This window comes from Streptomyces sp. NPDC056169 (genome assembly GCF_042268445.1).
Taxonomy (GTDB): Bacteria; Actinomycetota; Actinomycetes; order Streptomycetales; family Streptomycetaceae; genus Streptomyces.
On the sequence record NZ_JBHJUO010000021.1, the window covers coordinates 1 to 57,129 of the forward strand.

Here is a 57,129-nt window from a genome sequence, read left to right on the forward strand (position 1 = left end):
ATGATCGGGGTGTCGGGGCCGATCTGGAGGGCTTCGCGGACTTCTTCGGGCTGGTAGGGCTGGTGTCCGTCGAAGCCGTTGAGGGCGATGACGAACGGCAGGCCGCTGTTCTCGAAGTAGTCGACGGCGGGGAAGCAGTCGGCGAGGCGGCGGGTGTCGACGAGGACGACGGCGCCGATGGCGCCGCGGACCAGGTCGTCCCACATGAACCAGAAGCGGTCCTGGCCCGGGGTACCGAAGAGGTACAGGATCAGGTCCTGGTCCAGGGTGATGCGGCCGAAGTCCATGGCGACAGTCGTCGTCGTCTTGTCGCCGGTGTGCGTGAGGTCGTCGATGCCCGCGGACGCAGACGTCATGACGGCCTCGGTACGCAGCGGGTTGATCTCCGAGACGGCGCCGACGAACGTGGTCTTGCCCACGCCGAAGCCGCCCGCCACCACGATCTTCGCGCTGGTGGTTGAGCGGGCTGCACCGCCGCTAGAGCTTGCGAAGTCCACTGAGCACCCTTTCGAGCAGTGTCACGGCTGGCTGGCCGCCGGCGGCCTCGTCGCCGCCTGGCTGGTGAATGGCGACAAGTCCGGCCTCTGCCAGGTCGGCGACGAGGATCCGGGCAACGCCGAGAGGAATGGAGAGCAGGGCCGAGATCTCGGCGATCGACTTGATCTCGATGCACAGCCGGCAGATCCGCTGGTGCTCGGGCAACTGCCCCTGGAGCCTTGACGGATCGGCCGTGGTGCTGACCAGCGCCTCGATGGCGAGCTGGTAGCGCGGCCGGGTCCGGCCGCCGGTCATGGCGTACGGACGCACGAGCGGGTTGTGCCCGCCCGAACCGCCCGAGGACGAAGAGTGCGGGGCGCTCGGCGAACCCGCGGGGGTGTGCTGGGCCTGAGGCTGCCGGTAGGACTGCGACGCGCCCTGTCTGCTGGGGGCGGAGGGAAAGTTGAACCGGTTCTGCGCGGTGTCGCCCAGCGGCGCCTGGTGCGCGTCGTATCCGTTGTAATGGCTTGCGCCCGGGGGTGTTCCCACGTCTCCTCCTCCGACTGCCTCGCGGTCCATGTCCCTTGGAACCGCGCCACCGCACCTTACGGTGCGGTGGCGAGATACGCACTGTCTGTCTGTTAGTTGAGAAGACTTCCCTGAAGCTCCGCCCGGAGGTCAGGAGTCAGGACGCTGCCCGCCCGGTCGACCAGCAGGGCCATCTCGTAACCCACGAGACCGATGTCGGCCTCGGGGTGCGCGAGTACGGCCAGCGAGGAGCCGTCCGAGACGGACATGATGAAGAGGAAGCCGCGCTCCATCTCCACGACGGTCTGGTTGACGGCACCGCCCTCGAAGATGCGGGACGCGCCCGCGGTCAGCGAGGTCAGTCCGGAGGCGACGGCCGCCAGCTGGTCGGCTCGGTCACGAGGGAAGCCCTCGGACATCGCCAGCAGGAGTCCGTCGGCGGAGACCACCACGGTGTGGGACACCCCAGGGGTGTTGTCCACGAAGTTGGTGATCAACCAGTTCAGATTCTGCGCCGCCTGGCTCATGCTCACACTAACGCTCCTGGTTGTAGGTACTGCCCGGGCCGAGGCCCGATCCGTTCGTGTCCGTTCCCGCGTTGCGTCCCTGCTGGACGCCGCGGCGCAGGTTGCTCAACCTGCCCCGCACGTCCTCGGGTGCGCGGGAGACCTGGGGGCCGCCCTGCGGCGTCTGCTCCGCGGTGCCCTCGACCAGGTTGGCCTTCGGGACCCGTCGGGGAAGACCGGACGAGGTGACCCCGCCCGCCTTCGGGTCCTTCAGCTTCCCGGCCCGCTGCCAGCGCTCGTCGTTGGCCGAGCGCCAGGCCTCGGGGCCTTCGGCGGCGTCCTGCTGCTCTACCGACCCCGCCGGCTGCTCGGCCTGAGCCGGCTGCTGCGCCGGCGCGGGCTGCTGGGCCTGCGCGGGCGGTGCCTGTCGCTGCGCCTGCTGCGTCTGCGGGGCGACGCTGCCGCGGCGCGGCAGACCTGCGTCGGTCAGCGCGTGGCCGGCGTCCGGGGCGGGGTTCGGAGTGGGACCCGGACGGTCGAAGCCTACGCGGTCGCGGGCCTGTTCGGGAGCGGCCGGAGCAGATTCCGCTTCCGCTCCGTACTGCTGCCCGTAGCCGCCCTGGTAAGCGCTCTGCGCCGGCCACTCACCCTGCTGGGCCTGGGGATCGAACGCATTGCCGTACTGCTGGTGTTCGACTGCCGGGGCCTCGTACGAGGCTTCCGCATAGCCGGCCTGAGGGTACGCCTCGTAACCCTGCTGCGGGTACTCGCCGGTGTACTCCTGACCCTGGCCGTACTGCTGCTGCGGGTACTCCTGGTGCTGCGCGTACTCCTGCGCCTGCTCCTGGGGCTGCGCGTACTCCTGGCCCTGGCCGAAGTCCTGCTGCCCCTGGCCGTACTCCTGCGCCGCGGGCTCCGCCTCGTCGCGGAAGAGCGGACGGTCGCCGCCCTGCGCCTGGGCTTCGAGGTTCGCACGCCGGCCCTCGCGCATCAGGGAGCGGTTGACCGGGTCGAGCTCGCGCTCGCCGTCGCCCTGCTCCTCGTAACGCGAGTCGTCGAAGCCCAGATCGGCGGCGGTCAGCATCGCCTGCGGCGCCGGAGCCTCGAAGGCGGTCTGCTGCTGCTGGGGAATGATCTGCGAGACGGTGAAGTCGTCGTGGACCGGCTGCTCGCCGCCACCACCGTGCGTGATCGCGTCCGGCAGCATGACGAGCGAGGTCGTCCCGGCCTGCTCGCCCGAGGGGCGCAGCTGGACCCGGATGCCGTGCCGGTCGGCGAGGCGGCCGACCACGAAGAGGCCCATGCGCTGCGAGACGGCGGCGTCCACGGTCGGCGGGTCGGCCAGCTTGTGGTTGATGTCCGCGAAGTCCTCGGCGGTGAGGCCGATGCCCTTGTCGTGGATCTCGACCATCACGCGGCCGTCGGGGAGACGGGTCGCGGTGACGCGGACCTTGGTCTGCGGGGAGGAGAACGTGGTGGCGTTCTCCAGGAGCTCGGCGAGCAGGTGGACGAGGTCGGTCACGGCCTGGCCGTGGATCTCGGCCTCGGGCACGCCGGCCAGTTCGATGCGCTCGTACTGCTCCACCTCGGAGGAGGCGGCGCGCATGACGTCGACCAGCGGCACCGGCTGGTCCCAGCGGCGGCCCGGCTCCTCGCCGGCGAGGACGAGGAGGTTCTCGCCGTTGCGGCGCATACGGGTCGCCAGGTGGTCCAGCTTGAAGAGGTTCTCCAGCTGGTCCGGGTCGGCCTCGTTGTTCTCCAGCTCGGTGATGAGGGTCAGCTGGCCCTCGATCAGCGACTGGTTGCGGCGCGAGAGGTTGGTGAAGATCGCGTTGACGTTGCCCCGGAGCATGGCCTGCTCGGCGGCGAGCCGGACGGCCTCGCGGTGGACCTGGTCGAAGGCGCGGGCGACCTCGCCGATCTCGTCCTGCGAGTCGATCGGGATCGGCTGGACGCGGGTGTCGACCCGGCCGGGCTCGGTACGGGACAGCTGGTCGACCAGCATCGGCAGGCGCTGCTCGGCGATGCCGAAGGCCGCGGTGCGCAGCTCGCGCATCGAGCGGCTCATCTGGCGGGCCATCATCCCGGCGAGGATGAAGGCGGCGAGCAGGGCGATGACGACGGTGGCGCCGATGACCCAGGCGTCCGTCTTGGCCTCGTCGGAGATCTTGGCGGCCTCGGCCACGGCCTTGTCGACGAGTGCCTTCTCGACCTCGGTGTAGCCCTCGAACTTGGCGGTGGCGACGGCCATCCAGCTCTCGGCCGTGATGCCCTTCGACTTCAGGGCCGCCAGGGCCTCGGGGCTCTTGGCGGTGCCGATCGCGGAGGCGACGCCGGAGTAGACGGAGCCGTCCTTGCCCTTGGGCAGCTCGACGTCGGCGGCCTGCATCTGCTTCGCGCCCTCGGCGGCCTTGCCGGCCATGACCTTCTTGAGGAGCTCGACGTCCTCGGGCATACCGCCGGAGCTGTACTCGCCGAGGGCGATCTGCTCCAGGTAGTTGTACGAGTTGAAGGCCACCGACTGCTGCGCGAAGACCTCCTCCGTCCGGCTGGGCCGGACCAGGAGCTGGGTGCCGATGGAGCGCTGGAGCGACTCGGCGCCCTTGGCGAGCTGGACGGCGTAGACGCTGCGGCCGTAGGTGGTGACGTTGCCGGTGCCGAGGCCGAGCTCGTTGGAGAACTCGGTGAGGTAGTGCTGGACGCCGGTGTACCCGAGCTGGGTGTTCACCGGGTCGAGGGAGCGGCTGTACGCGACCTTGCGGAGCGCGTCGAGCTTCGGCTCCTCGTCCTTGAAGAGCCGCAGACGGCGCTCCAGGCCCTGGCCCGAGGGGAGGTTCTTGGCCGCCTCGTCGAACTTCAGACGGGCGGCGTCGGTCGCGGCGTACGCCTGCTCGACCTCGTCGGCCTTGCGGTCCTCGGGGGTCTTCGCGGCGAGGAGGGGACCGGCGGTGAGGTCGCGCTCGTTGAGGAGCGCGGTGCTGTACTCCGAGGCGGCCCGCACGATGAGGGCCGTCTTCTCGGCGTCCTGCGCCTCCTGCCAGGTGTCGATCGCTCCCTTGACCTGGAAGCCGCCCATGACGAGGCCGACGAGCACGGGTATGAGCAGGATCGCGTTCAGACGGGTGGGCACCCGCCAGTTGCGCGGCGACAGCTTGCTGGAACTGCCCGGGGCGGCCGCCGTCGGCGGCGGTGTCACGGGCACGTCCGCGGGCGACACCGCTGTGCGCGACGGCGGGGTGAAGTTGCCCCGCGTCTCCTGCTCCGCGGAGCTTTCCTTGCTGCGCCTCACTCGACCAACAACCTCTCGGCGTCGGCACCTACGTTGTGCCGGTGTTTCGTTCAGGGCCGTACTACTCGGGAGTTCATGAATTGCAGCACGTGAAGGGGGTCCGTTCCAAACAGTGGGAAGCGACCGCTTTCAGTGGTCCAGGCCTGACATAAAACGGGCATAAAGAGCGAGCCCCGCCAAATGGCGGGGCTCATGTGAGCGCAGTGACACCGATCGGATGCGTCGGGTGTCCGAGGCGCCCCAATTCTCTGTCGAAACGTTATGAACGCGGGGGCGGCCGTGTCGAAGGACACAGGTCCCCCCTCGCGGAGGCATATGACAAACGTACGGGCCCGTCCATCGTCCGACGGGCCGTCCGGTCCTGCGGCCCGCTACTTCAGACGGGCCATGAGGGCGTGCTCGACGAGGGTGATGAGCGCGCTCTTGGCGTCCGCGCGGTGGCGGGCGTCGGTGATGATGATCGGGGTGTCGGGGCCGATCTGGAGGGCTTCGCGGACTTCTTCGGGCTGGTAGGGCTGGTGTCCGTCGAAGCCGTTGAGGGCGATGACGAAGGGGAGGCCGCTGTTCTCGAAGTAGTCGACGGCGGGGAAGCAGTCGGCGAGGCGGCGGGTGTCGACGAGGACGACGGCGCCGATGGCGCCGCGGACCAGGTCGTCCCACATGAACCAGAAGCGGTCCTGGCCCGGGGTACCGAAGAGGTACAGGATCAGGTCCTGGTCCAGGGTGATGCGGCCGAAGTCCATGGCCACCGTGGTGGTGGTCTTGCCCCCGGTGTGGGTCAGGTCGTCGATCCCCGCCGAGGCGGAGGTCATGACGGCCTCGGTACGCAGCGGGTTGATCTCCGAGACGGCGCCGACGAACGTGGTCTTGCCCACGCCGAAGCCGCCCGCCACGACGATCTTCGCGCTGGTGGTCGACCGGCCGGCAGAGCCGGCGCCGCCGCTAGAGCTTGCGAAGTCCACTGAGCACCCTTTCGAGCAGTGTCACGTCCGGCGTGCCGCCGGTCTCTCCGTTGCCCGGCTGGTGGATCGCCACCATGCCGGCCTCTGCCAGGTCGGCGACGAGGATCCTGGCGACACCGAGCGGCATCGAAAGCAGCGCCGACACCTCGGCCACCGACTTGACCTCACGGCACAGGTGGCAGATGCGCTGGTGCTCCGGCAGCAGTGTGGCGAGGTGCGCCGGGTCGGCCGTGGTGCTGACCAGCGCCTCGATGGCGAGCTGGTAGCGCGGCCGGGTCCGGCCGCCGGTCATCGCGTAAGGACGCACCAGCGGCTGGTCGCCCTCGTATCCGTACTCGTCGACTGAGGCGCCGTACGGATCGTGAGAGGCGGGGGGCGGGGTCATGAATCCTCCGGGCGTGACAGCGAACTTCCGCCGTCTGATGGGGCCGGTGGGGGGCCGGATGGGGCGGCCGGACGATGAACATGTCGAGGGCGGTACGGAGGGGCGTACCGCCCTTTTGGTGTGACGGGTCTGCTAGTGGAGCAGGCTGCCCTGGAGCTCCGCGCGGAGATCCGGGGTGAGGACGCTGCCGGCCCGGTCGACCAGCAGCGCCATCTCGTAGCCCACGAGGCCGATGTCGCACTCGGGGTGGGCGAGCACGGCCAGCGAGGAGCCGTCGGAGACCTGCATGAGGAAGAGGAAGCCGCGCTCCATCTCCACCACGGTCTGCGCGACGGGGCCCCCCTCGAAGATCCGGGACGCACCCGCGGTCAGCGAGGTCAGTCCGGATGCGACCGCCGCGAGCTGGTCGGCGCGGTCGCGGGGGAATCCTTCGGACATGGCCAGCAGGAGTCCGTCGGCGGAGACCACCACTGTGTGGGACACCCCGGGGGTGTTGTCCACGAAGTTGGTGATCAACCAGTTCAGATTCTGCGCCGCCTGGCTCATCGCGTTCAACTAACGCTCCTGCTGATGGTTCGGACCGAGGTGGTGGTTACCCGTGGTCGAGTTACCGGCCTGTCGGCCCTGCTGGATGCCGCGGCGCAGATTGGTGAGCCTGCCGCGGACGTCGTCGGGTGCACGCGAGACCTGGGGGCCGGCCGTGTGCGCCTGCTCCTGTGCGGTCCCGGGTACGAGGTTGGCCTTCGGCACGCGCCGGGGAAGACCGGAGGTGGTGACGCCGCCGGCCGCGGGCTTGCGCACCCGCTCGGCCTGACGCACCAACTCGTCGTTGGGCGAGGTCCGCCAGGCGGCCCCGCCGTTCTGCCGGCCGTCACCGGCACCGGCCGGGCCTCCGGCCGGACGCTGTGCGGCCGGAGCCTGACCCTGCGGGGCGGCCGGGGCCTGACCCTGCTGCGCGGCCTGCTGCTGACCCTGCTCCTGGTGGAACCAGTTGGTCTCCAGCGTGTCGTACAGCGGGGTACGACCGTCGCCCGCACCGGCCGGCGGCAGCGCCTCCGGACGGCGGGGCTGCTGGAGCTGCGGCTGACGCGGCTGCTCGGCCTGCTCGTTCGCCGGACGCGGGGCACCGAAGTCGGCGCCGCCGGTCCGCTGCCGCGGGGCCGGAGCCTGCTGCTGGGCCTGCTGGGCCTGCTGGGCCTGCGGGACGTACGGCTGCTGGCCGAACTGCTGCTGCTGGCCGCCCTGGTAGCCCTGCTGCTGCTGTGCGTGCTGGGGCTGCTGGGGCGCCTGCTGCGGTGCGCCGAAGTCCGGGCGCGGGAACTGACCGGTGGAGCCGGGACCCTGCGCCGCACCGAAGTCGGGACGCGGGAACTGGCCCGTGGAGCCGGGACCCTGCGGCGCACCGAAGTCGGGGCGCGGGAACTGCGCCGTCGACGCCGGGTCCTGCACACCGCCCTGGTACGCCTGGATCTGCGGGGCCTGAGGCGCCTGCTGACCCTGCGGGGCCTGCTGCGGCGCGCCGAAGTCGGGACGCGGGAACTGGCCCGTGGAACCGGGACCCTGAGGGGCCGCCGGAGCCGCGTACCGGCCCGTCGTCTCCGGGTCCTCGTGACCGCGCGGGGCGTCCAGCGGGCTCATCTCCTGCTGCGGGCGCCGGACCGGCTGCTGCGCCGGGTCGTTGCCCCAGCTCGCGGCCTGCGGGCGCTGCGGCTGCGGGTTGCCGCCCGGCAGCTCGGCGCGCGGGGCGCCGTAGGCGGCGGCCTGCTCGCCCTGCGGAGCCTGCGGGGTCTGCTGTTGAGCACCCGGTCCGGCCTGTCGGCCGCCCTGGTTGCCCCACACGTCCGTACGGGACGGGATGGCGCTCGCGGCACCGCCGATGAGACCGCCCGCGCCGGGGGCCGGACGCAGCGGGTCCTGCTGCGGGGCCTGCGGAGCCTGGGGGACCTGCGGCAGCTGCCCGGTCTGGTCCAGCTGCGCGTGCTGCGGCTGCTGGGTACGGGACGGCTGGGGGCCACCCGTGAGCGGCGCGCCGTCACGGCCGGGCAGCGCGGCGCGCGGAGCGCCCGTACCGACCTGACCGCGGGCGGCACCGGCACCGAGCCGGCCGGCCGCCGACGAGGGCGCACCGCCGGGAGCACCGGGACCGCCGGGGCGTCCGCCGCCGGGGCCGCCGGCCGGGCCGGGGCCGCCGGGGAGCCTGCCGCCGGGAGCCGAGGCGCCCGGGGGCATCGCGCCCTGGCCGCCGCCCGGCTTGGGCATGGGCTTCCTGCCGCCCTGGGCGACGTCGACCGGAAGCATGACGAGCGCGGTGGTGCCGCCCGAGTCGGAGGGCCGCAGCTGGATCCGGATGCCGTGTCGCAGGGACAGGCGGCCGACCACGAAGAGACCCATGCGGCGGGAGACCGAGACGTCCACGGTGGGCGGCGATGCGAGCCGCTCGTTGATCGCGGCGAGGTCCTCGGGGGAGAGGCCGATGCCGGTGTCGTGGATCTCGACGAGTACGCGGCCGTCGGGCAGCGCGTGACCGGTGACGCGGACCTTGGTCTGCGGGGAGGAGAACGAGGTGGCGTTCTCCAGCAGCTCGGCGAGGAGGTGCACGAGGTCGTTGACGACCCGGCCGGCGACCTCGGTCGCCGGGACCGCGGCCAGCTCGATGCGCTCGTACTGCTCCACCTCGGAGGCGGCGGCGCGGAGCACGTCGACCAGCGGGACGGGGCGGGTCCAGCGTCGGCCCGGCTCCTCGCCGGCGAGGACGAGGAGGTTCTCGCCGTTCCGGCGCATACGGGTCGCGAGGTGGTCCAGCTTGAACAGCGAGGACAGCTGGTCCGGGTCGGCCTCGCGGGACTCCAGCTCGGAGATGAGCGAGAGCTGACGCTGGATGAGGCCCTGGGAGCGGCGCGAGAGGTTGGTGAACATCGCGTTGACGTTGCCCCGGAGGAGGGCCTGCTCGGCGGCGAGACGGACGGCCTCGCGGTGCACGTCGTCGAAGGCCGCGGCCACCTGGCCGATCTCGTCCCGGGAGTGCACACCGACGGACTCGACGGAGGTGTCGACGTCCTGCGGGTCCGACTCGGAGAGCTGCTTGACGAGCTCGGGCAGTCGGTCCTGGGCGACCTTGGTCGCGGTGTCCTGGAGCCGGCGCAGCGAGCGGATCATGGACCGGGCCACGATGAAGGCGCCGATGAGCGAGACACCGAGGACGAGGAGGATCAGGGCACCGTTGATGACGGCGTCGCGCTGGGCTTCCTGCCGCAGCTGACGCGCCATGGTCTCCATCTCACCGAGCAGGATGAGCTCGATGCGGTTCATGGCGGTGATCTTGGTGCCGTACTCGTCGGTGAAGTTCAGGTGACCGCGCGGAGTGCCGCCGGGCATCGCCTCGTCCGACTTCAGCACGCGCTCGGCGTACTTCTCGGCGGCGGTGATCGACGGGTCGCCGGTGTTGAGGACGGCGGTCAGCTCCTCGGCGTCGCCGCCGGTGTTCTCGTAGATCGCCCGGAAGGACTTGAGCTCGACGCCCTCGGAGTTGAAGGCGGCCTCGCCGTAGAGGCGGTCACCCTGCTGGATCTTGCCGCGGGTCTTGTCGCTCGGGGGGAGCGCGCCGGCGATGATCGCCTGCTGGATGGAGGCGTACTCCTTGGCGGACGAGAAGGCGGCGAGCGCCCGGGTCCGCTTGATCATCTCGGGGTTGCTGGTCGCCTGCGCCATGTCCTGGGACAGGCTGAGCAGCGAACGGATGAGACGGCTGTACGCCTCGACCGTCACCGAGTGGGAGACGCCCTTCTCGTAGGCGTTGCCACGGATCGTGTGGAGCCCGATGACCTGAGAGGCGATCTGGTTGACGTTCTGGCGGATGCTCCGCAGCGCGTCGTCGTTCTCGGCGTTCGGGATCTCGTTGGTGGCGTCGAGGAAGTCCTTGTACTCGCGGTCCGTCCGCTTGCGCGGGGTCGCGATCTGGTAGTCGCTGGTGGGCCTGCCGTTGGCCAGCGGGCCGGCGGAGAGGTCGCGCTCGGCCTGGAGGGCCTGGGCGAGACCGGTCGCCTCACGGGTCAGCTTGGTCAGCAGCTGCATGTGGTCGAGCTGCTCGATGTCCTTGAGCGACTCGCTGATGCGGATACCGCCCAGGGAGGTGGCCGCGACCACGGGCAGGGTCAGCAGGGCGACGAGACGCGTCGAGATGCGCCAGTTGCGCAGGGCTATTCGCGGCCCGACCTCGTTCTCGGACCTGGTCTTGGGCGTGGCTGGAGCCGCGGCGGACTCGGTCGGTGCGGCCTTGGCGCTCGTGCGCCTGCCCTCACCGCCGTCGCCGGTCGGTCCCTGACCCTGGTTGGGGGTGTGCGAGGCCGAGGGACCGCGGTCGGTCCCGGCACGCGGTTCCTGCTCCGCCGGAGCTTCGGCTCGGCCCTGACGGGCCTGGGGAGACCCCGAGCCATCCCTCTTGAAACGTCCCTGCACTAGCGTCGCAACCTCTGGACCAGGCGTCCTTCCGGGTGAACGGAGAGGACGGTGTCGGCGTCGTGGGGACGCAGGATGCGCCCCATGGTGGTCGTCGGTGACCGGCGCAGTTCCCCCTTCCCCGCCACTCGGAACCGGCGCTGCGTTGCGCCCCCTGCGCGCCGGCTTGAAACCCGCGACGGTGCGTGGAATTCCAGCACAGTGCCGGATCTCCAACAAGGGCCCCGTGTCGTGCGCGTAGGGGGATGACAACCCGTACTCGACGTGTCACCCCATGTAGAAGATGATCACGGAGGTTTCGGACTTTTCCCCTCCAATGTCTCCGCGTACCCGTGTGTCCCAGTCGCCATGATCAGGAGCGGAATAGAGCATTCAGTGCCGTAATGCCCGTTTCCGTGACGGCTCATGGCAGTCCGTAATGCCCGGAATGTGGAGTGATTGGTGAGCAAACTCACACGATGATCGATGTCTTAGCCATGCATTCGAAGGGAATCGCATGTTTAGCCTGACGCTTTACACGATGCTCGCGCGCCCGCAAGGGCGCCCCTCCCGGGACAGGGTCTGAACACCGCCATGAACGACACGAAGACCGCGACGCTCCACAAGACGGCCAACCCGCGCCGCTCCACCCTCGCCCACCTCGAGGACGCCGCGCAGCTCGGCCGGGCCTTCCTGCCGGAGTACGCCGCCGAACTCCCCGGGCAGACGGCCAACCCGCGCCGCACCGTCCTCATGACGGCCCCCGCCCCCTACGAGCCGGCCCCGTACGCCTCCGCCTCCCGCTGACACCGCCGACACCGCCGGTCGGCCGCCCCCTCGCCGCGTTAGCCTGGAGCGTCAGACTCCAGCCAGTACCAAGTGAGGGGCGACAGCACTCGTGCGCATCGCCAGATTCTCCATCGACGGCAATGTGGCCTTCGGCGCCGTCGAGGGCGAGGGAACCGTCGAGTCCGGCGGCCTCGTCCTCGACATCATCAAGGGCATCCCGTACACCGACTTCGAGCTCAGCGGCACCAAGGTCCCGCTCAGCAAGGTACGGCTCCTGCCGCCCGTGCTCCCCAACAAGGTCGTGGGCATCGGCCGCAACTACGCGGAGCACGCCGCCGAACTCGGCAACGAGGTCCCCGACGTACCCGTCGCCTTCTTCAAGCCCACCACCTCGGTGATCGGCTCCGGCGACGCCATCGAGTACCCCTCCTTCTCCAACGAGCTGCACCACGAGGCCGAGCTGGCCGTGGTCATCGGCCGCATGTGCCGTGAGGTGCCCCGCGAGCGCGTGAAGGACGTCATCTTCGGCTACACCTGCGCCAATGACGTCACCGCCCGCGACGCCCAGCAGCGCGAGAAGCAGTGGGCCCGCGCCAAGGGCTTCGACACCTCCTGCCCCCTGGGCCCCTGGGTGGAGACGGACCTCGACCCGAGCGACCTGACCATCCAGGCCACGGTCAACGGCGAACAGCGCCAGCTGGGTCGGACGAGCGACATGATCCGCTCCATCGAGGACCTGGTCGTCCACATCAGCGAGGCCATGACGCTGCTCCCGGGCGACGTCATCCTCACCGGTACCCCCGCCGGGGTCGGCCCCCTCAACGTCGGCGACGAGGTCGCCGTCACCATCGAAGGCATCGGCACTCTCACCAATAAGGTGATCAAGCGTGGCTAACGCGAACATCCGCGTCCGTTTCTGTCCCTCGCCGACCGGCAACCCCCACGTGGGCCTGGTCCGCACCGCTCTCTTCAACTGGGCCTTCGCCCGGCACAACGAGGGCACCATGGTCTTCCGCATCGAGGACACCGACGCGGCCCGCGACTCCGAGGAGTCGTACGACCAGCTGCTCGACTCGCTGCGCTGGCTCGGGCTCGACTGGGACGAGGGCCCGGAGATCGGCGGCCCGCACGCGCCGTACCGCCAGTCGCAGCGGATGGACATCTACAAGGACGTCGCCGAGAAGCTGCTCGCCGGTGGCTACGCGTACCCCTGCTACTGCACCACCGAGGAGCTCGACGAGCGCCGCGCCGCCGCCCGCGCCGCCGGCCGCCCCTCCGGCTACGACGGCCACTGCCGCGACCTCACCGCCGAGCAGAAGGCCGCGTACGAGGCCGAGGGCCGCGTGTCGATCGTCCGCTTCCGGATGCCCGACGAGCCGATCACCTTCACCGACCTGGTCCGCGGCGAGCTCACCTTCACCCCGGACAACGTCCCGGACTACGGCATCGTGCGCGCCAACGGCGCCCCGCTGTACACCCTGGTCAACCCGGTCGACGACGCCCTGATGGCGATCACCCACGTCCTGCGCGGCGAGGACCTGCTCTCCTCCACCCCGCGCCAGATCGCGCTCTACAAGGCGCTGATCGAGCTGGGCGTCGCCCAGGAGATCCCCGCCTTCGGCCACCTGCCGTACGTCATGGGCGAGGGCAACAAGAAGCTCTCCAAGCGCGACCCGGAGGCCTCCCTCAACCTCTACCGGGAGCGCGGCTTCCTCCCCGAGGGCCTCCTGAACTACCTCTCCCTGCTCGGCTGGTCCTTCTCCGCCGACCAGGACATCTTCACCATCCCCGAGATGGTGGCGAAGTTCGACATCGCCGACGTCAACGCCAACCCGGCGCGCTTCGACCTCAAGAAGGCCGAGTCGATCAACGCGGACCACATCCGCATGCTCGACGTGAAGGCCTTCGCCGAGGCCTGCGAGCCCTGGCTCAAGGCCCCGCACGCCAACTGGGCGCCCGAGGACTTCGACCGCGCCGCCTGGGAGGCCATCGCGCCGCACGCCCAGACCCGGATGACGGTCCTCTCGGAGATCACGGCCAACGTCGACTTCCTCTTCCTCCCCGAGCCGGTCTTCGACCAGCCCTCGTGGGACAAGGCGATGAAGGGCGAGCCGGCCGCGCTGCTCACGACCGCCCGCGAGAAGCTCGTGGACGCCGACTGGAGCGACCCCGAGTCCCTCAAGAACGCGGTCCTGGCCGCCGGCGAGGCCCACGGCCTCAAGCTCGGCAAGGCCCAGGCCCCCGTCCGTGTCGCCGTCACCGGCCGCACGGTCGGCCTGCCCCTCTTCGAGTCCCTGGAGATCCTGGGCAAGGAGAAGTCCCTGGCGCGCATCGACGCCGCGCTGGCGAAGCTCGCCGGCTGAGCCTCGTACGCCCGTCCCCGGGGGCGACGACCGGGAACCTCCGGTCGTCGCCCCCGAGGCGTTCCCGGGCCGGACGAAACCCCCGCGCGGGGCGGGGGAGCGGCGGTACGGTCGTGGCATGAGCATCCGCGCCGTCCTGTGGGACGTGGACGACACGATCTTCGATTACGAGGGCGCCGACCGCGCCGGCATGCGCGGGCACCTGACGGCCGAAGGTCTCCTCGACGGGTACGACTCCGTCGACCAGGCCCTGGAACGCTGGAAGGAGCTCACGGAGCTGCACTGGCGCCGCTTCGAGATCGAGGGCGGCGACTTCCAGGACCAGCGGCGGGCCCGCGTCCGGGACTTCCTCGGGGCGCCGGAGCTCACCGCCGCCGGGGCCGACGACTGGTTCGACCGGTACGTCGTCCACTACCAGGCCGCCTGGGAGCTCTTCCCCGACGCGCTGCCCGTCCTCGACCTGCTCGCGGACGACTACCGGCACGCGGTCCTCTCGAACTCCAGCATCCACGCCCAGGAGCCCAAGCTCCGCGCCCTGGGCGTGCGCGACCGCTTCGAGGCCGTTCTCTGCGCCGCCGAGCTCGGGGTCGCCAAGCCGGCGCCCGAGGCCTTCCACGCCGCCTGCACGGCCCTCGGCCTGGCCCCGGAGGAGATCGCGTACGTCGGGGACCAGCCCGACATCGACGCGCGGGGCGCGGGCGAGGCGGGGCTCCTGGGCATCTGGCTGGACCGCGCGGACACCGGCGGCAGGCCCGAGCTGCGACGGATCACGGACCTCGGCCAGCTCCCCGCCCTGCTCCGCGGGGATACCCGTTTTGGAGCACCGTCCACCTTCAGGTAATGTTCTTTCTGCGCCGAGGGGAACAAGCCGAAAGGCAAGAGCCCGGAAAGCGCAAGCCGAGCAAGGTTCTCCCTGGTGGGGACGTTGCCACGGTGGCCTATGGTGTAATTGGCAGCACGACGGTTTCTGGTTCCGTTAGTCTTGGTTCGAGTCCAGGTAGGCCAGCTCGCAGAGCTTAATCTGCAACTCGTGGATGGCATCCACAAAGCCCCCGTTGTGTAGCGGCCTAGCACGCCGCCCTCTCAAGGCGGTAGCGCCGGTTCGAATCCGGTCGGGGGTACAGATCCATCCCGTGGATCACTTGGGTAGCTCCCGGTGAATCCGCGGTGACATCACCCGGCGCATGCCGGGTGGGATCGCTAGGGCCCCCGTTGTGTAGCGGCCTAGCACGCCGCCCTCTCAAGGCGGTAGCGCCGGTTCGAATCCGGTCGGGGGTACGGTGTAACCACCATGGCCTATGGTGTAATTGGCAACACTACGGTTTCTGGTACCGTCATTCTTGGTTCGAGTCCAGGTAGGCCAGCTCGCAGAGCTCAATCTGCACCTGCGGATCTGATCCGCAAAGGCCCCCGTTGTGTAGCGGCCTAGCACGCCGCCCTCTCAAGGCGGTAGCGCCGGTTCGAATCCGGTCGGGGGTACAGAACGAAGAAGCCCTTCCCTTCGGGGGAGGGCTTCTTCGCTGTTCGGCATCGGCTGTCGCGCAGGAGGAGCACGTACAACTCCGGCCCACCGCTGCGGCGTTGAAGCGGTGGGCCGGGACGAACGGGAGGGGCGTCAGCCGTTGCGCCGGAGCGCCTCGGAGAGACGGGCGGCGGCGTCGATGACCGCCTGGGCGTGCATGCGGCCCGGGTGGCGCGTCAGACGCTCGATCGGACCCGAGACCGAGACGGCGGCCACGACGCGGTTCGAAGGGCCGCGTACGGGCGCGGAGACGGACGCGACGCCCGGCTCCCGCTCACCGATGGACTGGGCCCAGCCGCGGCGCCGTACGCCCGACAGGGCCGTCGCCGTGAAGCGGGCGCCCTGGAGGCCGCGGTGCAGCCGCTCGGGCTCCTCCCAGGCCATCAGGATCTGCGCGGAGGAGCCGGCCTTCATGGTCAGCGTCGAGCCGACCGGGACGGTGTCCCGCAGGCCCGACAGCCGCTCGGCCGCCGCCACGCAGATGCGCATGTCGCCCTGCCGGCGGTAGAGCTGCGCGCTCTCGCCGGTGACGTCGCGCAGATGCGTCAGCACGGGGCCGGCGGTCGCGAGCAGACGGTCCTCGCCGGCCGCGGCCGCGAGCTCCGAGAGGCGCGGTCCGAGAATGAACCGGCCCTGCATGTCACGCGCCACCATCCGGTGGTGTTCCAGTGCCACGGCGAGACGATGTGCCGTGGGTCGTGCGAGTCCCGTCGCCGCGACCAGTCCTGCGAGGGTGGCCGGACCGGACTCCAGGGCGCTCAGGACAAGGGCTGCCTTGTCGAGAACGCCTACGCCGCTAGAGTTGTCCATGCAACGATATTCGCGTCTCACTCTGTGAAACGCAAGTTCAATTTTCCGAGGACCTTGGCACTCTGGTGATGCGGCCGCACAACGGCCCGCGAAACGGGTCTCTAGTTGTGCCGACGCAGACGTCGGCCGGAGGGAAAGCGATGGGTAGGACACTCGCGGAGAAGGTCTGGGACGACCACGTCGTCCGGCGCGCCGAGGGCGAGCCCGACCTCCTCTTCATCGATCTGCACCTGCTGCACGAGGTGACCAGCCCCCAGGCCTTCGACGGCCTGCGCCAGAACGGCCGGCAGGTGCGGCGCCTCGACCTCACCATCGCCACCGAGGATCACAACACCCCGACCCTCGACATCGACAAGCCCATCGCGGACCCCGTCTCCCGCGCGCAGCTGGAGACCCTGCGGAAGAACTGCGCCGAGTTCGGCGTCCGGCTGCACCCGCTGGGCGACGTCGAGCAGGGCGTCGTCCACGTCGTCGGACCGCAGCTGGGCCTGACCCAGCCCGGCACCACCGTGGTCTGCGGCGACTCGCACACCTCCACGCACGGCGCCTTCGGCGCGCTGGCGTTCGGCATCGGCACCAGCCAGGTCGAGCACGTGCTCGCCACCCAGACGCTGCCGCTGGCCCGCCCGAAGACCATGGCCATCACGGTCGACGGCGACCTGCCCGAGGACGTCACCGCCAAGGACCTGATCCTCGCGATCATCGCGAAGATCGGCACCGGCGGCGGCCAGGGCTACATCCTGGAGTACCGCGGCTCCGCCATCGAGAAGCTCTCGATGGAGGCCCGGATGACCATCTGCAACATGTCGATCGAGGCCGGCGCCCGCGCGGGCATGATCGCCCCCGACGAGACCACCTTCGCCTACCTGGAGGGCCGCGCCCACGCCCCCGAGGGCGAGGACTGGGACGCCGCCGTCGCGTACTGGAAGACGCTGAAGTCCGACGAGGACGCCGTCTTCGACGCCGAGGTCGTCATCGACGCCGCCTCCCTGGCGCCGTTCGTCACCTGGGGCACCAACCCCGGCCAGGGCGCGCCGCTTTCGGCGAACGTCCCCGACCCGGCTTCGTACGAAGACGCTTCGGAGCGCCTCGCCGCCGAAAAGGCCCTGGAGTACATGGGGTTGACCGCCGGCCAGCCGCTGCGCGACATCAAGGTCGACACCGTCTTCGTAGGCTCCTGCACCAACGGCCGCATCGAGGACCTGCGCAACGCCGCCTCCCTCCTGGAGGGCCGCCAGGTCGCCGACGGCGTCCGCATGCTGGTCGTCCCCGGCTCCGTCCGGGTCGCCCTGCAGGCCGTCGAAGAGGGCCTGGACAAGGTCTTCAAGGAGGCCGGCGCCGAATGGCGGCACGCGGGCTGTTCGATGTGTCTGGGCATGAACCCCGACCAACTGGCTCCCGGTGAGCGCTCCGCGTCCACCTCCAACCGCAACTTCGAGGGCCGGCAGGGCAAGGGCGGCCGGACCCACCTGGTCTCGCCCCAGGTCGCCGCCGCCACCGCCGTCCTGGGCCATCTGGCCTCCCCGGCCGATCTGTCCGACGTCGCCACCACCGCGGGGGTCTGAGGAACCATGGAAGCTTTCACCACGCACACCGGCCGGGCCGTCCCGCTGCGCCGCAGCAACGTCGACACCGACCAGATCATTCCGGCGCACTGGCTCAAGAAGGTCACCCGCGACGGCTTCGAGGACGGGCTCTTCGAGGCCTGGCGCAAGGACCCCGAGTTCATCCTCAACCGCCCGGAGCGGCAGGGTGCCTCGGTCCTGGTCGCCGGCCCCGACTTCGGCACCGGCTCCTCCCGTGAGCACGCCGTCTGGGCGCTCCAGAACTACGGCTTCCAGACGGTCATCTCCGCCCGGTTCGCCGACATCTTCCGCGGCAACTCGCTGAAGAACGGCCTGCTGACCGTCGTCCTGCCGCAGGAGACGGTGGACGCGCTCTGGGAGCTGATCGAGGCCGACCCGACCGCCGAGATCACCGTCGACCTGGAGCAGCGCAAGGTCCTGGCCGCCGGGATCGACGCGGACTTCGAGCTCGACGAGAACGCCCGCTGGCGTCTCCTGAACGGACTCGACGACATCAGCCTCACCCTTCAGAACGAAGCCGACATCGCGACCTACGAGGCGGCACGACCGGCCTTCAAGCCCCGTACAATTACGGTCTGAGCAGCGCTTTTCCAAGACTGCGCCCCCCACCGCCAGGTGGGGGGCGCAGTCGCTTGTTGGGACCCTGTCGGGCGACAACTCGCCCTAGATGGCACAATCGGTGCATGGAACGCGACAGCCAACTCGAGCTCTACGAGTCAGTCGCCGCCCGATTGAAGGAAGCGCACACAAGAGTGCGCTCACTGCAAGTCCCGGAGGGCGTAAGGATGGCGCTGTCCCGGAAGCTGCTGGTCGTGACGGCCGCGGCGAAGCACGATCTCAAGGACGCGGCAGCGCGTCTGGACCGGTTGATGAAGGACCTCGACGAGGGCCGATTCCCAGAGGACGACTGACACCAGGAACTCCGCAGCGGGTCTTTTGCGTTGCGGCACTAGGGTGATTAGCCCGTTTCGTGTTTGATTTGCGGTATATACATGCCTAACGTGCGAAAAAGCTTGAACACTTTCGTTCTGGCAATGTCTCCGAAGGGGAAGACGTGAACAAGGCGCAGCTCGTAGAAGCGATTGCCGACAAGATGGGCGGTCGCCAGCAGGCCGCCGAAGCCGTCGACCACGTGCTCGACGCCATCGTGCGTGCCGTGGTCGGGGGCGACCGGGTCTCGGTGACGGGCTTCGGCTCGTTCGAGAAGGTCGACCGTCCGGCCCGCTACGCCCGCAACCCCCAGACGGGCGAGCGCGTGCGGGTCAAGAAGACCTCGGTCCCGCGCTTCCGTGCGGGTCAGGGCTTCAAGGACCTGGTCAGCGGCTCGAAGAAGCTCCCCAAGGGCGGCGAGGTCTCCGTCAAGAAGGCCCCCAAGGGCAGCCTCACCGGTGGCGCCTCCGCGACCGTGAAGAAGGCCGCGGCCAAGAAGGCCACCACCGCCAAGAAGGCCGCCGCGAAGAAGGCGACCCCGGCGAAGAAGGCCACGACGGCCGCCGCGAAGAAGGCGACCCCGGCCAAGAAGACCACCACCGCGGCGGCGAAGAAGACCACCGTCGCGGCGAAGAAGGCCTCGACGGCGGCGAAGAAGACCACGACCGCCGCCGCGAAGAAGACCACCACGACGGCGGCGAAGAAGGCCGTCAAGGCCACGGCCAAGAAGACCGCGCCGGCCGCGAAGAAGGCCACGGCGACGAAGGCGCCCGCGAAGAAGACCACGGCGCGCAAGACGACCGCCAAGAAGGCCGCCGCCAAGAAGTAGGACGAGCGGTACCACCCGCCGGGCCGGGCTCCCCACCCAGGAGCCCGGCCCGCGGCGCGTTCGCGTCGCGGAGGGCTCGAAGGGCGCGGAGTGCTCGAACCGCTCGACGTGCTCGAACGGCTCGACGTGCTCGAAAGGATCAGGCGGGGATCAGAAGGTCTGGAGCGTCACCAGGGTGATCCGCAGGCCGGCCCCGGACGTCCCCGGCTCCGGCTCGATCCGCACCCGCTGGCCCGGCCGCAGCAGCCGCAGCCCGCCCGCGTCGAAGGCCTCCGCCCCGAAGTCCACCGGGGTGCCGTCGTCGAGCAGCACACTTCCGCTGCGGGTCTCGGAGTCGTACGTGAACGCGGTCGCCTGCATGGACCGCAGCCTATCCGGCCGCCGGCACCCACCGGGCGGCCGTCCGCGGGCCGAGCCCCAGAGCCATGGCCTCCGCCAGATCCTCGCCGGTGTCCACGTCCCGGCGTACGGAATCCACCCCGGTCAGCCGGATTTCCACCGCGCCCGACGACAAATGGCGCAGCCTCGACGGCCCCCCGAATGCCGGTTCCAATTCCACCCCCGGACCCGCCGAGAGGAATGTCGTACCTATTTCGGCGGCATCCGCGAGAAATGCCCTCGGAAATTTTCGGGCGGTGTCCAGGACCCGGGCCAGCTCCGTGGTCCGCAGCGCGGGCAGATCGGCGTTGAGCGCCGCCACGCGCGCGTGCGGCAGCCGCTCCCGTATCGAAGCGACCCCGTGCGCCAGCGCCGCGTTGAGTCCCGCCGCCGGGAGGTCCGGCACGATCCGCGCCCCCAGGGCCGCGAGCGCGGTCCCGGCCGTCGGGTCGTCCGTGACGACCACCACATCCCGTACGCGCGGACAGTTCAGCACGGCACCGACGGTGTCCTCGGCGAACGCGAGGGCGAGCCGGGGGCGCAGCAGGGCTCCCGTGGCCGCGGCCAGTCTGCTCTTCGCCAGGGCAAGGGGTTTCAGGGGTACGACCAGGTACCAGCCGTCTTCCGCGTCGCTGTTCACCGGGCCCATTCTGTCCCGCCCGCGCGGTCCGGTGGGGGCCTCGGGGCGTACCGTGTCCTCGACAGACCCGGAGCATGGGGCGACACTTGACCCCCTGCCAGCCAGTCCCGGAGAAAGGTGTCCGAGTGCCCCGCCGCAGAATCGGCTTCTGGTACCGCCTCGCGGCGGTCATCGCCAAACCCCCCCTGGTGGTTCTGTTCAAGCGGGACTGGCGCGGTATGGAGCACATTCCGGCCGACGGCGGATTCATCACCGTGGTCAACCACAACTCGTACCTGGACCCGCTGTCCTACGCGCACTACCAGTACAACACCGGTCGTGTGCCGCGCCTCCTCGCCAAGGCGGGCCTCTTCAAGAGCCCCTTCGTCGGCATGATGCTGCGCAACACCGGACAGATCCCCGTCTACCGCGAGACCACCAACGCGCTGGACGCCTTCCGGGCCGCCGTCGACGCCATCGAGCGCGGCGAGTGCGTCGCCTTCTACCCCGAGGGCACCCTGACCCGGGACCCCGACATGTGGCCCATGGCGGGCAAGACCGGCGCCGCCCGCGTCGCGCTCCTCACCAAGGTCCCGGTCATCCCGGTGGCCCAGTGGGGCGCCAACCTCGCGATGCCGCCGTACGCCAAGGACAAGAAGCTCAGCCTCTTCCCCCGCAAGACGCTGACCGTGCAGGCCGGCCCGCCGGTCGACCTGTCCCGCTTCGACGGCCTGGAGCCGACGCCCGAGGTGCTCCGCGAGGTCACCGAGGTCATCATGGCCGCGGTCACCGCCCTCCTGGAGGAGATCCGCGGCGAGAAGGCGCCCGCCGAACCGTACGACCACCGCAAGGCCCGCCTGGAACAGCGTCGCAAGGCCGCCGAGGCCGCCGAGGAGAGCACCAAGTGACCAAGGCAGCCGTCTTCGGCAACGGATCCTGGGGCACCGCCTTCGCCATGGTGCTCGCCGACGCGGGCTGCGAGGTGAGCCTCTGGGGCCGCCGCGCGGAGCTCGCGAAGGAGATCAACGCCACCCGGGTCAACCCCGACTACCTCCCGGGCATCGAACTCCCGCGGGCGATCACGGCCACCGCGGACCCGGCCGAGGCCGCCCACGACGCCGACTTCACCGTCCTCGTCGTCCCCTCGCAGACCCTCCGCGGCAACCTCGCCGCCTGGAAGCCGCTGCTCGCCCCCGGCACCGTCCTCGTCTCCCTCATGAAGGGCGTCGAACTCGGCACCGCCGAGCGGATGAGCGAGGTCGTCATGGAGGTCGCGGACGTGCCCGCCGAGCGCGTGGCCGTCCTCACCGGACCCAACCTGGCCCTGGAGATCGCCGCCCGGCAGCCCGCCGCCGCCGTCGTCGCCTGCGTCGACGAGTCGGTCGCGCAGCGGTTCCAGTCGGCCTGCATGACCCCGTACTTCCGCCCGTACACGCACACCGACGTCGTCGGCTGCGAGCTCGGCGGCGCGGTGAAGAACGTCATCGGGCTCGCCGTCGGCATCGCCAACGGCATGGGACTCGGCGACAACTCGAAGGCCACGCTCATCACCCGCGGCCTCGCCGAGACCACCCGCCTCGGCCTCGCCATGGGCGCCGACCCGCTCACCTTCTCCGGCCTCGCGGGCCTCGGCGACCTGGTCGCCACCTGCTCGTCGCCGCTCTCCCGGAACAACACCTTCGGCACCAACCTGGGCCGCGGGATGACCCTCCAGGAGACCATCGCGGCCACCAAGCAGACCGCCGAGGGCGTCAAGTCCTGCGAGTCCGTGCTCGATCTGGCCCGCCGCCACGGTGTCGACATGCCGATCACCGAGACGGTCGTCTCGATCGTCCACGAGGGCAAGCCGCCGGTCGTCGCCCTCAAGGAGCTGATGTCCCGCAGCGCGAAGTCCGAGCGCCGCTGACGTTCGCGACACGGACACGCGCCGTACGCGCGACGGACGCATGACGGACGCCTGACGCACGCGTCGGGCGCGGCGGCACGGCCACTGCTCCGGACGCGCGCGGGGGGAGCGGGGCGCTCAGCTGTTCGGGAGCCGCAAGGTACGCTCATCGCGATATGAGCGAGAACACCCAGAGCCCCCGCAAGCCGCGCGTGGCCGTCGTCTTCGGCGGTCGCAGCTCCGAGCACGCCATCTCCGTCGTCACGGCGGGCGCCGTCCTGAGCGCCATCGACCGGGACAAGTACGACGTGCTGCCCATCGGCATCACGACGGACGGGCGCTGGGCGCTCACCGCCGACGCCCCCGAGCGCATGGCCATCGCCGACCGCGCCCTGCCGAACGTCACCGACCTGGCCGAGTCCCAGGAGGGCGGTGTCGTCCTCTCCGTCGACCCCGCCAACCGCGAGGTCGTCCTCACCGAGCCCGGCGCCGTGCCGAAGGCCCTCGGCGAGGTCGACGTGGTCTTCCCCATGCTGCACGGCCCGTACGGCGAGGACGGCACCCTCCAGGGCCTCCTGGAGCTCTCCGGCGTCCCCTACGTCGGCGCGGGCGTCCTCGCCTCCGCCGTCGGCCAGGACAAGGAGTACATGAAGCGCGTCTTCGTCTCCTTCGGCCTCCCGGTCGGCCCGTACGAGGTCATCCGGCCGCGCGAGTGGGACCAGAACCCGGCCGCCGCCCGCAAGAAGATCGTCGAGTTCGCCGCCGACCACGGCTGGCCGCTCTTCGTGAAGCCGGCCCGCGGCGGCTCGTCCATGGGCATCACCAAGGTCGACGACCTCTCCGGCCTGGACGAGGCCATCGAGGAGGCCCGCCGCCACGACCCCAAGATCCTCGTCGAGTCGCTCCTGCGCGGCCGCGAGATCGAGTGCGGCGTCCTGGAGTTCGAGGACGGCCCGCGCGCCAGCGTGCCGGCCGAGATCCCGCCCGTCACCGACCACGACTTCTACGACTTCGAGGCCAAGTACATCGACTCGGCCTCCGGCATCGTGCCCGCGCCGATCGGCGACGAGGCCACCGCCGAGATCCAGCGCCTGGCCGTCGCCGCGTACGAGGCGGTCTCCTGCGAGGGCCTGGTCCGCGCCGACTTCTTCCTCACGGAGGACGGCGACTTCGTCATCAACGAGATCAACACGATGCCCGGCTTCACGCCCATCTCCATGTACCCGCGCATGTGGCAGGAGAGCGGCGTCGGCTACCCCGAGCTCGTCGACCGGCTGATCCAGGCCGCGCTGACCCGCTCCACGGGCCTGCGCTAGCCGGACCTGACGGTGCGATCCGGAGTGCGCCTAGACGCACTCCGGATCGATGCCGCAGGGGATCGTCCTCGCCACGGAGGCCGCGAGGTCCGCGAGGGGCGTCGCGTCGTGCGCGTACCGCTCGTCGAGCGTCACCTCGACGTACGTCTTCCGGTACACCGAGGTGAAACGGGGCCCGCTGCCCTCCGGGCGCTCCAGCATCCAGTTCACGCCGTTCGCCTCGACGGCCTGAGAGTTCGGATCGCTCATCTTTTCGGGCCGGGGGACCCCGCAGCGCAGTACGATCGCACCGTCACCCCACCCGGCGGTCAGCTCGGAGTCCGGCTCCGGATCACTCCGCTCGAGATCCGCCACGGTGTCCGGCAGCTCCTTCTCCAGAGCCTGGCAGAGGGCCGCCTCCGCCGCCGTCGGGCGGGGAACCGCCACGGACGCCCCGGCGTCCGTCCAGGAGCAGCCGGTGGCGGCCAGCAGGAGGACGGCTGCCGTGACGGCGGCGGGCAGGCCGAAGGGCCGGTGGGATGACATCACCGGCCAAGCGTAGACGGGGGCTACAGATGAACGACCGGGCAGGTGAGGGTACGCGTGATGCCGTCCACTTGCTGGACCTTGGCGACCACCATGCGGCCCAACTCGTCGACGGTGTCCGCCTGTGCGCGCACGATCACGTCGTAGGGACCGGTCACGTCTTCGGCCTGGAGCACCCCCGGGATCTTGGAGATGGTGTCGGCGACGGTCGACGCCTTGCCCACCTCGGTCTGGATGAGGATGTACGCCTGAACCACGGAACCTCCAGGGCGACCACGAGGATCTTGTGGGAGAAAGGGACGCCACGGTACCGCGTCACCGCGGGCCACGGGGAGACCCGCGCGCCCGGGGGCACTCGCGTGGTGGCCTACGCACGACAGAAGTTGACGGTCTACTTGACGGTACCCAGCACGGTGACGGCCCGCGACCCGCGGCGCGCCCAGACGCGCCCCCGCCCGCCGGCCGGCACGAAGACACGAGGTGAGGCGCGGTGAAGGGCACAGTCGGAGAGCTGGGCGAGTTCGGGCTCATCAGAGAGCTCACGTCCCGGCTCACCTCCACCCCGGCGGTACGGATCGGGCCCGGCGACGACGCCGCGGTCGTCTCCGCACCCGACCGGCGCGTGGTGGCCAGCACGGACATCCTCCTCGAAGGACGTCACTTCCGCCGCGACTGGTCGACGGCGTACGACGTCGGCCGCAAGGCCGCCGCGCAGAACCTCGCCGACATCGCCGCCATGGGCGCGGTCCCCACCGCGCTCCTCCTCGGCCTCGTCGTCCCCGCCGAGCTGCCCGTCACCTGGCCCACCGAACTGATGGACGGGCTCCGCGACGAATGTCAGGTCGCGGGCGCCGCCGTCGTCGGCGGCGACGTCGTCCGCGGCGACACCATCACCATCGCCATCACCGCCCTCGGCGACCTCCGCAACCACGACCCGGTGACCCGGGGCGGGGCCCAGCCCGGCGACGTCGTCGCCTACACCGGCTGGCTCGGCTGGTCCGCCGCCGGGTACGCGGTCCTCTCCCGCGGCTTCCGCTCGCCCCGCGCCTTCGTCGAGGCCCACCGCAGGCCCGAGCCGCCGTACCACGCGGGCCCCGCCGCCGCCGGACTCGGCGCCACCGCCATGTGCGACGTCAGCGACGGCCTCATCGCCGACCTCGGCCACATCGCCGAGGCCAGCAAGGTCCGCATCGACCTGCGCTCCGGGCTCATCGACATCCCCACGCAGATGAACGACATCGGCCAGGCCGTCGGCGTCGACCCCATGCAGTGGGTGCTCACCGGGGGAGAGGACCACGCCATCGTGGCCACCTTCCCGCCGGACGTGAAGCTCCCCGCCCGCTGGAAGGTCATCGGCGAGGTCCTGAACCCCTCGGCGCTGCCGCAGGTCACCGTGGACGGCGCCCCCTGGCACAGCGCGGGCGGCTGGGACCACTTCGGGGAGACGGAGTGACCGCTCGGCCCCCGCTGGTGCTCACCGTCGCCGGATCCGACTCCGGCGGCGGCGCCGGCATCCAGGCCGACCTGAAGACCATGCTCGCGCTCGGCGTCCACGGCATGAGCGTGCTCACCGCCGTCACCGCCCAGAACTCGCGGGGAGTCCAGGGCGCGTGGGAGCTGCCAGAGGAGGCCGTACGGGCCCAGTACCGGGCCGTCGTCGACGACATCGGCGTCCAGGCCGTGAAGACGGGCATGCTGGCCTCCGCCCGGCTCGTCGAGACGGTCGCCGAACTGCTCGCCGGGACCGAGGCCCCGGTGGTCGTGGACCCCGTCGGCGTCTCCAAGCACGGGGACTCGCTGCTCGCGGCCTCGGCCCTCGCCTCCGTACGGACGAAGCTGCTGCCGGTCGCGACCGTCGCCACGCCCAACCTGGACGAGGTGGCGCAGCTCACAGGCGTCCACGTCGTGTACGAGAGCGACATGCGGGTGGCGGCCGAGGCGATCCTGTCGTACGGGGCGGACTGGGCCCTGATCAAGGGCGGGCACCTGCCCACCGGCCAGGAGGCCGTGGACCTGCTCACGGACGGCACGGAGGAGCACTGGCTGCGCGCGCCCCGGCACGACAACCGGCACACGCACGGCACGGGCTGCACGCTCGCCTCGGCGGTGGCCTCGGGGCTCGCCAAGGGCCTGGCGGTGCCGGAGGCGGTACACCGGGCCAAGGAGTACGTGACCGGGGCCATCGCCGCCGGATTCGCCCTGGGCTCGGGCATCGGCCCGGTCGACCACGGCTGGCGGTTCAGGGCCTGAGACGCCCGGGGGCCCGGCCGTTTCCGGGCATGGCAAAAGGCCGGTTCACCTAGGTGAACCGGCCTTTCAAGGCAACCGCAGGGGCTGCGCTACGACAGAACTCGCGTCGCAATTAGCGCGAGACCTTGCCGGCCTTGATGCACGAGGTGCAGGCGTTGAGCCGCTTCGGCGTCCGACCGACCACGGCACGCACGCGCTGGATGTTCGGGTTCCAGCGACGGGACGTACGGCGGTGCGAGTGCGAAATGCTGTTGCCGAAGCCCGGCCCCTTGCCGCAGACGTCGCAGTTGGCAGCCACGGGTCACTCCAAAGACTTCAGAATTACAGTGAAATCCGGCGCACCGGAATCAGGAGTCTGAAGTGGCTTGCCGGAGGATGGCCCGGAGGAACCGGGCAACCGAAGCAGCATACAACGCCTGCTTCGGTGGAACGAAACTACCATGGTCTCCGCCGACCTCGCCCCCGGCCCAGGTCACGAGCAGGACACCCCGGGTCTACCCTGCGGTGAGCTCACCGCCGAAGGAGGCCCCCTGTTGTCGCGAGCCCTTCAGCCTTCAGAGGAGCTCGTCGAGCTCGACGCCGAAGCGCTCCGGACCTGGTCCGGGCGGGTGCTCGACGCCCTCGGGCGGGAGCGCCGGGAGATCGACGCGATCAACGTCTACCCGGTCGCGGACGGGGACACCGGCACCAACCTGTACCTGACGGCGGAAGCCGCCCACCAGGCCGTCGAAGCCGTCTTCGCCGCCGCCGAACCCGACGCCGCCGAGACCGTACGGGCCATGGCCCACGGGGCCCTGCTCGGGGCCCGAGGGAACTCCGGGACCATCCTCGCCCAGCTGCTGCGCGGCATGGCGGCCGTCCTCGCCGAGGGACGTGACGGTGATCACCTCGCCCGCGCCCTCGCGGAGGCCGCCGACGCCGCCCGCCGGGCCGTCGCCCACCCCGTCGAGGGCACGATCCTCACCGTCGCCTCCGCCGCCGCGGAGGCCTGCGCCGGGGGCGGCCGACTCGTGGACGTGGCGGGAAACGCCTACGACGGGGCCAGGACCGCCCTGGCGACCACCACGGCCCAGCTGGACGTCCTCACCCGCGCCGGGGTCGTGGACGCCGGCGGACAGGGCCTGGTGACCGTCCTCGGGGCACTCGTCGAGACCGTGACCGGCCGGGCACCGCTCCGCCCGGAGACACCGGCCCACGGCGTCGTCGCGCCCGCCGCGCCCCTCGCACCCGAGGACTGCGGCACCGAGGACGGCCCCGCGTACGAGGTGATCTACCTCCTGGAGGCCGAGGACGCGGCCGTGGACCTGCTGAGGTCCCGCCTCGACGCGCTGGGGGAGTCCCTGGTCGTCGTCGGCGGCGACGGGCTCTGGAACGTCCACGTGCACGTCGACGACGCCGGAGCCGCCGTCGAGGCCGGCATCGAGGCCGGACGGCCCCACCGGATCCGCGTCACCCACTTCGCGAGCAGCCCGGCAGGACCGGACGCCCGCGGAGCGCGGGCCCAGCGCGCGGTGGTCGCCGTCGTCCCCGGCGAGGGCCTGGCCGGCCTCTGCGCCGAGGCGGGCGCCACCACCGTCCGGACCCGGCCCGGCGAACAGCCCGCGGGGGACGAACTCCTCGACGCGATCCGGCGGGCGCACGCCCGCGAGGTCGTCCTGCTGCCCAACGACACCGAACTGCGCCAGACGGCCGCGGCCGCCGCCGAACGCGCCAGGGCCGAGGGCATCCGCGTCGCCCTCATCCCGACCCGGGCCGCCGTCCAGGGCATCGCCGCCCTCGCCGTCCACGAACCGGACCGCCGCTTCGACGAGGACGTCGTCGCCATGACGGCCGCCGCCGGCGCCACCCGCTACGCCGAACTCGCCGTCGCCGAGCGCCAGTCCTTCACCTCGGCCGGCGTCTGCCAGGCCGGCGACGTCCTCGGCCTCATCGAGGGCGACGTCGCCGTCATCGGCGAGGACCTCACCGAGACGGCCCGCACGGTCCTCGACCGCATGCTCTCCGCGGGCGGCGAACTCGTCACCCTGATCGTCGCCGACGACACCCCGCCCGACCTGGCCACCGCCCTCGAACGCCACGTCCGCCGCGGCTATCTGGCCGTCGACACGACCACGTACCACGCGGGCGCGGGAGCCCCTCCGCTGCTCATCGGAGTGGAATGACCCGAGGGGAACACCCCGACTGTCGGTCCCGTGGTGTGCAATGGAACGCGTGCCCGCGCTCGACGAACCACTCAAGAAGTCCCTCGGCCCCGCCACCGCCAAGGTCATGGCCGAGGCACTCGACCTGCACACGGTCGGTGACCTGCTCCACCACTACCCCCGGCGGTACGCCGAGCGGGGCGAGCTGACGACGCTCGCCGACCTCCCGCTCGACGAGCACGTCACGGTCGTCGCGCAGGTCGCGGACGCCCGCGTGCTGACCTTCAACGGCTCCAAGGGACGCGGCCAGCGCCTCGAAGTGACCATCACGGACGGCAGCGGCCGCCTCCAACTGGTCTTCTTCGGCAAGGGCGTGCACAAGCCGCACAAGGACCTGCTGCCCGGCACCCGCGCGATGTTCTCCGGCAAGGCCTCGCTCTTCAACCGCCGCCTCCAGCTCGCCCACCCCGCGTACGAGCTCCTCCGCGACGGCGGCGACGAGACCGACGGGACCGCCGCGAGCGCCGACAACGTGGCCGGCTGGGCCGGGGCCCTCATCCCGATCTACCCGGCCACCACCAAACTGGAGTCCTGGAAGATCGCCAAGGCCGTCGACGCCGTCCTGCCGCACGCCGAGGACGCCGTCGACCCCCTGCCGCCCGCCCTGCGCGAGGGCCGCGGCCTCCCCGAGCTGCCCGACGCCCTGCGGAAGATCCACCGCCCCCGTACCAAGGCGGACATCGCCGACGCCCGCGACCGGCTCAAGTGGGACGAGGCCTTCGTCCTCCAGGTCGCCCTCGCCCGCCGCCGGCACGCCGACACCCAACTCCCCGCCGTCGCCCGGCGCCCCGTCCCCGGCGCCATCCTCGACGCCTTCGACGCCAAGCTCCCCTTCACCCTCACCGACGGCCAGCAGAAGGTCTCCCGCGAGATCTTCGACGACCTCGCGACCGAACACCCCATGCACCGCCTCCTCCAGGGCGAGGTCGGATCCGGGAAGACCATGGTCGCCCTGCGCGCCATGCTCGCCGTCGTCGACGCCGGGGGACAGGCCGCGATGCTCGCGCCCACCGAGGTCCTCGCCCAGCAGCACCACCGCTCCGTCACCGAGATGATGGGCGAGCTCGCCCAGGGCGGGATGCTCGGCGGCGCCGAGCGCGCCACCAAGGTCGTCCTGCTCACCGGCTCCATGGGCACCGCGGCCCGCCGGCAGGCCCTGCTCGACCTCGTCACCGGCGAGGCCGGGATCGTCATCGGCACGCACGCGCTGATCGAGGACAAGGTCCGGTTCCACGACCTCGGCCTGGTCGTCGTCGACGAACAGCACCGCTTCGGCGTCGAGCAGCGCGACGCCCTGCGCGGCAAGGGCAAGCAACCGCCCCACCTGCTCGTCATGACCGCCACCCCCATCCCGCGCACCGTCGCCATGACCGTCTTCGGCGACCTGGAGACCTCCGTCCTCGACCAGCTGCCCGCCGGCCGCTCCCCGATCGCCACCCACGTCGTCCCCGCCGCCGACAAGCCGCACTTCCTCGCGCGCGCCTGGGAGCGGGTGCGCGAGGAGGTGGAGAACGGCCACCAGGCGTACGTCGTCTGCCCCCGCATCGGCGACGAGGAGGACCAGAAGAAGAAGTCCAAGGCGTCCCCCGAGGACGAGGCCGAGAAGCGCCCGCCGCTCGCCGTCGTCGAGGTCGCGGAGAAGCTCCGTACGGGCCCCCTCACGGGCCTGCGGATCGCCGTCCTGCACGGGCGCATGCACCCCGACGACAAGGACGACGTCATGCGCCGCTTCGCCGCCGGCGAGCTCGACGTCCTCGTCGCCACCACCGTCATCGAGGTCGGCGTCAACGTCCCCAACGCCACCGCCATGGTGATCATGGACGGCGACCGCTTCGGCGTCTCCCAGCTCCACCAGCTCCGCGGCCGCGTCGGACGAGGATCAGCCCCCGGCCTCTGCCTCCTCGTCACCGAGATGCCCGAGGCCAGCCCCGCCCGGCAGCGCCTCGGCGCCGTCGCCGCCACCCTCGACGGCTTCGAGCTCTCCCGCATCGACCTCGAACAGCGCCGCGAGGGCGACGTCCTCGGCCAGGCCCAGTCCGGCGTCCGCTCCTCCCTGAAGGTGCTCACCGTCATCGACGACGAGGAGGTCATCGCCGCCGCCCGCGAGGAGGCCACCACCCTCGTCCTCGCCGACCCGGACCTCACCGCCCACCCGGGACTGCGCACCGCCCTCGAAGCCCTGCTCGACAAGGACCGGGAGGAGTACCTGGAGAAGGGCTGACCGCAGCCACGCGCCGACCGCCATAAGCTGATGCGTACGCACTGGCTCATGGAGAACGAGGACACCGATGACCCGCGTGATCGCCGGCACCGCCGGCGGACGCCGACTGGCCGTGCCCCCCGGCACCGGCACCCGCCCCACCTCCGACCGGGCGCGCGAAGGCCTCTTCTCCACCTGGGAGGCGTTCCTCGGCACCCTCGACGGGACCCGGGTCGCCGACCTGTACGCGGGCTCCGGCGCCGTCGGACTCGAAGCGCTCTCCCGGGGAGCGGTCCACGCGCTCCTCGTCGAGGCGGAACCCCGCGCCGCGAAGACGATCCGCGACAACATCCGGACGCTCGGCCTGCCCGGCGCCGAGCTCCGGACCGGCAAGGCGGAGCAGATCGTGACGGGACCGGCCCCCGCCGAGCCGTTCGACCTGGTCTTCCTCGACCCGCCGTACGCCGTCGCGGACGACGATCTTCGGGAGATCCTCCTCACACTCCGCTCGGAGGGCTGGCTCACGGACGATGCCCTCGTCACCGTGGAGCGCAGCACCCGAGGCGGGGAGTTCGGCTGGCCGGCCGGATTCGAGCCACTACGGGCCCGTCGTTACGGCGAGGGAACGTTTTGGTACGGTCGCGCCGCCTCTACGTGCGAAGACGCACCATGACCGGACCGGAGAGCGAGGGACTCACGTTGCGCCGCGCCGTCTGTCCGGGGTCATTCGACCCCATCACCAACGGACATCTCGACATCATCGCCCGCGCCTCCAAGCTGTACGACGTCGTACACGTCGCGGTGATGATCAACCAGTCCAAGCAGGGACTGTTCACCGTCGACGAGCGGATCGAGCTGATCCGCGAGGTCACCGCCGACTTCGGCAACGTCGAGGTGGAGTCCTTCCACGGACTCCTCGTCGACTTCTGCAAGCAGCGGGACATCCCCGCCATCGTCAAGGGCCTGCGCGCGGTCAGCGACTTCGACTACGAGTTGCAGATGGCGCAGATGAACATCGGCCTCTCGGGCGTGGAGACCCTCTTCGTCCCCACCAACCCGACGTACAGCTTCCTCTCCTCCTCGCTGGTCAAGGAGGTGGCGGCCTGGGGCGGCGACGTCTCCCACCTCGTCCCGCCGCAGGTCCTCGGCAGGCTGACCGAGCGCCTCGCGCAGAAGTGACGCCTGGCCACCGCCGCTGACGCTCCGTCACCTGGTGTCGGACGGGAGCCGACTGCCCTTACAGTCGTCCCGTCCGTCTCCATCCAGCTGTAGAGAGTGGCGAGCACCCGGTGGACGTGCAGAAGAAGCTCGACGAGATCGTCGCGACCGTTCAGGGCGCCCGTTCCATGCCCATGTCGGCATCCTGCGTGGTCAACCGCGCCGAGCTGCTCTCCCTGCTCGAAGAGGTGCGGGACGCCCTGCCCGGCTCCCTCGCCCAGGCCCAGGAGCTGATCGGCGGCCGCGAGCAGCTGGTCGAGCACGCCCGCCAGGAGGCCGAGCGGATCATCGAGGCCGCCCACGCCGAGCGCGGCTCGATCGTCTCCGACACCCAGGTCGCCCGGGAGTCGCAGGGCGAGGCCGACCGGATCCTCGCCGAGGCCCGCCGCGAGGCCGAGGAGGTCCGCGCCGAGGCCGACGACTACGTCGACTCCAAGCTCGCCAACTTCGAGGTCGTCCTCAACAAGACCATCGGCTCCGTCGACCGGGGCCGCGAGAAGCTCCTCGGCCGCGGCCCGGGCCTCGACCGGGACGGTTACGCGGACGAGGACGCCCCCGAGTACAGCGCGGACCCGCAGACCCTGATCAGCCGGGCCGACGAGTACGTGGACGCCAAGCTGGGCGCCTTCGAGGCCGTCCTCAGTAAGACCCTGGAGGCCGTCGGGCGCGGCCGGCAGAAGCTGCACGGCCGGATCGCCACCGACGACCTCGGCGAGCACATGGCCGCGCAGGACGGCCTCGCCGGCACGGTGCACACGAGCGACGCCGACTACCTCGCCGGGCTCGCGGAGCTCGCCGACCCCCAGCCGGCCCCGGTCGCCGCGCAGGCCCCCGCGCAGATCCCGGCCCAGCAGCCCGACCCGTACGGGTACCCGCAGCAGCCGCAGCAGGACCCCGGGTACGGCTACCAGCAGCAGCCGGACCCGTACGGGTACCAGCAGCAGCCCGACCCGTACGCGTACCAGGGTCAGTACGGCTACGAGCAGCAGCCCCAGTACCAGCCCCAGGCCCCGCAGCAGCCGCACCAGCAGCAGCCGGCCGCCGCGCTCGACGAGACCAGTTTCTTCGACACGAGCATGATCGACCTGGAGCAGTTGCGCCGGTACGAACAGGGGCAGTAAAGGGCCCGGGGCCCGGATTGGGCCCTGAGCGAAGCGTCCAGTATCCTGGCTCTTCGGTCGCGCGTATTCCGCGACGCTTGCTGCCCATTTCTGGCAGCCCCCTCACGATTCGAAAGCAGGAAGAGCCCTGAGCACGCGCCTCGACCACCGCAATCCCCTCGTGTTCGACACACACGAGCTGGGGCGGCGTCCTGGTGCCCTCCAGCGGCTCTCGCGCTCCGTCGAGGCCCCCACGGTCCTCGGCGTCGAAGGGGTCATCGGAGTGCCCGAGGGCGCTCCCGTGGAAATCGATCTCCGTCTTGAGTCGGTCATGGAAGGGGTGCTTGTCACAGGCACCGCCCGTGCATCGGCCGAGGGGGAGTGCGTAAGGTGTCTGGAGCCCGTCGAGCTGGAGCTCGACGTGGACTTCCAGGAGATGTTCTCGTACCCCGACTCCGACGACCGGGGCCGCTCCAAGGCGGCCGCGGACGACGAAGCCGAGGAAGACGAGAGCATGACCCCCCTCGAGGACGGCATGTTCGACCTCGAACCCATGCTGCGTGATGCGGTGGTGCTCGCACTGCCGATGCAGCCGGTGTGCCGGGAGGACTGTGCGGGTCTGTGCTCCGAATGTGGAGCCGACCTGAACGAGAACCCGGGCCACCACCATGATGCCGTCGACGCCCGTTGGGCGGCATTGCAGGGACTCGCCGGTTCGCTGGGAACCGATGAGAAGGACAACATGAGCGGCAAAGCCTCTGACGGGGACGTCCGAAGCGCCGCCGAGAAGCAGGAGAAGTAGCCGTGGCTGTTCCGAAGCGGAAGATGTCGCGCAGCAACACGCGCCACCGCCGGTCGCAGTGGAAGGCTGCGGTCCCCACCCTGGTTTCGTGTGAGCGTTGCCAGGAGCCGAAGCTGCAGCACATCGCGTGCCCGAGCTGCGGCACCTACAACAAGCGCCAGGTCCTCTCGGTCTGATTGGGCTGGTGAGAGGCGCAATGTCTGAGTCCCGCAAGACGGACGACAAGACGGACCATGCCTCGTCCCACACGCTTCTGGAAGGGCGGCTCGGCTATCGGCTCGAGTCCGCCCTTCTGGTGCGTGCACTGACCCACCGTTCGTTCGCGTACGAGAACGGCGGCCTGCCCACCAACGAGCGTCTCGAGTTCCTCGGGGACTCCGTGCTCGGCCTGGTGGTCACGGACACGCTGTACCGCACCCACCCCGACCTGCCCGAAGGCCAGCTGGCCAAACTGCGGGCCGCGGTGGTCAACTCACGTGCACTTGCGGAGGTCGGTCGCGGCCTCGAACTCGGCTCCTTCATCCGGCTCGGCCGGGGCGAAGAGGGCACGGGTGGCCGGGACAAGGCGTCCATCCTCGCCGACACCCTTGAAGCGGTGATCGGCGCGGTCTATCTCGACCAGGGCCTCGAAGTGGCGTCCGAGCTGGTTCACCGGCTCTTCGACCCGCTGATCGAGAAGTCCTCGAACCTCGGTGCGGGCCTGGACTGGAAGACCAGTCTCCAGGAGCTCACCGCGGCTGAGGGCCTGGGTGTGCCGGAATACCTCGTCACCGAAGAGGGCCCGGACCACGAGAAGGTCTTCACTGCTGCCGCCCGCGTCGGTGGTGTCTCGTACGGCACCGGCACCGGCCGCAGCAAGAAGGAAGCGGAACAGCAGGCCGCGGAGGCCGCGTGGGGCGAGATTCGCGCCGCCGCGGACGAGCGCGTGGCGGCGGCCAAGGTCGCTGCCGAAGCCGGCACGGGAGAGGTCGCCGACCCCTCTCCGTCCACCAACGGGGCGACGGCCTGAGGGCCATCACCCGCCGCTTCCCCGAGAACCCCGCCCCAGGGCGGGGTTCTCGTCTTTTCCCCGCCCTCTCCTTCGCTTCCCTCCCCACTCCTCCGCCCTCCTTGGGCCGGTAGGGTGGAAGCGCTGTCGATCGACGTCGTCCGGAGGAGTCCCGTGCCCGAGCTGCCCGAGGTCGAGGTCGTACGGCGCGGACTGGAGCGCTGGGTCGCCGGGCGGACCGTGACCGAGGTCGAGGTGCTGCACCCGAGGGCCGTACGGCGCCATCCGGCGGGCGGCGCGGACTTCGCGGCGCGGCTGAAGGGGCAGCGGTTCGCGGTGGCGCGGCGGCGCGGCAAGTACCTCTGGCTGCCGCTGGACGGCACCGGCACCTCCGTGCTCGGCCACCTCGGCATGAGCGGCCAGCTGCTCGTCCAGCCGGAGGACGCCGCCGACGAGAAGCACCTCCGCATCCGGATCCGCTTCGACGATGCCGCCGGCACCGAGCTCCGCTTCGTCGACCAGCGCACCTTCGGCGGGCTCTCGCTCCACGACCAGACCGCCGACGGGCTGCCGGACGTCATCGCGCACATCGCCCGGGACCCGCTGGACCCCGACTTCGACGAGGACGCGTTCCACCGCGCGCTGCGACAGCGCCGTACGACCGTCAAGCGGGCCCTGCTCGACCAGTCGCTGATCAGCGGCGTCGGCAACATCTACGCGGACGAGGCGCTCTGGCGGTCCCGGCTGCACTACGAGCGGCCCACCGCCACGCTCACCCGGCCCCGCTCGGCGGAGCTCCTCGGGCACGCCCGGGACGTGATGAACGAGGCCCTCGCGGTCGGCGGCACCAGCTTCGACAGCCTGTACGTGAACGTCAACGGCGAGTCCGGCTACTTCGACCGCTCGCTCGACGCCTACGGGCGCGAGGACGAGCCGTGCCACCGTTGCGGCACGCCGATGCGCAGGCGCCCCTGGATGAACCGCTCCAGCTACTTCTGCCCGCGCTGCCAGCGCCCGCCGCGCCCCTAGGGGGCGTCCCCTCGGGCCGGGCGGTCAGCTCGTGACGGGGGCCGGGCGCTCCGCGTCGTAACTCTCGCGGGCCGCCTCGACCTGCGGCATGCGGCCCTCCACCAGCGCGATCAGGCCGATGAGCCGCTCCGCGATCTCGCGGCCGAGCGGGGTGAGCCGGTAGTCGACCCGCGGCGGGTTCGTGGGCTGCGCGTCGCGGTGGACGAGGCCGTCGCGCTCCAGGGCGTGGAGCGTCTGCGACAGCATCTTCTCGCTCACGCCGTCGACCCGGCGCCGCAGCTCGTTGAAGCGGAACGTGCCGTCGTACAGGGCGCCGAGGGTCAGGCTGCCCCAGCGGCCCGTCACGTGCTCCAGCGTGCCGCGCGAGGGACAGGCCCGCGCGAAGACGTCGTAGGCGAGGTCGTCAGTCATGCCCTCCACCGTACTCGCGCACAGCGCTTACCGTCACGGCTGCGCTATCGAGCTGCTTGCGCTTTCGAAAAGTTAGTGCTCTACTTCTGGTCATCCCCTCCGCAGACCTTTTCGAGGAGCTCCTTGTGACCACCCCCGTCGTCTCCATCGCCTACCACTCCGGCTACGGCCACACCGCCGTCCTCGCCGAAGCCGTCCGTGCCGGGGCCGCCGACGCGGGTGCCACCGTCCACCTGATCAAGGTCGACGGGATCACCGACGCCGAGTGGGAGCTGCTCGACTCCTCCGACGCGATCGTCTTCGGCTCCCCGACCTACATGGGCACCGCCTCCGGCGCCTTCCACCAGTTCGCCGAGGCCACCTCGAAGCGCTGGTTCTCCGACGCCTGGCTGGACAAGCTCGCCGCCGGATTCACCAACTCCGGCTCCAAGAGCGGCGACAAGCTGCACACCCTGCAGTTCTTCCAGACCCTCGCCGGCCAGCACGGCATGACCTGGGTCAACCTCGGCCTGAAGCCCGGCTGGAACAGCAGCGAGGCCTCCGAGAACGACCTCAACCGCCTCGGCTTCTTCTCCGGCGCCGGTGCCCAGACCCACACCGACCTGGGTCCCGACGGCGTCCACAAGGCGGATGTCGCCACCGCCGAGCACCTCGGCCGCCGCGTCGCCGTGACCGCCCGCACCTTCGCGGCCGGCAAGGCCGCCGCCTGATCCCGCGTACGAGAAAGGGCCCCGTCACCGGAGTGGTGACGGGGCCCTTCTCTTGCGTACGGGGCCGGCTCGGCGGAATCGGCTCAGCGGCCGAAGTCCTGGGTCCACCAGGGGCCGCCGTCGCCGAACTGCACGCCGACGCCCAGCGTCGTGAAGTCGCAGTTCAATATGTTGGCGCGATGGCCGTCGCTGTTCATCCAGGAGTCCATCACGGCCGCCGCGTCCGCCTGGCCGCGCGCGATGTTCTCGCCGCCCAGGCCCGTGACGCCCGCCTGCTCCGCACGCGCCCACGGCGTGGCCCCGTCCGGGTCCGTGTGGTCGAAGAAGCCGCGCTCCGCCATGTCCGCGCTGAACGCCCCGGCCAGTGCCGCGAGCTGCGCGTCCGCCCTCACCGGGGTGCAGCCCACCTTGCCGCGCTCGACGTTGACCAGCCGGAGGACCTCCGCCTCGGCCGCCTCGCCCCGGTCGGCCGTCGACGGAGCGGCCGGCGTCTCGACCGGTGCCTCGGTCGTCGGGGCCGGCTTCGGCGCGGCCGGCCGCGTCGTGGGCGGGGTCCGGACCTTCTTCGGGGCGACGGGCTTGGTGCTGGTCGCCGCCTTCGACGGGGTCGGCTTCGGGCTCGGCTTCGCGGATGTGGACGGAGTGGCCGAGGGGGAGGCCGTCCTGCTCGGGGTCGCACTCGCGCTGGCGCGCGGACTCGGGCTCTTGCCCGATCCCGCCCGGGTCGCCGTGCCGCTGCCCGAGCCGCCCGACTCGCCGCCGGCCGGGGTCTGGGTCGACCCGCCCTGCGTGTTCAGCTCCGGGGCCTGCCGGGACTGGACCTGGCGCTCGCCCGTACCGGCGCTGCCGACGGTGAAGGTGTCCCCGCCGGGCAGCAGACCCGAGGCGACGGCCACGGCTCCCACCGCGACCGCCGCGGAGGCGCCGAGGAGTCCGGTGCGCACGGGAGTGCTCCGCCGCTTGCGGCGGTCACCCCGGTGCCGGTGGTCCGTACCGGCCGCGTAGTCTTCTGCGGCGGGTGCGGCGCCGGAGCGACGGTGGCGTCCCATCTGCTGCCCTGCCTTCCTCTGCGGAGCTCCGCCGGTGGCTGCGGATCTTTGCTGGTCTTTGCTGATCTTTGCTGTCGGCACGGTTTCGAACCGACCGCCGAACGGCGCGCGCCCGAACGGGTGAGGCGCATTCCGACGGGACTGTACGCGATGGGAAGCAGGGGTGACGTGCCCATCCGGCAATCCGTTGGTTAGCGTGCAGCCATGAGCGACGACGTACGGATGACCGCCTGGGTGCGCGGCCGGGTACAGGGAGTGGGCTTCCGCTGGTTCACCAGGGCAAACGCACTGGAGATCGGCGGCCTCGCGGGCTTCGCCCTGAACCTCGACGACGGCCGGGTCCAAGTGGTGGCCGAGGGGCCGAGTGAGAATTGCCACCGTCTTCTCGACTGGCTCCGCACGGGCGACACGCCCGGCCGCGTGGACGGCGTCACGGAGATATGGGGCGCTCCGCGCGGAGGCTACGACGGCTTCGCGATCCGCTGACGTTCGCGACGGCGCCCCCTCTCCGGTGACCTGGAGGGGTCCCGGAGGGACACGCGGTGACGGGGGTGTGGCGGGAGAACTCCCTGGTGGTTGCCAAGAAGTGCGCGCCGTGGAAGGCTGCCCGTAAAGGATGATCGCCACGCCCCGAGGCACCGGGTCGAGAGGCGCCGCCGCGCGTCGAGCGGCCGCCCACTCCCCTGTCGCCCCTTCAAACGGGGCGTGATCGTGTTGACCGTCAAACTTTTTGGTGAGACGCTGGAATCCCCGCGCACCTTAGCTGTTTGGCAGTAAAGAACCGGCACGACGCACTGCCGAGCACCGCGGGTGCGAATCCCTCACGACCCACACCGCAATCGGTCGGTCACTCAGTGTGGAGGACCATCCATCATGGCAAAGGCGCTTCTCGGTTACGTCGGCGGCTCCGACCCGCGACTCCTCGCCGAGATGCGACGGCTTCAGCAGCGTGTCCAGGACCTGGAATCCGAGCTGGTTCGGATCCAGTCCGAGAACGACACGCTCGCGGCTGCCGCCGCTCAGCACCAGGGAGAGTCGCTGCTCGACAGCATCGACCTCGACGTACCCCAGGCGGAGCCTGCGCTCACCTGACAACCCAGCCCTCAGGGGCCAGGTGGGAAACACTCCGTCGGCACCGCCGACTCACGATCCACGTCGACGTAGCCGGGCACACAGCACAGCTGGATATGCAAGGGGCGCTTCGGCGTCCCTTCTTTCTTTCACCCGCCGTTTCCCCCACGGCCCGCCCCCGGCCCCTACCTGGCCACCCCTCCTCACCCGATGATCTGCCCTACACCTTCGCGGGTGAAACGCGCCTGCCCCGGTAGAGTCCCCGGGGTGCACCTCAAGGCCCTGACCCTCCGCGGATTCAAGTCGTTCGCCTCGGCCACGACCCTGCGGTTCGAACCCGGGATCACCTGTGTCGTGGGGCCCAACGGATCGGGCAAGTCCAATGTCGTGGACGCCCTGTCCTGGGTCATGGGCGAACAGGGTGCCAAGTCGCTGCGCGGCGGCAAGATGGAGGACGTCATCTTCGCCGGCACGACCGGGCGCCCGCCGCTCGGCCGCGCCGAGGTCTCGCTGACCATCGACAACTCCGACGGCGCGCTGCCCATCGACTACGCCGAGGTCACCATCACCCGGATCATGTTCCGGGGCGGCAGCAGCGAGTACCAGATCAACGGCGACACCTGCCGCCTGCTCGACATCCAGGACCTGCTCTCCGACTCCGGCATCGGACGCGAGATGCACGTCATCGTCGGCCAGGGACAGCTCGACTCCGTCCTGCACGCCGACCCGATGGGCCGCCGCGCCTTCATCGAGGAGGCCTCCGGAGTCCTCAAGCACCGCAAGCGGAAAGAGAAGGCGCTGCGGAAGCTGGACGCGATGCAGGCCAACCTCGCGCGCGTCCAGGACCTCACCGACGAACTGCGCCGCCAGCTCAAGCCCCTCGGCCGCCAGGCCGCCGTCGCCCGCCGCGCCGTCGTCATCCAGGCCGACCTCCGCGACGCCCGCCTCCGCCTCCTCGCCGACGACCTGGCCCGGCTCCAGCGTGCGCTCACCGCCGAGGTCGCCGACGAGGCGGCGCTCCTCGCCCGCAAGGAGGCCACCGAGACCGCGCTGCGCACCGCGCTCGCCCGCGAGACGGAACTCGAAGCCGAGGTCGGCGCCCTCGCGCCCCGGCTCGAACGAGCCCAGCAGAGCTGGTACGCCCTCTCGCAGCTCGCCGAACGGGTCCGCGGCACGATCTCCCTCGCCGACGCGCGCGTGAAGAGCGCCGACGACGCCCCCGCCGAGGAGCGGCGCGGCCGCGACCCCGAGGACCTGGAGCGGGAGGCCGCCCGCGTCCGCGAGCAGGAGGCCGAGCTCGAAGCCGCCCTGGACGCGGCCGAGCGCGCCCTGGAGGACACCGTCGCCCACCGCGCGGAGCTCGAACGCGCCCTGACGGCGGAGGAACGCCGCCTCAAGGACGCGGCCCGGGCCATTGCCGACCGGCGCGAGGGCCTCGCCCGGCTCCACGGCCAGGTCAACGCGGCCCGCTCGCGCGCCGCCGCCGCCCAGGCCGAGATCGACCGGCTGGCCGCCGCCCGCGACGAGGCGGCGGAGCGGGCGGTCGCCGCCCAGGAGGAGTACGAGCAGCTCACGGCCGAGGTCGAGGGCCTCGACGCCGCGGACGGCGAACACGGCGAGCGGTACGAGGCGGCCCGCCGCGAACGGGCCGACGCCGAGGCCGAACTGGGCGCCGCCCGCGACGCGCTCGGCACCGCCGAACGGACCCGGGCCGCGACCCGCGCCCGGCACGACACCCTCGCCCTCGGCCTGCGCCGCAAGGACGGCACGGGCGCCCTGCTCTCCGCGGGCGTCACCGGACTCCTCGGCCCCGCCGCCGAACTTCTCACCGTCACCCCGGGATACGAGATCCCCGTGGCCGCCGCCCTCGGCGCCGCCGCCGACGCGGTCGCCGCCACCGGACCGGCCGCCGCGGCCGAGGCCCTCCGCCTCCTCCGCAAGCAGGACGCGGGCCGCGCCTCCCTCCTCCTGACCGGCGCCCCGGAACCGTCCCCCGCCGCCGGCGCCGAGGGCTGCCGGAGCGCCGCCGACTTGGTGCGCGGCCCCGCCGAACTCCTGCCCGCCGTCCGCCGCCTGCTGGCCGGAGTGGTCGTCGTCGACGGCCTCGACGAGGCCGAGGAGCTGGTCAGGTCCCGGCCCGGCCTGACCGCCGTCACCGCCGAAGGGGACCTGCTCGGCGGGCACTTCGCCCACGGCGGCTCCGCCGGCGCGCCCAGCCTGCTGGAAGTCCGGGCCTCGGTGGCCGAAGCCGCCGCCGAGCTCGACGAACTGACCGTACGGTGCCAGGCGTTGACCACCGCACAGCGCGAGGCCGACGAGCGGCGCCGTACCGCGGGGGCGCTCGTCGAGGAGCTGGACGCGAGCCGCCGGGCCGCCGAGCGGGAGAAGTCGGCCGTCGCCAAGGAGCTGGGACGGCTCGCCGGGCAGGCCAGGGGAGCGGCGGGGGAGGCCGAGCGGACCGCGGCGGCCGTCGCCCGCGCCCAGGAGGCCCTGGAGAAGGCCGTCGGCGAGGCGGAGGAACTGGCCGAACGGCTCCTCGTCGCCCAGGAGGCCACCGCCTTCGGGGACGGGGAGGACGAGCCCGACACCTCCGTCCGCGACCGGCTCTCCGTCGACGGCTCCAACGCGCGCCAGACCGAGATGGAGGCGCGGCTCCAGGTCCGTACCCACGAGGAGCGGGTCAAGGCACTCGCCGGGCGGGCCGACTCCCTCGACCGGGCCGCCCGCGCCGAACGCGAGGCACGCGCGCGTGCCGAGCAGCGCCGGGCCCGCCTCCGGCACGAGCGACGGGTCGCGGGCGCGGTCGCCGCCGGAGCCCGCGGGCTCCTGGCCCACGTCGAGGTCTCGCTCGTCCGCGCCGAGCGGGAACGGGTGGCGGCCCAGGCGGCGAGGGGGGATCGTGAGCAGGGGCTCACGGTGGCCCGCGCCCGGGCCCGGGACCTCAAGGCCGAGCTCGACAAGCTGACCGACTCGGTCCACCGGGGCGAGGTGCTCGGTGCGGAGAAGCGGCTGCGGATCGAACAGCTGGAGGCGAAGGCCCTGGAGGAGTTCGGGGTGGAGGCGACCGCGCTGGTCGCCGAGTACGGCCCCGACCAGCCCGTACCCCCGTCACCGTCCGTGGACGCCGAGGCCGGCTCCGGCTCCGGCGCCGAGGGCGGCTCCGGTTCCGAGGACGGCTCCGAGGACGGCTCCGACGACCCGCAGGCCCGGCCGCGCCCGTTCGTCCGTTCGGAGCAGGAGAAGCGGCTCAAAGCCGCCGAACGGGCGTACCACCAGCTCGGCAAGGTCAATCCGCTGGCCCTGGAGGAGTTCGCGGCCCTGGAGGAGCGGCACCGGTTCCTCTCCGAGCAGCTGGAGGACCTGAAGAAGACCCGGACCGACCTCCTTCAGGTCGTGAAGGAGGTCGACGTACGGGTCGAGCAGGTCTTCACGGAGGCGTACCGGGACACGGCCAGGGAGTTCGAGGGCGTCTTCTCGCGGCTCTTCCCGGGCGGCGAGGGCCGTCTCGTCCTCACCGACCCGGGCAACATGCTCACCACCGGCGTCGACGTGGAGGCCCGTCCGCCGGGCAAGAAGGTCAAGCGGCTCTCGCTGCTCTCCGGCGGCGAGCGGTCGCTCACGGCCGTGGCGCTGCTCGTCTCGATCTTCAAGGCCAGGCCCAGCCCGTTCTACGTGATGGACGAGGTCGAGGCGGCGCTCGACGACACCAATCTCCAGCGGCTGATCCGGATCATGGAGGAGCTCCAGGAGTCCTCGCAGCTGATCGTGATCACGCACCAGAAGCGGACGATGGAGGTCGCGGACGCGCTGTACGGCGTGTCCATGCAGGGCGACGGCGTCTCGAAGGTGATCAGCCAGCGACTCCGCTGAGGTTCGTCACTTCAAGTCTTGAACCTAAGGAACCTCGCCGCGTCTATAAAGTCATACGACATCGACTATTGACTTCGAAACTTGAAGGCATAGTCTCTGCAACGTTGCTTTTACCTTCACGTGGTGAGCGGCGTGAAGTTGTGCGCCACTGGAAGGGCTTGCCCCCCACCCAGGAGTCCATGTGACCAGTACCGCGCAGGCGCCCACGCCGCCGCCGTCCGAAGGCCGAGCGGCCCATCCTGACCACCTCGGCCACGTCATCTTCATCACGGCCTCCGCCGCGATGGGCGGCTTCCTCTTCGGCTACGACAGCTCCGTCATCAACGGCGCCGTCGAGGCGATCCGCGACCGCTACGACATCGGCTCCGGCACGCTCGCCCAGGTCATCGCCATCGCGCTGATCGGCTGCGCCATCGGCGCCGCGACCGCCGGCCGGATCGCCGACCGCATCGGCCGCATCCGCTGCATGCAGATCTCCGCGGTCCTCTTCGCCGTCAGCGCCGTCGGCTCCGCCCTGCCCTTCGCCCTCTGGGACCTGGCCTTCTGGCGCGTCATCGGCGGCTTCGCCATCGGCATGGCCTCGGTCATCGGCCCCGCGTACATCGCCGAGGTCGCCCCCGCCGCCTACCGCGGCCGCCTCGGCTCCTTCCAGCAGGCCGCGATCGTCATCGGCATTGCCATTTCCCAGCTGGTCAACTACGGCATCCTCCAGCTCGCCGACGGGGACCAACGCGGCGAGATCGGCGGGCTCGAGGCCTGGCAGTGGATGCTCGGCGTGATGGTCGTCCCCGCGCTCCTCTACGGCATGCTGTCCTTCGCCATCCCCGAGTCCCCGCGCTTCCTCATCTCCGTCGGCAAGACCGACCGGGCCAAGGAGGTCCTCGCCGAGGTCGAGGGGCACGGCGTCGACCTCGACGCGCGCGTCGAGGAGATCGACCGGGCCATGCGCAGCGAGCACAAGTCCACCTTCAAGGACCTGATGGTCGCCGGCCGCCGCTTCAAGCTGCTGCCCATCGTCTGGGTCGGCATCGGACTCTCCGTCTTCCAGCAGCTCGTCGGCATCAACGTCGCCTTCTACTACTCCTCGACGCTGTGGCAGTCCGTCGGCATCGACCCGTCCAGCTCGTTCTTCTACTCGTTCACCACGTCGATCATCAACATCATCGGCACCGTGATCGCGATGGTCCTGGTCGACCGCGTCGGCCGCAAGCCGCTCGCCCTCGTCGGCTCCGTCGGCATGGCGATCGCCCTCGCCTTCGAGGCCTGGGCCTTCTCCGCCGACCTCGTCGACGGCAAGCTCCCCGAGACCCAGGGCGTCGTGGCGCTCGTCGCCGCCCACGTCTTCGTCCTCTTCTTCGCCCTCTCCTGGGGCGTCGTGGTCTGGGTCTTCCTCGGCGAGATGTTCCCCAACCGGATCCGCGCCGCCGCCCTGGGCGTCGCCGCCTCCGCCCAGTGGATCGCCAACTGGGCCATCACCGCGAGCTTCCCGTCGCTCGCGGACTGGAACCTCTCCGCTACCTACATGATCTACACGTTCTTCGCCGTGCTCTCGATCCCCTTCGTGCTCCGGTACGTCAAGGAGACCAAGGGCAAGGCGTTGGAGGAGATGGGCTAACCCCCCGCTGCCCCTCTCCTCACCCACGGAACTGCCCCGGCCCGAGGCCTCACGCCTTGAGCCGGGGCAGTACGCCGTGAGGCGTCGTCACGCCTTGAGCCCGGGCAGTACGCCGTCACAGAACAGCCGCAGGCTCCGCCACCCCTCCTCGACCGGCATCCCGCCGCACAGCGGATGCAGCACCAGGCTCTCCAGACCGAGTGCCACGCACTCCTCCGGGGTCACCACCCGGTAGACCCCCTCCGCGCGCAGCTCCTCCACCGTCGTCGCCGCCGACCGCACCGCCGACCGGATGTCCTTCGACTGCCAGGAGGCGTACGTCCGCGCCTCGTGCAGGAAGTGCTCCCCGTACTCCGCCCAGGTCCGGTCCGGATCCTCCGACAGGTGCAGCAGCGGCGTCTCCTCGGCCGGCATCATCGTCCAGCCCTCCGTGCCGTACTCGGCGCACCGCTCCCGGTAGTACGCGTCGAGCTCCGGCAGGTGCGCGCTCGGGAAGAACGGCAGCCCGAGCCGGGCCGCCCGCCGTGCCGCCGCCCGCGACGAGCCCCCGACAAGGAGCATCGGATGCGGCTGGGTGAGCGGCCGCGGGGTGACCCGTACCGTACGGCCCTGATACGTGAAGGGCTCGCCCTTCCAGGCCGTCAGCAGGGTCTCCAGGAGCAGGTCCTGGAGCTTCCCGCGCCGGCCCCAGTCGACCCCGCGCTCCTCGTACTCCTCCGGCCGGTAGCCGATCCCCGCCACCGTCACCAGCCGGCCCCCGCTCAGCAGGTCCAGGACCGCGATGTCCTCGGCCAGCCGCAGCGGGTCGTGCAGCGGCCCGATGATCGCCGAGACGGTGACCGCGATCCTCTTCGTCGCCCCGAAGACCGCGCCCGCGAAGGCGAAGGGCGAGGGCAGCCAGTTGTTCGCGACGCCGTGGTGCTCCTCGGTCTGGACGGTGTCGACCCCGTGCGCGTCGGCGTGGGCGGCCATCTCGACGGCGGCCCGGTAGCGGGCCGCGAGGGAGACGGGGGTCGCGTGCGGGTCGACGAGGTTGAACCGTACGACTGTGAAGGGCATGGGAAGTCCCCCTCCGCTCGTGGGATCCGGCGAAGGGGGACGTTATCTGACGTAGCGTCAGATGGATACGGTCTCGCGCGCCTCGGCGGGCTCCGCCGAAGCCTTCCCGGGAGCGGGAGTCCGCGGCAGCACGGCGTACAGCGCGCCCGCCACCACGATCGTCGCCGCCCAGCCGAGGCCGTTCTCACCGATCCACGACGAGGCCAGCGGACCCGAGAACCAGTCGACCTTCGTGAACAGCAGGCCCACGAGCAGCGCCACGGCCCACGCCGTCATCGCCTGCCACGCGAAGCCGCCCCGGTACCAGTAGGCACTGGTCCTGGTGGTGTCCATCAGCGCCACCGCGTCGTACGACGTCCGGCGCAGCATGTCCACGCCGAAGACCCCGATCCAGGCCGAGAACGCCACCGCGAGCAGGGTGAGGAAGGAGATGAATGAACCGATGAAGCTGGTCGCCACCACCATCAGCAGGAAGCCGAAGACCAGGCTGATCACGGCGTTCACGCTGACCGCCGCGGCGCGCGACACCTTGATGCCCAGCGTCTGCGCCGTGAACCCGGCCGAGTACATCGACATCGAGTTGATCAGCAGCATCCCGAGCAGGGCGACCACCAGGTACGGCACGGAGATCCACATCGGGAGCAGCTCGCCGATGAAGGAGACCGGGTCCTGCGCCGAGGCCAGGTCCGGCGTGGACACCGCCATCACCGCGCCCATCAGCACCATCGGCAGGACCACGATCCCGGCGCCGCCGATCGTCGAGCCGACCATCGCCTTCGAGGAGGCCGTACGGGGCAGGTAGCGGGTGAAGTCGGGGCCCGAGGGGACCCAGCTGATGCCGCCGGCCGCGATCGTGCCGATGCCGGCGACCATCATCGCGGTCGAACCGGCCGGCTTGTCGAAGACCGCGGACCAGTCGGTGTTCGCCACCAGATAGACCAGGACGAGGACGGAGAACGCGCCGAAGACGTACGTGGACCACTTGCTGCACACCCGCAGCGCGTTGATCCCGAGACCCGAGACCAGGAAGGTGCAGGTGACGAAGAGCAGCAGCGTCACCACGATGAGGAGCGTGTTCGACTTCACGCCGAAGAGCAGGTCGAGCACGGTCAGCACCGCGTAGGCGCCGGTCACCGCGTTGATGGTCTCCCAGCCCCAGCGGGCGACCCAGATCAGCGCACCAGGAAAAAGGTTTCCGCGCTGACCGAACACGGCCCGCGACAGCGCCATGCCGGGCGCGCCGCCGCGCTTCCCCGCGATCGAGATCAGCCCGACGATCCCGTACGAGAGCACGGGCGCGGCGATCGCCACGGTCAGGACCTGCCAGAAGTTCAGGCCGTTGAAGACGATCAGACCGGCACCCATCGTGAGCAGCAGCACACTGATGTTGGCCGCGACCCAGGTCGGGAACAGCTCGCGGACCCGACCGGTCCGCTCGGCGTCGGGGACGGGCTCGAGACCGCGGGTCTCCATCGCGCCGTCGTGCGTCGCGCCTGCGCCTTCGGAGGCGTCGTGGGACATGGGGGTACTCCGTACGAATGTGTGGGGGGTTCGAACATCGTACATTCGCGGCCTAACAAGCAAAGGGTGCGTCAGCCCACAGAATGGGCTGACGCACCCCTTGGGTGCGCCTCGCGCACCTGGACGGGATCCGATACTGGTCCCGTTGTGACTCCGCCCCTAGGGGCTTCTCGTCGGCGCTCGGCCGAACGGCGGACCAGCCCGGCCCGGAGGGGCAGGCCCTCGCCGGGAGAACGAGGGGGCACGGGCGAGGTCACGCCATACTGGTTGAGTTATGGAACTCATCCTTGCTGTAGTCATCGCTCTGGTCGTCGCGGTCGCCGTGACGAGCGGGCTCGTGATCAGCGGCCGCAAGAAGAAGCAGCTGCCGCCGGCCGAGCCGCCGTCCACCACGCCGACCATCACCGCTCCGCCCGCCGAACCGCACGTCGGCGAGGAGGCGGAGACGCCGCGGGAGGAACCACGCCGCACGGTCGAGGAGGTCGAGCTCCCCGAGGAGGCCCCGGTCGCCGAGGCCCCGGTCGTCGAGGAGCCCGAGGCTCCCGCGATCGAGGTGCCCGAGCCGACCGCCGGCCGTCTCGTACGGCTCCGTGCCCGGCTCGCCCGCTCCCAGAACTCGCTCGGCAAGGGGCTCCTGACGCTCCTGTCCCGCGAGCACCTCGACGAGGACACCTGGGAGGAGATCGAGGAAACCCTTCTCACCGCCGACGTCGGCGTCGCCCCCACGCAGGAGCTCGTCGAGCGGCTGCGCGAGCGGGTCAGGGTGCTCGGCACCCGCACCCCGGACGAACTGCGCGGCCTGCTCCGCGAGGAGCTGATCGCCCTCCTCGGCCCCGACCTCGACCGCACGGTGCACACCGAGAGCCCGTCGGACGTCCCGGGCGTGGTCATGGTCGTCGGCGTCAACGGCACCGGCAAGACCACCACCACCGGCAAGCTGGCCCGCGTCCTGATCGCCGACGGCAAGTCCGTCGTGCTCGGCGCCGCCGACACCTTCCGGGCCGCCGCGGCCGACCAGCTCCAGACCTGGGGCGAGCGCGTCGGCGCCCGCACCGTGCGCGGGCCCGAGGGCGGCGACCCGGCGTCGATCGCCTTCGACGCGGTCAAGGAGGGCATCGCCGAGGGCGCGGACGTCGTCCTCATCGACACCGCCGGCCGCCTCCACACCAAGACCGGCCTCATGGACGAGCTCGGCAAGGTCAAGCGCGTCGTCGAGAAGCACGGCCCGCTCGACGAGATCCTCCTCGTCCTCGACGCCACCACCGGCCAGAACGGCCTCATCCAGGCCCGCGTCTTCGCCGAGGTCGTCGACATCACCGGCATCGTCCTGACCAAGCTCGACGGCACCGCCAAGGGCGGCATCGTCGTCGCCGTCCAGCGCGAGCTGGGCGTCCCGGTCAAGCTGATCGGCCTGGGCGAGGGCCCGGACGACCTGGCCCCGTTCGAGCCGGGTGCCTTCGTCGACGCCCTGATCGGCGACTGACCGCCGTACGGGAACACACGTGAGGGCCCCCGCCACGAACCGGCGGGGGCCCTCACGCGTGTCCGAGGGTCAGAAGTGCGTCCTCAGAAGTGCGTCCGGTGACAGATGTACGCCAGCGTCCCGAGCAGCAGCCGCGCCTCCGGCGGGGCGCCCGCCGTGTCCAGGGTCGGCGGCCGCAGCCAGCGCACCGGCCCGAGCCCGCCCAGATCCGACGGGGGAGCGGTGATGTGGGCGCCGGGCCCCAGACAGTGCAGGTCCAGATCGGCGTCGTCCCAGCCCATCCGGTAGAGCAGCCGCGGCAGCTCGGCCGCCGCGCCCGGCGCCACGAAGAACCGCGCCCGGCCCGTCGGCGTCGCGCACACCGGACCCAGCGGCAGCCCCATGCGCTCCAGCCGGACGAGCGCCCGGCGGCCCGCCGCCTCCGCGACCTCGATCACGTCGAAGGCCCGGCCCACCGGAAGCATCAGCGCCGCCCCCGGGTACTCCGCCCAGGCCTTCGTCGCGTCGTCGAGGCCGGCGCCCGCCGGGACCGGCGCGGCGAAGGAGAGCGGATGCGCCCCCGGAGCCGTACACGCCGGATCCCCGCAGGAGCACCGGCCGGACGCCGCCCGTGCCCCGGGGACCACGTCCCAGCCCCACAGTCCCGTGTATTCGGCCACCGCTGTGCACTCCGTGGTGCGTACGCGGCGGCGTGCGCCGGACCGCATCTCACGAATGCCGCCGATCGTGAAGCCCATGCCCCCTCCAACGGGTCGAACGCGCCGGTGGTTACGACCCGGAGCGTCGTCGTCACCTTTGGTCACGATCCGTCGCCGTATGTGGCGTGCGGTCGCGGGCGGGGTGGTGCGGGCCGTCGCGCACGCCTCTCCGCGCATCCGTCCGCCGACTCCGGTTCGTCGCATGTCAAGTGAATCGCGTCCGACGCGTGGCGAGTTCATTCGAAGGGGTGGCGAATGGTGGCGTTTCTTGAATCGCCCTCACGGGAGAGGTGATCGTAGGGTTACTTTCGGTACTCGAACCCCGGGGCCGCTTGCGCGCACGGGTATGCCGGAGGCAACCCGGTTTCCAGTTCGAAGGAGTCAGAACCCCGGACGAGCGGCCGTGCGAGGCGGCATTCTGATAGGGGTTCGCATGACAGGCAATCAGGTGGATGGGGGCGTTCCAGTGGGCGGCAACGGCGCAGACGGTACGACTGCCGGCAAGCGCCCGAACGAGCAGCTGGGCTCGTGGTTCGTGCGCAGCGGCTGGTCCAAGGGCGAACTGGCACGTCAGGTGAACCGCAGGGCGCGCCAGATGGGCGCGCACCACATCTCCACCGACACCTCGCGCGTCCGCCGCTGGCTCGACGGCGAGCAGCCCCGCGAGCCCATCCCGCGGATCCTCGCCGAGCTGTTCTCCGAGCGCTTCGGCTCCGTCGTCGCCGTCGAGGACCTCGGCCTGCGCACCGCCCACCAGTCGCCGTCGGTCTCCGGCGTGGACCTGCCCTGGGCCGGGCCGCAGACCGTCGCCCTGCTCAGCGAGTTCTCCCGCAGCGACCTCATGCTCGCCCGGCGCGGCTTCCTCGGCTCCTCGCTCTCCCTCGCCGCCGGACCCGCTCTCATCGAGCCCATGCAGCGCTGGCTCGTCCCCACCCCGGTCACCGACATCGAGCGCCCCGAGTCCCTCGCCGACAGCCGCCGCCCCAACCGGCTCTCCGACATCGAGCTCGACCTCCTCGAATCCACCACCGCCATGTTCCGCAAGTGGGACGCCCAGTGCGGCGGGGGACTGCGCCGCAAGGCCGTCGTCGGACAGCTCCACGAGGTCACCGACCTCCTCCAGGAGCCCCAGCCCGCCGCCACCGCCAAGCGCCTCTTCACCTGCGCCGCCGAACTCGCCGAACTCGCCGGCTGGATGAGCTACGACGTGGGCCTCCAGCCCACCGCCCAGAAGTACTTCGTGCTCGCGCTGCACGCCGCCAAGGAGGCCGGCGACAAGCCCCTCGGCTCGTACATCCTGTCCTCCATGAGCCGCCAGATGATCCACCTCGGCCGGCCCGACGACGCCCTCGAACTCATCCACCTCGCCCAGTACGGCAGTCGCGACTGCGCCACCTCCCGCACCCAGGCGATGCTGTATGCGATGGAGGCCCGCGCCTACGCCAACATGGGCCAGCCCTCCAAGTGCAAGCGGGCCGTGCGGATGGCCGAGGACACCTTCTCCGACGTCGGCCTCGACGGCGAGCCCGAGCCCGACTGGATCGGCTTCTTCTCCGAGGCCGAGCTCAACGGCGAGAACTCCCACTCCTACCGCGACCTCGCCTATGTCGCCGGCCGCTCCCCGACCTACGCCTCCCTCGCCGAACCCGTCATGGAGCGGGCCGTCGAGCTCTTCGAGAAGGACCCCGACCACCAGCGGTCGTACGCGCTCAACCTGATCGGCATGGCCACGGTCCACCTCCTCAAGCGCGAGCCCGAGCAGTCCGTCGTCCTCGCGGAGAAGGCCCTCGGCGTCGCCCGCAGCATCCGCTCCGAGCGCGTCAACACCCGGCTCCGCAAGACCGTCGACCACGCCGCCCGCAACTACAGCGACGTCGCCGAGGTCGTCCAGCTCACCGACCGGCTCACCCAGCTCCTGCCCGAGGCCGCCGAAGCGGTCTGACCCCCTCCCGCGCCCCGCCCGAGGCGCTTCCCGCGCCCCTCCCGGAGCCCCTCGCACGGCCCCGCCCCGCACCGGGCGGCCCCTCCAGACCCCGGCCGCGCCGGACGTCCCGTACTGCCCGACTCGGCTCCCCCGCCGCAAGGTCACACGGACGCCGGCGCGGCCGGTCCCCTTTTTGCGCCTAAACCGGCGCCGCTCTCGCGGAGGTGGCTGATCGCCGTCGTGGCTCGTCAATTCATGGCCGCGGTCGTCGAGGGGCGACTTCGGGAGAACGAGGCCGTTACATCCCCGTGACCCGGCCGTTCACGGTCGCGTAACACGCCCCACCCCTTCGTCACTGCGCCGAAACATCGAGCGGCATCGGCGGAAACCGCGCTGCGCGAATCTCTGGCCCATAACCGGCCACGCCCCTCACGGCCGACCGCTCCCCGGCCCCGCCCCGCACAGGCCGCATTGACGACGAGGAGACGCCGATGGCACCAGCCATCACGACCCTGGCAGCAGACGCCCCCGAGCTGTCTGCCGCCAACACCGGGTTCATGCTCATCTGCTCAGCCCTGGTCATGCTGATGACCCCGGCTCTCGCCTTCTTCTACGGAGGCATGGTCCGCGTCAAGTCCACCCTGAACATGCTGATGATGAGCTTCATCAGCCTCGGGATCGTCACGATCCTCTGGGTGCTCTTCGGCTTCAGCCTCGCCTTCGGCACCGACATCGGATCGATCATCGGCTGGTCCTCCGAGTACGTCGGCCTCAGCGGCATCGGCGTCACCGAGCTCTGGGACGGCTACACCATCCCGGTCTACGTCTTCGCCGTCTTCCAGCTGATGTTCGCGATCCTCACGCCCGCCCTGATCAGCGGCGCCCTCGCCGACCGCGTCAAGTTCACCGCCTGGGCCCTCTTCATCACCCTCTGGGTCACCGTCGTCTACTTCCCCGTCGCCCACTGGGTCTGGGGCGCCGGCGGCTGGCTCTTCGAGCTGGGCGTCATCGACTTCGCCGGCGGTACGGCGGTCCACATCAACGCCGGTGCCGCGGCCCTCGGCGTGATCCTCGTCATCGGCAAGCGCGTCGGCTTCAAGAAGGACCCGATGCGCCCGCACAGCCTCCCGCTGGTCATGCTGGGCGCCGGTCTTCTCTGGTTCGGCTGGTTCGGCTTCAACGCCGGCTCGTGGCTCGGCAACGACGACGGCGTCGGCGCCGTGATGTTCGTCAACACCCAGGTCGCCACCGCCGCCGCCATGCTCGCCTGGCTCGCGTACGAGAAGGTCCGCCACGGCTCCTTCACCACCCTCGGTGCCGCCTCCGGCGCCGTCGCCGGCCTCGTCGCCATCACCCCGTCCGGCGGCGCCGTCAGCCCGCTCGGCGCGATCGCCGTCGGCGCCATCGCCGGCCTGCTCTGCGCCATGGCCGTCGGCCTCAAGTACAAGTTCGGCTACGACGACTCCCTCGACGTCATCGGCGTCCACCTCGTCGGCGGTGTCATCGGCTCCCTCCTCGTCGGCCTCTTCGCCACCGGCGGCGTCCAGTCCGAGGCCAAGGGCCTCTTCTACGGCGGCGGCCTCGACCAGCTCGGCAAGCAGGCCGTCGGAGTCCTCGCCGTCCTCGCCTACTCTCTGATCGCCTCCGCGGTCCTCGCCCTGATCATCGACAAGACGATGGGGATGCGGGTCAGCGAGGACGACGAGGTCTCCGGCATCGACCAGGTCGAGCACGCCGAGACCGCGTACGACTTCAGCGGAGCCGGTGGCGGCGCGTCCTCGCGCTCCACCGCCCCCGCCCCGGCCGTCACGGCGAACAAGAAGGTGGACGCATGAAGCTCATCACCGCGGTCGTCAAGCCGCACCGGCTCGACGAGATCAAGGAGGCCCTCCAGGCCTTCGGCGTCCACGGCCTCACCGTCACCGAGGCCAGCGGATACGGACGCCAGCGCGGCCACACCGAGGTCTACCGGGGCGCCGAGTACACCGTCGACCTCGTCCCCAAGATCCGCATCGAGGTCCTCGTCGAGGACGAGGACGCCGAACAGCTCATCGACGTCGTCGTGAAGGCCGCCCGAACCGGCAAGATCGGAGACGGCAAGGTGTGGAGCGTGCCGGTCGAGACCGCCGTACGGGTCCGCACCGGCGAACGCGGTCCGGACGCACTGTAAGCACACGAAGGAGCCGCCGGGTGACGAGCCTCGAAGCGCGTACGCAGAACGACGATGCGGGACCCGGCGGTTACGCGGCGGCCCGGCTGCTCCTTCTCGACGAGAAGGAGCGGTCCGGGCCGCCGCGCCGTGCCGCCCTCGCCCGCCTCACCGACGACTGGCTGGCCGCCCTCTTCGCCGCCGCCGCACCGCCCCGCGGGACCGCCCTCGTCGCCGTCGGCGGCTACGGCCGCGCCGAACTCTCCCCCCGCAGCGACCTCGACCTCCTCCTGCTCCACGACGGCAGCGCCGACAAGGCCGCCGTCGCCGCCCTCGCCGACCGGATCTGGTACCCCGTCTGGGACCTGGGCATGGCCCTCGACCACTCCGTCCGCACCCCAGCCGAGGCCCGCACCACCGCCGGCGAGGACCTCAAGGTCCACCTCGGCCTCCTCGACGCCCGGCACGTCGCCGGCGACGTCGGCCTCGTCGCCGCCCTGCGCACCACCGTCCTCGCCGACTGGCGCAACCAGGCACCCCGGCGCCTCCCCGAACTCGACGAACTCTGCCGCGAGCGCGCCGACCGCATGGGGGAGCTCCAGTTCCTCCTCGAACCCGACCTCAAAGAGGCCAGAGGCGGCCTGCGCGACGCCCAGGTACTCCGCGCGGTCGCCGCCTCCTGGCTCGCCGACGCCCCCCGCGAAGGGCTCGACGGCGCCCGCCGCCGCCTCCTCGACGCCCGCGACGCCCTGCACCTCGTGACCGGCCGGGCCACCGACCGGCTCGCCCTCCAGGAACAGGACGCGGTCGCACGGGAACTCGGCCTCCTCGACGCCGACACCCTGCTCCGCGAGGTGTACGAGGCCGCCCGGACCATCTCGTACGCCACCGACGTCACCTGGCGCGAGGTCAACCGCGTCCTCAAGGCCCGCTCGGCCAGACCCCGGCTGCGCACCCTCCTCGGCGGCCGCTCGGGCGGCGCCAAGGCCGGCGGCCGGGTGGGTGGCGCACGGGTCGGTGGCGCGAAGGCGCCCGTCGAACGCACCCCCCTCGCCGAAGGCGTCGTCGAGATGGACGGCGAAGTCGTCCTCGCCCTCGCCGCCAAACCCGAACGCGACCCCGTCCTGCCCCTGCGGGCCGCCGCAGCAGCCGCCCAGTCCGGCCTGCCGATCTCCCTGCACGCCGTACGCCGCCTCGCGGCCGCCGCCCGCCCCCTGCCCGTACCGTGGCCCGCCGAGGCCCGCGAGGAACTCGTCACCCTCCTCGGCGCGGGCGAGGCGACCGTGCCCGTCTGGGACGCCCTGGAGGCCGAGGGGCTCGTCACCCGGCTGCTCCCCGACTGGGAGCGCGTGCGCTGCCGCCCCCAGCGCAACCCCGTCCACACCTGGACCGTCGACCGCCACCTCGTCGAGACCGCCGTACGCGCCGCCTCCCTCACCCGCCGCGTCGGCCGCCCCGACCTCCTCCTCGTCGCCGCCCTCCTCCACGACATCGGCAAGGGCTGGCCCGGCGACCACTCCGTCGCCGGCGAGACCATCGCCCGCGACCTCGCCACCCGCATCGGCTTCGACCGCACCGACACCGGCATCATCGCCACCGCCGTCCGCCACCACCTGCTCCTCGTCGAGACCGCCACCCGCCGCGACCTCGACGACCCCGCCACCGTCCAGTCCGTCGCCGACGCCGTCGGCACCCTCGGCACCCTGGAACTGCTGCACGCCCTCACCGAGGCCGACGCACTCGCCACCGGCCCCGCCGCCTGGTCCTCCTGGCGTGCCTCCCTCGTTGCCGACCTGGTCAAACGGGTCGCAGGCGTCCTCGCGGGCGAACCCCTCCCCGACCCCGAGGCCGCCGCCCCCAGCGCCGAACAGGAACGCCTCGCGATCGAGGCCCTGCGCACCGGCGAACCCGTCCTCACCCTCCACACCCGCACCGAGCAGCCCGTCACCCCCGACGCTCCCGATGCCTCGGACGCCTCCGGCGCCTCCGGCGCCGACACCCCCGAACCCGTCGGCGTCGAACTCCTCATCGCCCTGCCCGACCAGCCCGGGGTCCTCCCCGCCGTCGCCGGAGTCCTCGCCCTCCACCGGCTCACCGTCCGCGCCGCCGACCTCCGCGCCGTCGACCTCCCCGCCGGAATCGGCGACGGCCCTGGAACCGGATCCGGCGACGGCCCTGGATCCGGATCCGGCGACGGCTCCGGCGACGGCTCCGGCGCCGTCCTCGTACTCGACTGGCGCGTCGCCGCCGAGTACGGCTCCCTGCCCGAGGCCGCCCGCCTCCGCGCCGACCTCGTCCGCGCCCTCGACGGCTCCCTCGACATCCCCGCCCGCCTCGCCGAACGCGAGGCCGCCTACCCGCGCCGGCGCGGCCTCACCGCCCCGCCGCCCCGCGTCACCGTCGCCGCCGCCCACTCCCGCCTCGCCACCGTCATCGAAGTCCGCGCCCAGGACGCCCCCGGCCTCCTCCACCGCATCGGCCGCGCCCTGGAAGGAGCCGACGTCCGCGTCCGCAGCGCCCACGTCTCCACCCTGGGCGCGAACGCCGTCGACACCCTGTACGTGACCCGTCCGGACGGCTCCCTCCTCCCCGACGAGGAGGCCGTGGACCTGGCCCGCGCACTGGAATCGGCGCTGCGCTGACCCCCTGGTCCGCCGCCCGCCCGACCCGCCCGCCGACCCGCCCCCGCCCACCGGATCCGGTGGGCGGGGGCACATCCTCCGAGCGGCCCGATACCCTGGAGGGCAATCCGACCGCCCCCGACACCTGAGGATCCGCGACCGCCGTGTTCGATACCCTCTCCGACCGCCTTGCAGCGACCTTCAAGAACCTCCGCGGCAAGGGCCGTCTGTCCGAGGCGGACATCGACGCCACCGCGCGCGAGATCCGTATCGCGCTGCTCGAAGCGGATGTCGCCCTGCCGGTCGTCCGGTCCTTCATCAAGCAGGTCAAGGAGCGCGCCCTCGGGATCGAGGTCTCGCAGGCCCTGAACCCGGCCCAGCAGGTCATCAAGATCGTCAACGAGGAGCTCGTCGCCATCCTCGGCGGCGAGACCCGGCGCCTGCGGTTCGCGAAGACCGCCCCGACCGTGATCATGCTCGCCGGTCTCCAGGGTGCCGGTAAGACGACCCTCGCCGGAAAGCTCGGCGTCTGGCTCAAGAGCCAGGGCCACTCCCCGCTGCTCGTCGCCTGCGACCTCCAGCGCCCCAACGCCGTCACCCAGCTCGGCGTCGTCGCCGAGCGCGCGGGCGTGGCGTTCTACGGCCCGCAGCCGGGCAACGGCGTCGGCGACCCGGTCCAGGTCGCCAAGGACTCCATCGAGTTCGCGCGCACCAAGATGTACGACGTCGTCATCGTCGACACCGCCGGCCGCCTCGGCATCGACCAGGAGCTGATGCAGCAGGCCGCGGACATCCGCGACGCCGTCAGCCCCGACGAGGTCCTCTTCGTCGTCGACGCCATGATCGGCCAGGACGCGGTCAACACCGCCGAGGCCTTCCGCGACGGCGTCGGCTTCGACGGCGTCGTGCTCTCCAAGCTCGACGGCGACGCCCGCGGTGGTGCCGCGCTCTCCATCGCGCACGTCACCGGCAAGCAGATCATGTTCGCCTCCAACGGCGAGAAGCTCGACGACTTCGACGCGTTCCA

The 57,129-nt window shown here is 71.3% G+C and carries 52 protein-coding genes and 5 tRNA genes (1 of these 57 only partly in view); 38 read left to right on the forward strand and 19 right to left on the reverse strand.

From position 1 onward, the window contains the following. The 8 genes from ACFC0G_RS30805 to ACFC0G_RS30840 form a co-directional block, all read right to left on the reverse strand. On the reverse strand, positions 1–497 hold a 497-nt coding region (locus ACFC0G_RS30805; protein WP_376409424.1), incomplete at its 3' end, for an ATP/GTP-binding protein. Next, positions 478–1,026 carry a DUF742 domain-containing protein gene (locus ACFC0G_RS30810; protein ID WP_376409427.1) on the reverse strand — a complete coding sequence of 183 codons (549 nt, stop codon included), beginning with the start codon at positions 1,024–1,026 and terminating at the stop codon, positions 478–480. The genes ACFC0G_RS30810 and ACFC0G_RS30805, both read right to left, overlap by 20 nt. Positions 1,027–1,118: 92 nt before the next feature. Next, complete coding sequence (locus ACFC0G_RS30815) at positions 1,119–1,532, reverse strand: roadblock/LC7 domain-containing protein (protein WP_053725133.1); 414 nt, start codon at positions 1,530–1,532, stop codon at positions 1,119–1,121. Between the two features lie 7 nt (positions 1,533–1,539). Beyond that, a complete protein-coding gene (locus ACFC0G_RS30820) occupies positions 1,540–4,800 on the reverse strand; it encodes a nitrate- and nitrite sensing domain-containing protein (RefSeq protein WP_376409430.1) in 3,261 nt (1,086 codons plus the stop codon). Between the two features lie 371 nt (positions 4,801–5,171). Further along, complete coding sequence (locus tag ACFC0G_RS30825; protein WP_024756255.1) at positions 5,172–5,762, reverse strand: ATP/GTP-binding protein; 591 nt, start codon at positions 5,760–5,762, stop codon at positions 5,172–5,174. Next, positions 5,743–6,147: a DUF742 domain-containing protein gene (locus ACFC0G_RS30830; RefSeq protein ID WP_024756254.1), complete on the reverse strand. Its 405-nt coding sequence runs from the start codon at positions 6,145–6,147 to the stop codon at positions 5,743–5,745. Before ACFC0G_RS30830 ends, ACFC0G_RS30825 begins: the two co-directional genes overlap by 20 nt. A gap of 132 nt (positions 6,148–6,279) precedes the next feature. Further along, positions 6,280–6,693, reverse strand: a complete 414-nt coding sequence (locus ACFC0G_RS30835) for a roadblock/LC7 domain-containing protein (RefSeq protein WP_015036421.1) — start codon at positions 6,691–6,693, stop codon at positions 6,280–6,282. Between the two features lie 9 nt (positions 6,694–6,702). Beyond that, positions 6,703–10,602, reverse strand: coding sequence for a nitrate- and nitrite sensing domain-containing protein (locus ACFC0G_RS30840; RefSeq protein WP_376409435.1), 3,900 nt, complete (start codon positions 10,600–10,602; stop codon positions 6,703–6,705). A 573-nt stretch (positions 10,603–11,175) separates the two neighbouring features. Between ACFC0G_RS30840 and ACFC0G_RS30845 the strand changes: the two genes are divergently transcribed. The 9 genes from ACFC0G_RS30845 (at position 11,176) to ACFC0G_RS30885 (ending at position 15,212) form a co-directional block, all read left to right on the forward strand. Beyond that, the gene (locus ACFC0G_RS30845; protein ID WP_376409438.1) at positions 11,176–11,388 is read left to right on the forward strand and encodes a hypothetical protein; all 213 of its coding nucleotides are present in this window, start codon (positions 11,176–11,178) and stop codon (positions 11,386–11,388) included. A 91-nt stretch (positions 11,389–11,479) separates the two neighbouring features. Further along, complete coding sequence (locus ACFC0G_RS30850; protein WP_376409440.1) at positions 11,480–12,265, forward strand: fumarylacetoacetate hydrolase family protein; 786 nt, start codon at positions 11,480–11,482, stop codon at positions 12,263–12,265. Next, entirely contained in the window at positions 12,258–13,733 is a 1,476-nt protein-coding gene (gltX, locus tag ACFC0G_RS30855) for a glutamate--tRNA ligase (protein WP_376409443.1), read from the forward strand. Before ACFC0G_RS30850 ends, gltX begins: the two co-directional genes overlap by 8 nt. A gap of 118 nt (positions 13,734–13,851) precedes the next feature. Next, on the forward strand, positions 13,852–14,574 hold the full coding sequence (locus ACFC0G_RS30860; RefSeq protein WP_376409446.1) for an HAD family hydrolase: 723 nt from the start codon (positions 13,852–13,854) through the stop codon (positions 14,572–14,574). 93 nt (positions 14,575–14,667) lie between these two features. Further along, a tRNA-Gln gene (locus tag ACFC0G_RS30865) sits at positions 14,668–14,739 on the forward strand. 42 nt (positions 14,740–14,781) lie between these two features. After that, positions 14,782–14,854 (forward strand) — tRNA-Glu (locus ACFC0G_RS30870). Between the two features lie 84 nt (positions 14,855–14,938). Further along, positions 14,939–15,011: transfer RNA gene (locus tag ACFC0G_RS30875), tRNA-Glu, on the forward strand. A gap of 14 nt (positions 15,012–15,025) precedes the next feature. Then, positions 15,026–15,097 (forward strand) — tRNA-Gln (locus tag ACFC0G_RS30880). 42 nt (positions 15,098–15,139) lie between these two features. Then, positions 15,140–15,212, forward strand: a tRNA-Glu gene (locus tag ACFC0G_RS30885). 136 nt (positions 15,213–15,348) lie between these two features. Here the strand turns inward: ACFC0G_RS30885 and ndgR are convergent. Further along, positions 15,349–16,065 carry an IclR family transcriptional regulator NdgR gene (ndgR, locus tag ACFC0G_RS30890; RefSeq protein WP_017235973.1) on the reverse strand — a complete coding sequence of 239 codons (717 nt, stop codon included), beginning with the start codon at positions 16,063–16,065 and terminating at the stop codon, positions 15,349–15,351. 140 nt (positions 16,066–16,205) lie between these two features. On the opposite strand from ndgR, the gene leuC reads away from it, so the two are divergent. The 4 genes from leuC (at position 16,206) to ACFC0G_RS30910 (ending at position 19,410) form a co-directional block, all read left to right on the forward strand. Beyond that, positions 16,206–17,630, forward strand: coding sequence for a 3-isopropylmalate dehydratase large subunit (leuC, locus tag ACFC0G_RS30895; RefSeq protein ID WP_376409448.1), 1,425 nt, complete (start codon positions 16,206–16,208; stop codon positions 17,628–17,630). A 6-nt stretch (positions 17,631–17,636) separates the two neighbouring features. After that, on the forward strand, positions 17,637–18,230 hold the full coding sequence (gene leuD / locus ACFC0G_RS30900; protein WP_376409451.1) for a 3-isopropylmalate dehydratase small subunit: 594 nt from the start codon (positions 17,637–17,639) through the stop codon (positions 18,228–18,230). Between the two features lie 104 nt (positions 18,231–18,334). Further along, positions 18,335–18,562, forward strand: a complete 228-nt coding sequence (locus ACFC0G_RS30905) for a hypothetical protein (protein WP_024755921.1) — start codon at positions 18,335–18,337, stop codon at positions 18,560–18,562. Positions 18,563–18,705: 143 nt separating this feature from the next. Continuing rightward, complete coding sequence (locus ACFC0G_RS30910; RefSeq protein WP_376409455.1) at positions 18,706–19,410, forward strand: HU family DNA-binding protein; 705 nt, start codon at positions 18,706–18,708, stop codon at positions 19,408–19,410. A 150-nt stretch (positions 19,411–19,560) separates the two neighbouring features. Here ACFC0G_RS30910 and ACFC0G_RS30915 read toward each other — a convergent pair whose 3' ends face one another. Next, the gene (locus tag ACFC0G_RS30915) at positions 19,561–19,770 is read right to left on the reverse strand and encodes a hypothetical protein (RefSeq protein WP_376409457.1); all 210 of its coding nucleotides are present in this window, start codon (positions 19,768–19,770) and stop codon (positions 19,561–19,563) included. Between the two features lie 10 nt (positions 19,771–19,780). Then, positions 19,781–20,437 (reverse strand): 2-phospho-L-lactate guanylyltransferase, encoded by a 657-nt coding sequence (gene cofC, locus ACFC0G_RS30920; RefSeq protein WP_376409460.1) that lies wholly within the window; start codon positions 20,435–20,437, stop codon positions 19,781–19,783. Positions 20,438–20,553: 116 nt separating this feature from the next. Here cofC and ACFC0G_RS30925 point away from each other — a divergent pair, with 116 nt between their 5' ends. From ACFC0G_RS30925 to ACFC0G_RS30935, 3 genes are all read left to right on the forward strand, one after another. Continuing rightward, entirely contained in the window at positions 20,554–21,315 is a 762-nt protein-coding gene (locus ACFC0G_RS30925; protein ID WP_376409463.1) for a lysophospholipid acyltransferase family protein, read from the forward strand. Continuing rightward, positions 21,312–22,313: an NAD(P)H-dependent glycerol-3-phosphate dehydrogenase gene (locus tag ACFC0G_RS30930; RefSeq protein WP_376409466.1), complete on the forward strand. Its 1,002-nt coding sequence runs from the start codon at positions 21,312–21,314 to the stop codon at positions 22,311–22,313. The genes ACFC0G_RS30925 and ACFC0G_RS30930 overlap by 4 nt, the downstream gene beginning before the upstream one ends. A 155-nt stretch (positions 22,314–22,468) precedes the next feature. Further along, entirely contained in the window at positions 22,469–23,608 is a 1,140-nt protein-coding gene (locus tag ACFC0G_RS30935) for a D-alanine--D-alanine ligase family protein (RefSeq protein WP_376409468.1), read from the forward strand. Between the two features lie 30 nt (positions 23,609–23,638). Here the strand turns inward: ACFC0G_RS30935 and ACFC0G_RS30940 are convergent, their stop codons facing one another. Both ACFC0G_RS30940 and ACFC0G_RS30945 read right to left on the reverse strand, forming a co-directional pair. Further along, positions 23,639–24,133, reverse strand: coding sequence for a DUF3515 domain-containing protein (locus ACFC0G_RS30940; protein ID WP_376409805.1), 495 nt, complete (start codon positions 24,131–24,133; stop codon positions 23,639–23,641). Between the two features lie 23 nt (positions 24,134–24,156). After that, a complete protein-coding gene (locus tag ACFC0G_RS30945) occupies positions 24,157–24,390 on the reverse strand; it encodes an Lrp/AsnC family transcriptional regulator (RefSeq protein ID WP_015036438.1) in 234 nt (77 codons plus the stop codon). Positions 24,391–24,623: 233 nt separating this feature from the next. Here ACFC0G_RS30945 and ACFC0G_RS30950 point away from each other — a divergent pair, with 233 nt between their 5' ends. Both ACFC0G_RS30950 and thiD read left to right on the forward strand, forming a co-directional pair. Further along, positions 24,624–25,586: a thiamine-phosphate kinase gene (locus tag ACFC0G_RS30950; protein WP_056644467.1), complete on the forward strand. Its 963-nt coding sequence runs from the start codon at positions 24,624–24,626 to the stop codon at positions 25,584–25,586. Continuing rightward, positions 25,583–26,383 (forward strand): bifunctional hydroxymethylpyrimidine kinase/phosphomethylpyrimidine kinase, encoded by an 801-nt coding sequence (gene thiD / locus ACFC0G_RS30955; RefSeq protein WP_376409471.1) that lies wholly within the window; start codon positions 25,583–25,585, stop codon positions 26,381–26,383. The genes ACFC0G_RS30950 and thiD overlap by 4 nt, the downstream gene beginning before the upstream one ends. 112 nt (positions 26,384–26,495) lie before the next feature. Here thiD and rpmB read toward each other — a convergent pair whose 3' ends face one another. Continuing rightward, positions 26,496–26,681: a 50S ribosomal protein L28 gene (rpmB, locus tag ACFC0G_RS30960; RefSeq protein WP_376409474.1), complete on the reverse strand. Its 186-nt coding sequence runs from the start codon at positions 26,679–26,681 to the stop codon at positions 26,496–26,498. 235 nt (positions 26,682–26,916) lie between these two features. On the opposite strand from rpmB, the gene ACFC0G_RS30965 reads away from it, so the two are divergent. The 9 genes from ACFC0G_RS30965 (at position 26,917) to mutM (ending at position 35,921) form a co-directional block, all read left to right on the forward strand. Continuing rightward, positions 26,917–28,545, forward strand: a complete 1,629-nt coding sequence (locus ACFC0G_RS30965; RefSeq protein WP_376409477.1) for a DAK2 domain-containing protein — start codon at positions 26,917–26,919, stop codon at positions 28,543–28,545. 40 nt (positions 28,546–28,585) lie between these two features. Beyond that, a complete protein-coding gene (recG, locus tag ACFC0G_RS30970) occupies positions 28,586–30,805 on the forward strand; it encodes an ATP-dependent DNA helicase RecG (protein ID WP_376409480.1) in 2,220 nt (739 codons plus the stop codon). Positions 30,806–30,872: 67 nt separating this feature from the next. Continuing rightward, positions 30,873–31,457, forward strand: coding sequence for a 16S rRNA (guanine(966)-N(2))-methyltransferase RsmD (gene rsmD, locus ACFC0G_RS30975; RefSeq protein WP_376409483.1), 585 nt, complete (start codon positions 30,873–30,875; stop codon positions 31,455–31,457). Positions 31,458–31,483: 26 nt separating this feature from the next. Next, positions 31,484–31,963, forward strand: a complete 480-nt coding sequence (gene coaD / locus ACFC0G_RS30980) for a pantetheine-phosphate adenylyltransferase (protein WP_185909416.1) — start codon at positions 31,484–31,486, stop codon at positions 31,961–31,963. 110 nt (positions 31,964–32,073) lie between these two features. Then, the gene (locus tag ACFC0G_RS30985) at positions 32,074–33,123 is read left to right on the forward strand and encodes an ATP synthase F0 subunit B (RefSeq protein ID WP_376409486.1); all 1,050 of its coding nucleotides are present in this window, start codon (positions 32,074–32,076) and stop codon (positions 33,121–33,123) included. A gap of 127 nt (positions 33,124–33,250) precedes the next feature. Then, the gene (locus tag ACFC0G_RS30990) at positions 33,251–33,904 is read left to right on the forward strand and encodes a YceD family protein (protein WP_037642041.1); all 654 of its coding nucleotides are present in this window, start codon (positions 33,251–33,253) and stop codon (positions 33,902–33,904) included. Between the two features lie 2 nt (positions 33,905–33,906). Further along, on the forward strand, positions 33,907–34,080 hold the full coding sequence (gene rpmF / locus ACFC0G_RS30995) for a 50S ribosomal protein L32 (protein ID WP_015036448.1): 174 nt from the start codon (positions 33,907–33,909) through the stop codon (positions 34,078–34,080). 20 nt (positions 34,081–34,100) lie between these two features. Further along, positions 34,101–34,913 carry a ribonuclease III gene (gene rnc / locus ACFC0G_RS31000; protein ID WP_376409489.1) on the forward strand — a complete coding sequence of 271 codons (813 nt, stop codon included), beginning with the start codon at positions 34,101–34,103 and terminating at the stop codon, positions 34,911–34,913. A gap of 153 nt (positions 34,914–35,066) precedes the next feature. Then, entirely contained in the window at positions 35,067–35,921 is an 855-nt protein-coding gene (gene mutM / locus ACFC0G_RS31005; protein ID WP_376409492.1) for a bifunctional DNA-formamidopyrimidine glycosylase/DNA-(apurinic or apyrimidinic site) lyase, read from the forward strand. 24 nt (positions 35,922–35,945) lie between these two features. On the opposite strand, the gene ACFC0G_RS31010 is transcribed toward mutM, so the two are convergent. Next, the gene (locus tag ACFC0G_RS31010) at positions 35,946–36,332 is read right to left on the reverse strand and encodes a winged helix-turn-helix transcriptional regulator (RefSeq protein ID WP_376409495.1); all 387 of its coding nucleotides are present in this window, start codon (positions 36,330–36,332) and stop codon (positions 35,946–35,948) included. Between the two features lie 125 nt (positions 36,333–36,457). On the opposite strand from ACFC0G_RS31010, the gene ACFC0G_RS31015 reads away from it, so the two are divergent. Beyond that, positions 36,458–37,042 (forward strand): flavodoxin family protein, encoded by a 585-nt coding sequence (locus ACFC0G_RS31015; RefSeq protein ID WP_376409498.1) that lies wholly within the window; start codon positions 36,458–36,460, stop codon positions 37,040–37,042. An 83-nt stretch (positions 37,043–37,125) separates the two neighbouring features. Here ACFC0G_RS31015 and ACFC0G_RS31020 read toward each other — a convergent pair whose 3' ends face one another. Continuing rightward, positions 37,126–38,091, reverse strand: coding sequence for a CAP domain-containing protein (locus ACFC0G_RS31020; protein ID WP_376409501.1), 966 nt, complete (start codon positions 38,089–38,091; stop codon positions 37,126–37,128). Between the two features lie 204 nt (positions 38,092–38,295). Between ACFC0G_RS31020 and ACFC0G_RS31025 the strand changes: the two genes are divergently transcribed. From ACFC0G_RS31025 to ACFC0G_RS31040, 4 genes are all read left to right on the forward strand, one after another. Then, positions 38,296–38,577, forward strand: coding sequence for an acylphosphatase (locus ACFC0G_RS31025; protein ID WP_376409504.1), 282 nt, complete (start codon positions 38,296–38,298; stop codon positions 38,575–38,577). Between the two features lie 387 nt (positions 38,578–38,964). Continuing rightward, positions 38,965–39,183, forward strand: a complete 219-nt coding sequence (locus ACFC0G_RS31030) for a hypothetical protein (RefSeq protein ID WP_055641131.1) — start codon at positions 38,965–38,967, stop codon at positions 39,181–39,183. A gap of 246 nt (positions 39,184–39,429) precedes the next feature. After that, positions 39,430–43,032 carry a chromosome segregation protein SMC gene (smc, locus tag ACFC0G_RS31035; protein ID WP_376409508.1) on the forward strand — a complete coding sequence of 1,201 codons (3,603 nt, stop codon included), beginning with the start codon at positions 39,430–39,432 and terminating at the stop codon, positions 43,030–43,032. 181 nt (positions 43,033–43,213) lie between these two features. Beyond that, on the forward strand, positions 43,214–44,647 hold the full coding sequence (locus ACFC0G_RS31040) for a sugar porter family MFS transporter (RefSeq protein WP_376409511.1): 1,434 nt from the start codon (positions 43,214–43,216) through the stop codon (positions 44,645–44,647). An 87-nt stretch (positions 44,648–44,734) separates the two neighbouring features. On the opposite strand, the gene ACFC0G_RS31045 is transcribed toward ACFC0G_RS31040, so the two are convergent. Beyond that, positions 44,735–45,706, reverse strand: a complete 972-nt coding sequence (locus tag ACFC0G_RS31045; protein WP_376409513.1) for an LLM class flavin-dependent oxidoreductase — start codon at positions 45,704–45,706, stop codon at positions 44,735–44,737. A 57-nt stretch (positions 45,707–45,763) separates the two neighbouring features. Continuing rightward, positions 45,764–47,227, reverse strand: coding sequence for a cytosine permease (locus tag ACFC0G_RS31050; protein ID WP_376409516.1), 1,464 nt, complete (start codon positions 47,225–47,227; stop codon positions 45,764–45,766). 274 nt (positions 47,228–47,501) lie between these two features. On the opposite strand from ACFC0G_RS31050, the gene ftsY reads away from it, so the two are divergent. Then, positions 47,502–48,710 (forward strand): signal recognition particle-docking protein FtsY, encoded by a 1,209-nt coding sequence (gene ftsY / locus ACFC0G_RS31055; RefSeq protein ID WP_376409519.1) that lies wholly within the window; start codon positions 47,502–47,504, stop codon positions 48,708–48,710. Between the two features lie 83 nt (positions 48,711–48,793). Here ftsY and ACFC0G_RS31060 read toward each other — a convergent pair whose 3' ends face one another. Next, the gene (locus ACFC0G_RS31060) at positions 48,794–49,447 is read right to left on the reverse strand and encodes a bifunctional DNA primase/polymerase (RefSeq protein WP_376409522.1); all 654 of its coding nucleotides are present in this window, start codon (positions 49,445–49,447) and stop codon (positions 48,794–48,796) included. Positions 49,448–49,874: 427 nt separating this feature from the next. On the opposite strand from ACFC0G_RS31060, the gene ACFC0G_RS31065 reads away from it, so the two are divergent. The 5 genes from ACFC0G_RS31065 to ffh form a co-directional block, all read left to right on the forward strand. Continuing rightward, the gene (locus tag ACFC0G_RS31065; protein ID WP_376409809.1) at positions 49,875–51,350 is read left to right on the forward strand and encodes a hypothetical protein; all 1,476 of its coding nucleotides are present in this window, start codon (positions 49,875–49,877) and stop codon (positions 51,348–51,350) included. Between the two features lie 473 nt (positions 51,351–51,823). Beyond that, entirely contained in the window at positions 51,824–53,167 is a 1,344-nt protein-coding gene (locus ACFC0G_RS31070) for an ammonium transporter (protein ID WP_376409525.1), read from the forward strand. Then, positions 53,164–53,502: a P-II family nitrogen regulator gene (locus tag ACFC0G_RS31075; RefSeq protein WP_015036464.1), complete on the forward strand. Its 339-nt coding sequence runs from the start codon at positions 53,164–53,166 to the stop codon at positions 53,500–53,502. Before ACFC0G_RS31070 ends, ACFC0G_RS31075 begins: the two co-directional genes overlap by 4 nt. A gap of 20 nt (positions 53,503–53,522) precedes the next feature. Beyond that, positions 53,523–56,123 carry a [protein-PII] uridylyltransferase gene (locus ACFC0G_RS31080; protein ID WP_376409528.1) on the forward strand — a complete coding sequence of 867 codons (2,601 nt, stop codon included), beginning with the start codon at positions 53,523–53,525 and terminating at the stop codon, positions 56,121–56,123. 143 nt (positions 56,124–56,266) lie between these two features. Beyond that, positions 56,267–57,129 carry the 5' portion of a signal recognition particle protein gene (gene ffh, locus ACFC0G_RS31085; protein WP_376409531.1) on the forward strand. Its footprint extends 691 nt past the window's final position, so only the first 863 of its 1,554 coding nucleotides appear in the window; its start codon is at positions 56,267–56,269; the stop codon falls past the right edge of the window.

What these genes read in the sequence shown, in the direction of transcription:
- ndgR (WP_017235973.1), bottom strand. Translation starts at nt 16,065, where the DNA reads ATGGACAACTCTAGCGGCGTAGGCGTTCTCGACAAGGCAGCCCTTGTC.
- ftsY (WP_376409519.1), top strand. Translation starts at nt 47,502, where the DNA reads ATGGAACTCATCCTTGCTGTAGTCATCGCTCTGGTCGTCGCGGTCGCC.
- leuD (WP_376409451.1), top strand. Translation starts at nt 17,637, where the DNA reads ATGGAAGCTTTCACCACGCACACCGGCCGGGCCGTCCCGCTGCGCCGC.
- ACFC0G_RS30905 (WP_024755921.1), top strand. Translation starts at nt 18,335, where the DNA reads ATGGAACGCGACAGCCAACTCGAGCTCTACGAGTCAGTCGCCGCCCGA.
- recG (WP_376409480.1), top strand. Translation starts at nt 28,586, where the DNA reads ATGGAACGCGTGCCCGCGCTCGACGAACCACTCAAGAAGTCCCTCGGC.
- ACFC0G_RS30915 (WP_376409457.1), bottom strand. Translation starts at nt 19,770, where the DNA reads ATGCAGGCGACCGCGTTCACGTACGACTCCGAGACCCGCAGCGGAAGT.
- leuC (WP_376409448.1), top strand. Translation starts at nt 16,206, where the DNA reads ATGGGTAGGACACTCGCGGAGAAGGTCTGGGACGACCACGTCGTCCGG.
- ACFC0G_RS30815 (WP_053725133.1), bottom strand. Translation starts at nt 1,532, where the DNA reads ATGAGCCAGGCGGCGCAGAATCTGAACTGGTTGATCACCAACTTCGTG.
- ACFC0G_RS31025 (WP_376409504.1), top strand. Translation starts at nt 38,296, where the DNA reads ATGAGCGACGACGTACGGATGACCGCCTGGGTGCGCGGCCGGGTACAG.
- ACFC0G_RS30860 (WP_376409446.1), top strand. Translation starts at nt 13,852, where the DNA reads ATGAGCATCCGCGCCGTCCTGTGGGACGTGGACGACACGATCTTCGAT.
- ACFC0G_RS30935 (WP_376409468.1), top strand. Translation starts at nt 22,469, where the DNA reads ATGAGCGAGAACACCCAGAGCCCCCGCAAGCCGCGCGTGGCCGTCGTC.
- ACFC0G_RS31030 (WP_055641131.1), top strand. Translation starts at nt 38,965, where the DNA reads ATGGCAAAGGCGCTTCTCGGTTACGTCGGCGGCTCCGACCCGCGACTC.
- cofC (WP_376409460.1), bottom strand. Translation starts at nt 20,437, where the DNA reads ATGGGCCCGGTGAACAGCGACGCGGAAGACGGCTGGTACCTGGTCGTA.
- ACFC0G_RS30940 (WP_376409805.1), bottom strand. Translation starts at nt 24,133, where the DNA reads ATGTCATCCCACCGGCCCTTCGGCCTGCCCGCCGCCGTCACGGCAGCC.
- ACFC0G_RS30835 (WP_015036421.1), bottom strand. Translation starts at nt 6,693, where the DNA reads ATGAGCCAGGCGGCGCAGAATCTGAACTGGTTGATCACCAACTTCGTG.
- ACFC0G_RS31060 (WP_376409522.1), bottom strand. Translation starts at nt 49,447, where the DNA reads ATGGGCTTCACGATCGGCGGCATTCGTGAGATGCGGTCCGGCGCACGC.
- ACFC0G_RS31070 (WP_376409525.1), top strand. Translation starts at nt 51,824, where the DNA reads ATGGCACCAGCCATCACGACCCTGGCAGCAGACGCCCCCGAGCTGTCT.
- rsmD (WP_376409483.1), top strand. Translation starts at nt 30,873, where the DNA reads ATGACCCGCGTGATCGCCGGCACCGCCGGCGGACGCCGACTGGCCGTG.
- ACFC0G_RS31075 (WP_015036464.1), top strand. Translation starts at nt 53,164, where the DNA reads ATGAAGCTCATCACCGCGGTCGTCAAGCCGCACCGGCTCGACGAGATC.
- ACFC0G_RS31045 (WP_376409513.1), bottom strand. Translation starts at nt 45,706, where the DNA reads ATGCCCTTCACAGTCGTACGGTTCAACCTCGTCGACCCGCACGCGACC.
- ACFC0G_RS30830 (WP_024756254.1), bottom strand. Translation starts at nt 6,147, where the DNA reads ATGACCCCGCCCCCCGCCTCTCACGATCCGTACGGCGCCTCAGTCGAC.
- rnc (WP_376409489.1), top strand. Translation starts at nt 34,101, where the DNA reads ATGTCTGAGTCCCGCAAGACGGACGACAAGACGGACCATGCCTCGTCC.
- ACFC0G_RS31050 (WP_376409516.1), bottom strand. Translation starts at nt 47,227, where the DNA reads ATGTCCCACGACGCCTCCGAAGGCGCAGGCGCGACGCACGACGGCGCG.
- ACFC0G_RS31020 (WP_376409501.1), bottom strand. Translation starts at nt 38,091, where the DNA reads ATGGGACGCCACCGTCGCTCCGGCGCCGCACCCGCCGCAGAAGACTAC.
- ACFC0G_RS31010 (WP_376409495.1), bottom strand. Translation starts at nt 36,332, where the DNA reads ATGACTGACGACCTCGCCTACGACGTCTTCGCGCGGGCCTGTCCCTCG.
- ACFC0G_RS30845 (WP_376409438.1), top strand. Translation starts at nt 11,176, where the DNA reads ATGAACGACACGAAGACCGCGACGCTCCACAAGACGGCCAACCCGCGC.